Origin of the sequence: Streptomyces sp. NPDC007856, assembly GCF_042868225.1 — a bacterium.
GTDB lineage: Bacteria > Actinomycetota > Actinomycetes > Streptomycetales > Streptomycetaceae > Streptomyces.
Genome location: NZ_JBIAEC010000014.1, coordinates 114,399 through 171,506 on the forward strand (window position 1 = coordinate 114,399; position 57,108 = coordinate 171,506).

Annotated in this window: 46 protein-coding genes, 1 tRNA gene, 2 pseudogenes and 1 riboswitch (1 of these 50 cut by a window edge); of the genes and pseudogenes, 21 read left to right on the forward strand and 28 right to left on the reverse strand. The window is 71.5% G+C overall.

The genetic code is table 11. The annotated features are described in order from the left end of the window. Window positions 1–154: 154 nt before the first annotated feature. The 7 genes and pseudogenes from ACFYOH_RS30330 to ACFYOH_RS30360 all read right to left on the reverse strand — a co-directional run. A pseudogene (locus tag ACFYOH_RS30330) lies at window positions 155–556 on the reverse strand (DUF501 domain-containing protein); the annotation flags it as partial. A 30-nt stretch (window positions 557–586) separates the two neighbouring features. After that, window positions 587–1,063 carry a septum formation initiator family protein gene (locus ACFYOH_RS30335; RefSeq protein WP_388631985.1) on the reverse strand — a complete coding sequence of 159 codons (477 nt, stop codon included), beginning with the start codon at window positions 1,061–1,063 and terminating at the stop codon, window positions 587–589. A 118-nt stretch (window positions 1,064–1,181) separates the two neighbouring features. Beyond that, entirely contained in the window at window positions 1,182–2,489 is a 1,308-nt protein-coding gene (gene eno / locus ACFYOH_RS30340) for a phosphopyruvate hydratase (RefSeq protein ID WP_388631987.1), read from the reverse strand. Window positions 2,490–2,838: 349 nt separating this feature from the next. Next, window positions 2,839–3,519, reverse strand: coding sequence for a transglycosylase family protein (locus ACFYOH_RS30345; protein ID WP_388631990.1), 681 nt, complete (start codon window positions 3,517–3,519; stop codon window positions 2,839–2,841). 4 nt (window positions 3,520–3,523) lie between these two features. Continuing rightward, a riboswitch (cyclic di-AMP (ydaO/yuaA leader) is annotated at window positions 3,524–3,696 on the reverse strand. 182 nt (window positions 3,697–3,878) lie between these two features. Then, entirely contained in the window at window positions 3,879–4,949 is a 1,071-nt protein-coding gene (locus ACFYOH_RS30350) for a transglycosylase family protein (RefSeq protein ID WP_388631993.1), read from the reverse strand. 320 nt (window positions 4,950–5,269) lie between these two features. Then, window positions 5,270–6,382, reverse strand: a complete 1,113-nt coding sequence (locus ACFYOH_RS30355) for a serine hydrolase domain-containing protein (RefSeq protein ID WP_388631995.1) — start codon at window positions 6,380–6,382, stop codon at window positions 5,270–5,272. A 72-nt stretch (window positions 6,383–6,454) separates the two neighbouring features. Beyond that, window positions 6,455–7,123, reverse strand: coding sequence for a DUF4097 family beta strand repeat-containing protein (locus ACFYOH_RS30360; RefSeq protein WP_388631998.1), 669 nt, complete (start codon window positions 7,121–7,123; stop codon window positions 6,455–6,457). A 242-nt stretch (window positions 7,124–7,365) separates the two neighbouring features. Between ACFYOH_RS30360 and ACFYOH_RS30365 the strand changes: the two genes are divergently transcribed. Together ACFYOH_RS30365 and ACFYOH_RS30370 are read left to right on the forward strand one after the other, a co-directional pair. After that, on the forward strand, window positions 7,366–8,100 hold the full coding sequence (locus ACFYOH_RS30365) for a helix-turn-helix domain-containing protein (RefSeq protein WP_388632001.1): 735 nt from the start codon (window positions 7,366–7,368) through the stop codon (window positions 8,098–8,100). A 153-nt stretch (window positions 8,101–8,253) separates the two neighbouring features. After that, on the forward strand, window positions 8,254–8,937 hold the full coding sequence (locus ACFYOH_RS30370) for a DUF899 family protein (protein ID WP_388632004.1): 684 nt from the start codon (window positions 8,254–8,256) through the stop codon (window positions 8,935–8,937). Here the strand turns inward: ACFYOH_RS30370 and ACFYOH_RS30375 are convergent. The 7 genes from ACFYOH_RS30375 to ACFYOH_RS30405 all read right to left on the reverse strand — a co-directional run bounded on the left by ACFYOH_RS30375 (window position 8,931) and on the right by ACFYOH_RS30405 (window position 17,890). Further along, window positions 8,931–10,241, reverse strand: coding sequence for a cytochrome P450 (locus tag ACFYOH_RS30375; protein ID WP_388632007.1), 1,311 nt, complete (start codon window positions 10,239–10,241; stop codon window positions 8,931–8,933). The genes ACFYOH_RS30370 and ACFYOH_RS30375 overlap by 7 nt on opposite strands. Next, window positions 10,238–11,317, reverse strand: a complete 1,080-nt coding sequence (locus ACFYOH_RS30380) for a nucleoside triphosphate pyrophosphohydrolase (protein WP_388632010.1) — start codon at window positions 11,315–11,317, stop codon at window positions 10,238–10,240. The genes ACFYOH_RS30375 and ACFYOH_RS30380 overlap by 4 nt, the downstream gene beginning before the upstream one ends. Before the next feature lie 148 nt (window positions 11,318–11,465). Further along, window positions 11,466–12,119: a SurA N-terminal domain-containing protein gene (locus tag ACFYOH_RS30385; RefSeq protein WP_388632013.1), complete on the reverse strand. Its 654-nt coding sequence runs from the start codon at window positions 12,117–12,119 to the stop codon at window positions 11,466–11,468. 215 nt (window positions 12,120–12,334) lie between these two features. After that, a complete protein-coding gene (locus ACFYOH_RS30390) occupies window positions 12,335–13,162 on the reverse strand; it encodes a glycoside hydrolase domain-containing protein (RefSeq protein WP_388632015.1) in 828 nt (275 codons plus the stop codon). A gap of 121 nt (window positions 13,163–13,283) precedes the next feature. Then, on the reverse strand, window positions 13,284–14,798 hold the full coding sequence (locus tag ACFYOH_RS30395) for a protein kinase (protein WP_388632365.1): 1,515 nt from the start codon (window positions 14,796–14,798) through the stop codon (window positions 13,284–13,286). A 17-nt stretch (window positions 14,799–14,815) separates the two neighbouring features. Beyond that, entirely contained in the window at window positions 14,816–15,466 is a 651-nt protein-coding gene (locus ACFYOH_RS30400; protein ID WP_388632018.1) for a hypothetical protein, read from the reverse strand. Window positions 15,467–15,577: 111 nt separating this feature from the next. Further along, on the reverse strand, window positions 15,578–17,890 hold the full coding sequence (locus tag ACFYOH_RS30405; RefSeq protein WP_388632021.1) for an N-6 DNA methylase: 2,313 nt from the start codon (window positions 17,888–17,890) through the stop codon (window positions 15,578–15,580). Between the two features lie 186 nt (window positions 17,891–18,076). Between ACFYOH_RS30405 and ACFYOH_RS30410 the strand changes: the two genes are divergently transcribed. The 4 genes from ACFYOH_RS30410 to ACFYOH_RS30425 all read left to right on the forward strand — a co-directional run bounded on the left by ACFYOH_RS30410 (window position 18,077) and on the right by ACFYOH_RS30425 (window position 22,729). Continuing rightward, complete coding sequence (locus tag ACFYOH_RS30410) at window positions 18,077–18,781, forward strand: hypothetical protein (protein ID WP_388632024.1); 705 nt, start codon at window positions 18,077–18,079, stop codon at window positions 18,779–18,781. A 185-nt stretch (window positions 18,782–18,966) separates the two neighbouring features. Then, window positions 18,967–19,677, forward strand: coding sequence for a hypothetical protein (locus ACFYOH_RS30415; protein WP_388632026.1), 711 nt, complete (start codon window positions 18,967–18,969; stop codon window positions 19,675–19,677). A gap of 69 nt (window positions 19,678–19,746) precedes the next feature. Continuing rightward, window positions 19,747–21,531 carry a M48 family metallopeptidase gene (locus ACFYOH_RS30420; RefSeq protein ID WP_388632029.1) on the forward strand — a complete coding sequence of 595 codons (1,785 nt, stop codon included), beginning with the start codon at window positions 19,747–19,749 and terminating at the stop codon, window positions 21,529–21,531. 73 nt (window positions 21,532–21,604) lie between these two features. Next, window positions 21,605–22,729, forward strand: coding sequence for a hypothetical protein (locus tag ACFYOH_RS30425; RefSeq protein ID WP_388632032.1), 1,125 nt, complete (start codon window positions 21,605–21,607; stop codon window positions 22,727–22,729). A 62-nt stretch (window positions 22,730–22,791) separates the two neighbouring features. On the opposite strand, the gene ACFYOH_RS30430 is transcribed toward ACFYOH_RS30425, so the two are convergent. The 4 genes from ACFYOH_RS30430 to ACFYOH_RS30445 all read right to left on the reverse strand — a co-directional run bounded on the left by ACFYOH_RS30430 (window position 22,792) and on the right by ACFYOH_RS30445 (window position 30,958). Next, window positions 22,792–23,505 carry an HNH endonuclease family protein gene (locus ACFYOH_RS30430; RefSeq protein ID WP_388632034.1) on the reverse strand — a complete coding sequence of 238 codons (714 nt, stop codon included), beginning with the start codon at window positions 23,503–23,505 and terminating at the stop codon, window positions 22,792–22,794. Between the two features lie 256 nt (window positions 23,506–23,761). Continuing rightward, window positions 23,762–27,295: a transcription-repair coupling factor gene (gene mfd / locus ACFYOH_RS30435; protein WP_388632037.1), complete on the reverse strand. Its 3,534-nt coding sequence runs from the start codon at window positions 27,293–27,295 to the stop codon at window positions 23,762–23,764. A 298-nt stretch (window positions 27,296–27,593) separates the two neighbouring features. Then, on the reverse strand, window positions 27,594–30,173 hold the full coding sequence (locus ACFYOH_RS30440) for an ABC transporter permease (RefSeq protein WP_388632039.1): 2,580 nt from the start codon (window positions 30,171–30,173) through the stop codon (window positions 27,594–27,596). Further along, window positions 30,170–30,958, reverse strand: a complete 789-nt coding sequence (locus ACFYOH_RS30445; RefSeq protein ID WP_388632042.1) for an ABC transporter ATP-binding protein — start codon at window positions 30,956–30,958, stop codon at window positions 30,170–30,172. The genes ACFYOH_RS30440 and ACFYOH_RS30445 overlap by 4 nt, the downstream gene beginning before the upstream one ends. A gap of 429 nt (window positions 30,959–31,387) precedes the next feature. Between ACFYOH_RS30445 and ACFYOH_RS30450 the strand changes: the two genes are divergently transcribed. The 3 genes from ACFYOH_RS30450 (at window position 31,388) to ACFYOH_RS30460 (ending at window position 35,285) form a co-directional block, all read left to right on the forward strand. Continuing rightward, on the forward strand, window positions 31,388–32,893 hold the full coding sequence (locus ACFYOH_RS30450) for an MFS transporter (protein WP_388632045.1): 1,506 nt from the start codon (window positions 31,388–31,390) through the stop codon (window positions 32,891–32,893). Between the two features lie 209 nt (window positions 32,894–33,102). Beyond that, window positions 33,103–33,609: a DUF485 domain-containing protein gene (locus ACFYOH_RS30455; protein ID WP_388632046.1), complete on the forward strand. Its 507-nt coding sequence runs from the start codon at window positions 33,103–33,105 to the stop codon at window positions 33,607–33,609. Continuing rightward, window positions 33,606–35,285, forward strand: coding sequence for a cation acetate symporter (locus tag ACFYOH_RS30460; protein ID WP_388632048.1), 1,680 nt, complete (start codon window positions 33,606–33,608; stop codon window positions 35,283–35,285). The genes ACFYOH_RS30455 and ACFYOH_RS30460 overlap by 4 nt, the downstream gene beginning before the upstream one ends. 6 nt (window positions 35,286–35,291) lie before the next feature. Here the strand turns inward: ACFYOH_RS30460 and ACFYOH_RS30465 are convergent, their stop codons facing one another. The 6 genes from ACFYOH_RS30465 to ACFYOH_RS30490 form a co-directional block, all read right to left on the reverse strand. Further along, window positions 35,292–36,179 carry a cellulose-binding protein gene (locus tag ACFYOH_RS30465; RefSeq protein ID WP_388632050.1) on the reverse strand — a complete coding sequence of 296 codons (888 nt, stop codon included), beginning with the start codon at window positions 36,177–36,179 and terminating at the stop codon, window positions 35,292–35,294. Between the two features lie 150 nt (window positions 36,180–36,329). Next, window positions 36,330–36,647, reverse strand: a complete 318-nt coding sequence (locus tag ACFYOH_RS30470) for an EthD family reductase (RefSeq protein WP_388632052.1) — start codon at window positions 36,645–36,647, stop codon at window positions 36,330–36,332. Continuing rightward, complete coding sequence (locus ACFYOH_RS30475) at window positions 36,644–37,201, reverse strand: dihydrofolate reductase family protein (RefSeq protein WP_388632054.1); 558 nt, start codon at window positions 37,199–37,201, stop codon at window positions 36,644–36,646. Before ACFYOH_RS30475 ends, ACFYOH_RS30470 begins: the two co-directional genes overlap by 4 nt. 110 nt (window positions 37,202–37,311) lie before the next feature. Beyond that, window positions 37,312–38,238, reverse strand: a complete 927-nt coding sequence (locus ACFYOH_RS30480) for an RNA polymerase subunit sigma-70 (protein WP_388632057.1) — start codon at window positions 38,236–38,238, stop codon at window positions 37,312–37,314. A 64-nt stretch (window positions 38,239–38,302) separates the two neighbouring features. Beyond that, on the reverse strand, window positions 38,303–41,170 hold the full coding sequence (locus tag ACFYOH_RS30485; protein WP_388632060.1) for an SUKH-4 family immunity protein: 2,868 nt from the start codon (window positions 41,168–41,170) through the stop codon (window positions 38,303–38,305). A 10-nt stretch (window positions 41,171–41,180) separates the two neighbouring features. Then, window positions 41,181–42,209: an SMI1/KNR4 family protein gene (locus ACFYOH_RS30490; RefSeq protein ID WP_388632063.1), complete on the reverse strand. Its 1,029-nt coding sequence runs from the start codon at window positions 42,207–42,209 to the stop codon at window positions 41,181–41,183. Window positions 42,210–42,508: 299 nt separating this feature from the next. Between ACFYOH_RS30490 and ACFYOH_RS30495 the strand changes: the two genes are divergently transcribed. Together ACFYOH_RS30495 and ACFYOH_RS30500 are read left to right on the forward strand one after the other, a co-directional pair. Then, complete coding sequence (locus tag ACFYOH_RS30495) at window positions 42,509–43,024, forward strand: YwqJ-related putative deaminase (protein ID WP_388632066.1); 516 nt, start codon at window positions 42,509–42,511, stop codon at window positions 43,022–43,024. 62 nt (window positions 43,025–43,086) lie between these two features. Then, window positions 43,087–43,581 (forward strand): SUKH-3 domain-containing protein, encoded by a 495-nt coding sequence (locus ACFYOH_RS30500; RefSeq protein ID WP_388632069.1) that lies wholly within the window; start codon window positions 43,087–43,089, stop codon window positions 43,579–43,581. Window positions 43,582–43,634: 53 nt separating this feature from the next. On the opposite strand, the gene ACFYOH_RS30505 is transcribed toward ACFYOH_RS30500, so the two are convergent. After that, the gene (locus ACFYOH_RS30505; RefSeq protein WP_388632071.1) at window positions 43,635–44,948 is read right to left on the reverse strand and encodes a sensor histidine kinase; all 1,314 of its coding nucleotides are present in this window, start codon (window positions 44,946–44,948) and stop codon (window positions 43,635–43,637) included. Window positions 44,949–45,114: 166 nt separating this feature from the next. Here ACFYOH_RS30505 and ACFYOH_RS30510 point away from each other — a divergent pair. The 8 genes and pseudogenes from ACFYOH_RS30510 (at window position 45,115) to ACFYOH_RS30545 (ending at window position 51,300) form a co-directional block, all read left to right on the forward strand. Beyond that, a pseudogene (locus ACFYOH_RS30510) lies at window positions 45,115–45,996 on the forward strand (hypothetical protein). 8 nt (window positions 45,997–46,004) lie between these two features. After that, window positions 46,005–46,077: transfer RNA gene (locus tag ACFYOH_RS30515), tRNA-Gln, on the forward strand. Window positions 46,078–46,190: 113 nt separating this feature from the next. Continuing rightward, on the forward strand, window positions 46,191–47,639 hold the full coding sequence (gene glmU / locus ACFYOH_RS30520) for a bifunctional UDP-N-acetylglucosamine diphosphorylase/glucosamine-1-phosphate N-acetyltransferase GlmU (RefSeq protein WP_388632074.1): 1,449 nt from the start codon (window positions 46,191–46,193) through the stop codon (window positions 47,637–47,639). Window positions 47,640–47,793: 154 nt separating this feature from the next. Continuing rightward, window positions 47,794–48,774: a ribose-phosphate diphosphokinase gene (locus tag ACFYOH_RS30525; RefSeq protein WP_388632076.1), complete on the forward strand. Its 981-nt coding sequence runs from the start codon at window positions 47,794–47,796 to the stop codon at window positions 48,772–48,774. A 209-nt stretch (window positions 48,775–48,983) separates the two neighbouring features. Beyond that, window positions 48,984–49,580, forward strand: a complete 597-nt coding sequence (locus tag ACFYOH_RS30530; protein ID WP_388632078.1) for a 50S ribosomal protein L25/general stress protein Ctc — start codon at window positions 48,984–48,986, stop codon at window positions 49,578–49,580. Window positions 49,581–49,670: 90 nt separating this feature from the next. Beyond that, the gene (pth, locus tag ACFYOH_RS30535) at window positions 49,671–50,276 is read left to right on the forward strand and encodes an aminoacyl-tRNA hydrolase (protein WP_388632081.1); all 606 of its coding nucleotides are present in this window, start codon (window positions 49,671–49,673) and stop codon (window positions 50,274–50,276) included. Between the two features lie 52 nt (window positions 50,277–50,328). Next, a complete protein-coding gene (locus tag ACFYOH_RS30540) occupies window positions 50,329–50,844 on the forward strand; it encodes a hypothetical protein (RefSeq protein WP_388632367.1) in 516 nt (171 codons plus the stop codon). 234 nt (window positions 50,845–51,078) lie between these two features. Next, a complete protein-coding gene (locus ACFYOH_RS30545) occupies window positions 51,079–51,300 on the forward strand; it encodes a hypothetical protein (RefSeq protein ID WP_388632084.1) in 222 nt (73 codons plus the stop codon). Window positions 51,301–51,462: 162 nt separating this feature from the next. On the opposite strand, the gene ppc is transcribed toward ACFYOH_RS30545, so the two are convergent. Continuing rightward, complete coding sequence (gene ppc / locus ACFYOH_RS30550) at window positions 51,463–54,195, reverse strand: phosphoenolpyruvate carboxylase (protein ID WP_388632087.1); 2,733 nt, start codon at window positions 54,193–54,195, stop codon at window positions 51,463–51,465. Window positions 54,196–54,495: 300 nt separating this feature from the next. Between ppc and ACFYOH_RS30555 the strand changes: the two genes are divergently transcribed. Together ACFYOH_RS30555 and ACFYOH_RS30560 are read left to right on the forward strand one after the other, a co-directional pair. Beyond that, window positions 54,496–55,503: an acyl-CoA desaturase gene (locus tag ACFYOH_RS30555; protein ID WP_388632089.1), complete on the forward strand. Its 1,008-nt coding sequence runs from the start codon at window positions 54,496–54,498 to the stop codon at window positions 55,501–55,503. Beyond that, window positions 55,500–56,177 (forward strand): TetR/AcrR family transcriptional regulator, encoded by a 678-nt coding sequence (locus ACFYOH_RS30560; RefSeq protein ID WP_067049993.1) that lies wholly within the window; start codon window positions 55,500–55,502, stop codon window positions 56,175–56,177. Before ACFYOH_RS30555 ends, ACFYOH_RS30560 begins: the two co-directional genes overlap by 4 nt. A gap of 23 nt (window positions 56,178–56,200) precedes the next feature. Here the strand turns inward: ACFYOH_RS30560 and ACFYOH_RS30565 are convergent, their stop codons facing one another. Together ACFYOH_RS30565 and ACFYOH_RS30570 are read right to left on the reverse strand one after the other, a co-directional pair. Further along, a complete protein-coding gene (locus tag ACFYOH_RS30565) occupies window positions 56,201–56,584 on the reverse strand; it encodes a VOC family protein (protein WP_388632092.1) in 384 nt (127 codons plus the stop codon). A 2-nt stretch (window positions 56,585–56,586) separates the two neighbouring features. Further along, on the reverse strand, window positions 56,587–57,108 hold the 3' portion of the coding sequence (locus ACFYOH_RS30570) for a trans-aconitate 2-methyltransferase (protein ID WP_388632095.1). The gene runs 291 nt beyond the window's last position; 522 of the gene's 813 nt are visible here — the last part of the coding sequence; its start codon lies beyond the right edge, outside the window; it ends in the stop codon at window positions 56,587–56,589.

Genomic DNA, 57,108 nt, shown 5'->3' on the forward strand with positions numbered 1-57,108 from the left:
CACCCTCCTCACCGGGGTGCTCGTCCGCCGGATCGGGAGCCTGGAGCGGCTGCACGCACGGCCCCTTGCGCCACCACTCCGGCAGCATCGAGATCGCCTCGTCGCCGAGCGGGTTCACGCCCGGACCGGCGGCCAGCGAGTGCGCCACCAGCACGTGCAGGCACTTCACGCGGTCGGGCATGCCGCCCGCGCTGGGGAAGCCCTCCAGGACCTCGATCTCGTCCCGGCGCCGGATGTAGTCCTCGTGCGCGGCCCGGTAGGCGGCGGCCAGTTCCGGGTCGGTCTGCAGCCGCTCCGTCATCTCCTTCATGACGCCGTCCGCCTCCAGCGTCCCGATCGCCGAGGCGGCGCGCGGGCACGTCAGGTAGTACGTCGTCGGGAAGGGCGTGCCGTCGGGCAGCCGGGGTGCCGTCTCCACGACGTCCGGCTGACCGCACGGGCAGCGGTGTGCGATGGCCCGCAGGCCCCGCGGCGGGCGGCCGAGTTGCTGCTGGAAGGCCTCGACGTCGGCGTCGGTGGGCTCGGTGCGCTCAGTGGGCGGCGGGGGCGTTTCCATGACTGCTTTCTCGTCAGGCTTTCTGTCGGTTCACTGGTCGGAGGCGTCGGACTTGTCGACGCCGTCCCAGACGTTCGCGTACCAGGGCCGGCGGGCGGCCCCGAGGTCGGCGCGGGACTGCTTGGCCGCGCCCGGGTCGATCACCACGTACCCGGTCTCCCCGGGCATCACGTAGTGCAGCCGGCGCCGGATCTGCTGCTCGGCGTAGGAGTCGTCCTGCCAGCGCGCCTTGAGGTCGCGCAGCTGCTCGACCCGCTTGCTGGCCTGCTCCTGCTGTTGCTGGAGGTCGGAGATCTGCGCGCGCTGGGAGACGTACTGCCGCATCGGATACGCGAGCGCGACGATCAGGGAACACAGCACCAGCGCGAGCAGCGCCGCACGCCCGGTGAGCCGGGAGCGGCGGGCCTGGCGCCTGCTCTGGGAGCGGTACACGCGGGCCGCCGTCTGCTCGCCGAGCAGCCGCAGCCTGGTCGTGGTGGAGAAACGGTCCCGGTCCTTCACGGCCATCTGGCTTCTCCCGCCTCCCCTTGCCGGTGTCCTTCACACGTGCGTACGTCCCCGGACACGGTACGGGACCGGGTACGGGGACGTACGTACGACTGGCTAAGACTTGGCCCGGGTCGGCTCAGCCCTTGGAGATCTCGTGGTTCCCCTTGAAACGCGGGAAGGCGCTGCGGCCGGCGTACACGGCGGCGTCGTCGAGGATCTCCTCGATGCGCAGCAGCTGGTTGTACTTGGCGACGCGCTCGGAGCGGGCCGGGGCGCCGGTCTTGATCTGGCCGCAGTTGGTGGCGACGGCGAGGTCGGCGATGGTGACGTCCTCGGTCTCGCCGGAGCGGTGGGACATCATGCACTTGAAGCCGTTGCGCTGGGCCAGCTCGACGGCGTCCAGGGTCTCGGTCAGCGAGCCGATCTGGTTGACCTTGACCAGCAGGGCGTTGGCGGTGCCCTCCTCGATGCCGCGGGCGAGGCGCTCGGGGTTGGTGACGAACAGGTCGTCGCCGACCAGCTGGACCTTGTCGCCGAGGCGGTCGGTGATGACCTTCCAGCCGGCCCAGTCGTCCTCGAACAGCGGGTCCTCGATGGAGACGAGCGGGTAGGCCGCGACGAGCTCCTCGTAGTACTCCGTCATCTCGGCGGCAGAGCGCTCCTTGCCCTCGAAGAGGTACTTGCCGTCCTTGTAGAACTCGGAGGCGGCCACGTCGAGCGCGAGGGCGATCTGCTCACCGGGGACGTACCCGGCCTGCTTGATCGCTTCGAGGATCAGGTCCAGGGCGTCACGGTTGGAGCCCAGGTTCGGGGCGAAGCCGCCCTCGTCGCCGAGGCCGGTGGACAGGCCCTTGGACTTCAGGACGGACTTGAGGGTGTGGTAGACCTCGGCACCCCAGCGCAGGGCCTCGGAGAAGGACTCCGCGCCGATCGGGGCGATCATGAACTCCTGGATGTCCACGTTGGAGTCCGCGTGCGAGCCGCCGTTGAGGATGTTCATCATCGGCACCGGCAGCAGGTGCGCGTTGGGGCCGCCCAGGTAGCGGAAGAGGGGGAGGTCGGACGCCTCGGAGGCAGCGTGGGCGACGGCGAGGGAGACGCCGAGGATGGCGTTGGCGCCGAGGGAGCCCTTGTTGTCGGTGGCGTCCAGGTCGAACATGGCCTGGTCGATCAGGCGCTGCTCGGTGGCGTCGTAGCCGACCAGCTCCGGGCCGATCTGCTCGATCACGGCGAGGACGGCCTTCTCGACGCCCTTGCCCTGGTAGCGGTTGGGGTCGCCGTCGCGGAGCTCGATGGCCTCGAAGGCGCCGGTGGAGGCGCCGGACGGGACGGCGGCACGACCCGTGCTGCCGTCGTCGAGGCCGACCTCGACCTCGACCGTGGGGTTGCCTCGGGAGTCCAGGATTTCCCGGGCTACGACGACGTCGATGGACGGCACGAGCATCTCCTTCTGGGATGTGACGCTGGAAGTGCGGGGGCGTTCTGCCTTACGGCTGTGCCTTGCGACTAGAGCCTAACCGTCCCCGGGGCGCCGGCCACCGACCGACCGTCCCGTGGACAGGAGGGACACGCAGACGGTACCCATTGTTCACCCACGGAACAAAGGGGCCTGCCGATGAGGCCCGGCTGAAGAGTGGGGAAACAGCGCGCGGAAACGAAAGACCCCGCCCCGGCGCGTACGGGGGAACACGCGCCGGGGCGGGGAGCCCGTGGGGACGGGGGTGGCCCTCACGGGGCCTTCAGTGTGCGGGCCGGGGATGTGAGGGCACTGCGGGTCCGTTCGGAGCCAGGTGTCACTTCAGGTGCAGCTGCTGGCCCGGGTAGATGAGGTTCGCGTCCTGGACGATGCCCTTGTTCAGCTGGAAGAGCTTCTGCCAGCCGCCCTTCACACCGTGCTTCTCGGCGATGGCGCTGAGGGTGTCACCCTTGACGACCTTGTACTCGCCGTCGCCCTTCTTGACCTTCTTGCCGGTCGGCGTGGTGACGGTCTTGCTCGCCTTCGGCGCCGTCCGCGTGGTGGAGCGGGTGGCGGCCTGCTGGTCGGTGGAGCGGGTGGCGGTGCTGCGGGACTTGGTGGCCGTCGGGGCGGAACCGTTGTAGGCGGCGCTGGTCAGGCCCGTGCCGCAGACCGGCCAGGCGCCCTTGCCCTGGCCCGCGAGGACCTTCTCGGCGATGGCGATCTGCTGCGCCTTGGTGGCGAGGTCGGCACGCGCGGCGTAGGCGGTGCCGCCGTACGCGGCCCAGGTGGAGTTGGTGAACTGCAGGCCACCGTAGAAGCCGTTGCCGGTGTTGATGGACCAGTTGCCGCCCGACTCGCACCGGGCGACGGCGTCCCACTGGGACGCGGTGGCGGCGGAGGCGTTGCCGGCCGCCATCAGCGGGGCGGCGACAGCGGCGCCGGTGACGCCGGCGAGCGTGATGGCGCGGACGGTCTTGGACGGACGACGGTGCTTGCCCTTGCCGGAGAACAGCATGGATCGATCCCCTCACCGACGCCTGCGAGGTGAGCTGTCGGGTTCGGGCCGGTTGAGTTGCCCGGCCGCGCACTCGCTCATGCGAGGCGCGGCTTCACCCCAAGCCGGTCCAGCGTCAACCGCTGGGCCCGGCGCTTACCTTGGGTCCCCCGCTCCTGCCTACGGCGCTTGACGCGACGACTGTTCCCGGGCAGTCGCTGGCAGGATTCGGCGTTGCGACGGCCGGGGCTCGTGGTGACGAGCGGTCCTGACCGTAGACATGCGATCGTCGGATTTTCAAAGACGATCAGGGCTTCTGAGACTCATCCCACACTTTCGCCAAAACGGACATCAGCCGCGAAACGGGGCGTCAACTGCCCCTACTCGCCGCCCTTTTCGCCCCCGACTTTCAGGGTCTGACCGGCGGTGATGTGGTTCGGGTCGGCGCCGAGGGCCATCTTGTTGGCGTCGTAGAGCGCCCGCCACCCGCCGTCGACGCCAAGGGAGTCGGCGATGGAGGCGAGGGAGTCGCCCTCGCGGACGGTGTAGGTGCCCGTTTCAGGACTGGCGTGACGGCCGGAAGATGTGGCGTTCTGACCGTTTGTCACGCTTTCGTCCGCGCTCCCGCCACGGTGACGTCCGCCACTGCTGAGCGCGCCGGTGTCGACCAGGCTCCAGGAACCGGCGCTCTGCTGGTATTTGTCCGGGTTGTCGGCGCTCGGGGTGGCTGCGGGAGAGCTGTCGCCTCCCTGTGAACTTCCGCCGTCGGGCGAGCCGGACTTGTCAGTCTTGTCGGACTTGGGGGTGCTGGTCCCGGTGGAGCCGCCGGTGGCGTCCGGGGTCCCGGCGGTGTGCCCGCTCGGGGTCGGCGTCGCGCTCTCGCCCGAGGGGGAGCCGGTCGAGTCCGAGCCGGAGGAGTTCGAGGCGGAGTCGGAGGCAGAACCGGAACCGGAGTCCGAGGAGGACGAATCCGGCAGACCGGACGAGTCTGAGCCGCCGGTCGAGCCGGACGCGTCACCCGAAGCGCCACTGTCGCCGGAGCCGCCGACACCGGGGTCGACGTCGACCGAACCGGAGTGGGAGGTCAGCCCGGCGGTCAGCGCGCACATGGCCCACGGCTTGGTGCCCTGGTCGGCGAGGATCTTCTCGGCGACGGCTATCTGCTGGGAGCGGCTGGCCTGGTCGGCGCTCTCGGCGTACCGCGTGCCGCCGTACTTGCTCCAGTCGTCCTGCGAGATCTGCAGACCGCCGTAGTAGCCGTTGCCGGTGTCCGCGCTCCAGGATCCGCCACTCTCGCACTCGGCGACCTTGTCCCAGGTGGTGCCGTCGGCCGCGTTGGCGCTGGCGGCGCCGAGCAGGGGGATGGCGATGGCGGAGCCGGTCACGCCGGCCGCGACGAGGAGGGCCGGAGCCTGACGGGGGCGACGGTGACGACCGTTCCCGGAGAGCATGCGGAAGCCTTTCGTGCGACAGCGGGACCCGCGCGGCGAACTCGTGCCTCTCGCCACGCTGATGGGTGAACGTATCGGCAGACGATCACTTGTCACAAGTTCATGCCGCGCAGATCACGTGAAGATCACAGAGTTGAATGTTTATCATCTTGTCCTCGCGCGGCACCGACACTCCCGTCCCGTCCGCTTTGTCCCCGGGGCCGGTGAACACGAACGAACGGCGCACTCCGACGCGGTGCCGGAGTACGCCGCCCGTATGTGGCCCCGCGGATCCACGCCGCCCGTACGTGGCCCCGCGGATCCACGCCGCTCGGCCCCTGCTACCGAGCCTGGCCGTCCTGCCCGCCTCCGAACACCTCCTGGACGAGCCTTTGCGTCGCCTTCTGGAACGCCATCGCCATGGACAGGGCGGCGTCGTCGACGTAGTTCAGCGCGGCGGTCAGGGTCTTGCCGCCGTCGGGCGTGCTGTACATCAGCGCCGCGTGGCCCGCCATGCCGCCGTTGTGGGCGATGACGGTGCCGCCGTTGTCGCCCGCGCCCTGCACGAACACCCCCAGGCCGTAGCCGGCCTTGGGATGCGGCTTGCACATCTCGGCCAGCAGCGGGGCCGGCAGCAGCTTGCCGCTCATCAGGGCGGAGATGAAGGTGTGGAGGTCCCGGGTCGTCGAGATCATGTCTCCGCCGGTGGAGATCCAGGAGGGGTTCTGGCGGGTGACGTCGACCGTCTTCTGCTCGCCGTCCTCCTCGTAGCGGTAGTAGGCGTGGGCGTGCGGCTCGGGGATCTCCGGGCCGGTGCCCGGCAGCACGGTGCCCGACAGCCCGAGCGGCCCCAGGATCCGCCGCTGCATCTCCTCGGCGAGCGAGTGGCCGGTCACCTTCCCGACCAGCAGCCCGGCCAGCACGTAGTTGGTGTTGGAGTAGCTCCAGTCCGTCCCCGGCTCGAACCGCGCCGGCCTGGAGGACGCCAACCGCGCCAGTTCTTCCGGCTGGTAGGTCTTGAACCGGTTGTCCACCCACTCCCGGCCCGCGGTCGTGGCGGGGATGCCCGGCGCGAACGTCCCGTCGTCGTAGTACTCGCCGGTGAAGTTGAACACCCCGCTGGTGTGCTGCAGCAGCATCCGCACCGTGATTCTCGGGTCCAGCCCGAACTCGGGCAGGCAGTCGGCCACCGGATCGTCCAGCCCGATCGTGTCCTCTGCGGCCAGTTGCAGCACCACGGTCGCGGTGAAGGTCTTGGTGTTGCTGCCTATCCGGACATGCCCGTCCACCGGCGGTTTCGTGCTCTCGCCCAGCTTGCACCTCCCGGCGCCGCCGGCCCATTCGCCCCGCTCGTCGTGCACGCGCATCGTCACCCCGGTGAAACCGGACTCGACCATCTCCTCGATGGCCTTCCGCAGCTCCGGACGGTCCTGGCCGGTGAGAGTGAGGGACATGGATGTGCTCCTTCGGAACTGTCGCGGAAGTCAACTGGACGGACGGGATCGCCTGGCCTGAGGGCGCCCCTCTTACAGGCTGTGGGCGCTGATGTCGCCGTAGGCGGTGGTCGCGTGGATGTCCAGAACGGCGGCGCCGTCGGTGTTCCTGAGCGCGTTGTGGATCCGGCCGTAGGAGGTGCCGGCGTCCAGCGAGGCGGAGACTCCGCGGGCGGCGCCGACCGAGATCGCGCCGTGCTCGGTGCGCAGGGTGACCGTGCCGCGCACGGCCTCGGCGATGCGGAGGTCGCCCTTCTGGGTGCTGATCCGTGCGGGGCCGCCCAGGCGGCCGACCGCGATGTCGCCGGACTGGAGGGTCAGGTCGGCGCTCGCGGTCTCGTCGAGCTTGACCGTGCCCTGCGCGCCCTCGAAGGTGACGTCGCCGAGCCGTCCGACGCCCCGGAACTCGCCGAGGGCCGCCTTGCCCTCGACGCGGGAGCCGGCGGGCAGCTGGACGGTCAGCTCGATGGCTCCGGAGTTGCCGAGGATCCGGTTCTTCGCCTCCGGGGCCTCGATCCGCAGGACGCCGTCGCCGTACGCGACCTCGATCCGCTCCGCCGCCTTCACGTCGCGGCTCCTGGAGGCGTCCGCGGGCAGGACCTCGACCGTGGTGTCGGTCCGGTCGGCGGCGATGAACCTGATGTGTCCGGCGGGGACGTCGAGGATGACCGAGACCGGGGCGGGGGTGTCGAACTTCTGCATCGTGCGCTCCTTCTGCTGTATCGCGGGCCCCTTCGGCCCGTTGTTTCCGACAACAGAAACGCTACGTTGCATTCGCATGTCTGGCAACGAGTTCGTTGCGCACTCCCTCCATAACTGCAGGTAAAAGCCATGAAATCATTGCAATGGCCTTGGATTCAACGCAACAGCGCCCACCTGTTCGTTGCACTTGGTTGAAAATGAACGCTACGGTGGAGACACCACGGACCACGAAGGAGACCGCGATGCCGGGAGGCAGACTCACCCAGCAGGAACGCCAGCAGATCGCGCTGGGACTGGCCGACAGCCTCGCCTACGCGGAGATCGCCAGACGCCTCGGCCGCCCGACCTCGACCATCACACGCGAGGTCATGCGCAACGGCGGCCCCACCGCCTACCGCGCCGACCTGGCCCACCGCGCCACCGAACGCCGCGCCCACCGCCGCCGAAAGGCCGCGCCCCGGGACACCGACACGCCCCCGCAGGCCCACGGGCGCGATGCCGAAGCCGTACGCGAGTACGAGGAGACGTTCACCACCGTCTTCATGCAATCGGGCCTGCCCAGGATGACGGCCCGGGTGCTGGCCGCTCTCTACACCACCGACGCCGGCAGCCTCACCGCCGCGGAACTCGCCGGGCACCTCCAGATCAGCCCGGCATCCGTCTCCAAGGCGGTCGCGTTCCTCGAAAGCCAGGGCCTCCTCCGCCGCGAACGCGACGAACGCCGCCGCGAACGCTATGTCGTCGACGACGACGTCATGTACCAGTCCACGATGGCCGCCGCCCGGTCCACCGCCCAGCTCGGCGAGATCGCCCGGCAGGGCGTCGGCATCCTCGGCCCCGGCACCGCGGCCGCCGCCCGCCTGGAGAACATCGCCCGCTTCGTCGACTTCGTCTCCGAGAGCATCGCCCGCGCCGCGGACCAGGCCCGCGAGATCCTCCACACGAAACCCGAGACGGCCTCGGGCAGCGCCACCTGAGCCACCCTCGGGTCGCGGCCGACCGGCCCCGCTCGGTTCTCGCCGTCCTTGTCACCCGTCGGGAACGGCGGCGCCTCACGCCCGGCGCGCGGGGCGGCCTCGACCATGGACCCCGACATGACCCACGGAGGGCTTCCCGTCCAGGAGGAAACGATGGCGCGGCACACCCGGCTGGCGGGCGAGTCCGCGGAGTACCTCGCCGCACGCGAGGAACTCCGCGACGCCGAGATCGACCTCATGCGCCACCGCGAGAGGGTCGCGGCCCTGCGCAGGGCGCTTCCGCAGGGCGCCGCCGTCGACGACTACGTCTTTCTCGAGGGCCCCGCCGACCTCGACGCGGGCGACACGCCCGTCCGCGAGGTCAGGCTGAGCGAGCTGTTCACCGGCCCCGGCCGGCCGTTGATCGTCTACCACTTCATGTACGGCAAACGGCAGACCGACCCGTGTCCGATGTGCACCCTGTGGATCGACGGCTTCAACGGCGTCGCCCACCACGTCGCCCGGAACGCCGACCTCGTCGTCGTCGCGGCCGCCGACCCGCCCACCCTGCGCCGGCACGCCCGGGGCCGCGGCTGGTCCCGGCTGCGGCTGCTGAGCACCGGGGACAGCACCTTCAAGTACGACCTGGGAAGCGAGGACGAGGACGGGGTGCAGGACTCCACCGTCTCCGTCTTCACCCGGGACACGGACGGCACGGTCCACCACTTCTACTCCGCCCACCCGCGCATGTCCGAGGACATCGACCAGCGCGGCATCGACCTCCTCAACCCCGTCTGGCACCTCCTCGACCTGACACCGGGCGGCCGCGGCGACTGGTTCGCGGGCCTGGACTACTGATCGCCGGTGCCTGCCGGGACCGGCGTGAACTCCACGGGCAGGGTGCGCAGGCCCCGCATGATGAGCCCGCCGCGCCACCGCAGGTCGGCCGGATCGACGGCGAGCCGCAGGTCGGGCAGGCGGGTGAGCAGGGTGGCGAGGGCGGTCTGGCCCTCCAGCCGGGCGAGCGGCGCGCCGAGGCAGTAGTGGATGCCGTGGCCGTATCCGAGGTGCTGGTTGTCGCGGCGGGCGAGGTCCAGCACATCCGGGTCGGCGAACCGCTCCGGGTCCCGGTCCGCCGCCGCGAGCACCACGAGCACCGGGTCCCCCGGCGCGATGTGCTGTCCGCCGATGCTGAGCGGCTCGGTGGCGAACCGCCAGGTGGCCAGCTCCACCGGGCCGTCGTAGCGCAGGAGTTCCTCCACTCCGGTCTCCAGCAGGTCCCTTTCCTTCCGGGCCAGGGAGTCCTGGAGGCGCTCGCGCTGCCCGGGGTGGGTGAGCAGGGCGTAGGTGCCGTTGCCGATGAGGTTGACGGTGGTCTCGAAGCCGGCGAACAGCAGGATGAAGGCCATCGCCGCAGCCTCGTTCTCCGTGAGGTGCTCGCCGTGGTCCGAGGCGCGGATGAGGCCGGAGATGAGGTCCTCGCCGGGCGCGGGCTCGGCGGGCAGCGCCTCGCGCTTCTTGTGGATCAGCTCGGCGAGGTAGCCGCGCATCTTCTTCACGGACCGGGCGACCCCGCCCCGCGGGCCACCACCGTGGCGGATCATCATGCCCGCCCAGTCCCGGAAGTCGTCCTGGTCCTCGCGCGGGACGCCGAGCAGGTCGCAGATGGCGTAGATGGGCAGCGGGAAGGCGAACTCGTGGATGAGGTCGGCGGAGCCCTTCGCCGCGAACCGGTCGATGAGGTGGTCGGTCAGCTCCTGCACCCGGGGCGCGAACTCGGCGACCCGGCGCGGGGTGAACGCCTTGCTGACCAGCCGGCGCAGCCGGGTGTGGTCCGGCGGGTCGATGTTCAGCAGATGGGTCATCAGCTCGGCCTTGCGCTCGCCGGGGATGCCCGTCTTGCCCTTGGCGTGCGCGGGCTCGTCGTGATGCGCCGGGTTCTTGCTCAGCCGCTGGTCGGCGAGGGCCTGCTTGGCATCGGCGTACCGGGTGACCAGCCAGGCCTCGACACCGCTGGGCAACCGCGTCCGGTGCACCGGCGCATGCACGCGCAGCCAGGCGTAGGCGGGGTACGGGTCGGTGGCGAACTCCCAGGTGAACAGGGCGGGGGCGGAGTCCGGGGCCGGGCCGGGGGCGGACTGGGGGTGGGGCTGGTCGGTCACTCCTCGACGGTATCCGGATCCGGGTGGGCCTCCACGTCCCGGTGGGCCTCCGCGTCCCGGTGGCCGCCGGGGGCCGCGCCTATCGCCTCGGGGGCGACTCCCTCCGCCTCCCGGATGGCGTCCCGGTACGCACGCGCCGCCGCGCGCAGGGCCGCCTCCGGGTCCACGCCCTCCGCCTCGGCGCGGGCCGCCAGGGCCAGCAGTTGGTAGCCGATGCCCTCGCCCTGCGGGAGCGGCACGTCCAGGCCCGCCGTGCGCGCGCGGGAGGCGAGCTTGGCGGCGAGGGCCAGGCCGGGCTGGCCGAGCGGGACACCCTCGGTGACCGAGGTGCGCCGCTTCTCCTCGGCCTTGGTGCGCAGCCAGTGCGCCTTGACGTCCTCCGGTGTCTCGGCCTTCTCGTCGCCGAAGACATGCGGGTGGCGGTGGACGAGCTTGGCGACGATGCCGCCGGCCACGTCGTCGACGGAGAACGGCGTCTCCGGGTGCTCCTCGGCGATCCGGGAGTGGAAGACGACCTGGAGCAGGACGTCTCCCAGCTCCTCGCGCAGCTCCTCGCGGTCGCCGGCCTCGATCGCCTCGACCAGTTCGTACGACTCCTCGATGGCGTACTTGGCCAGGCCCTCATGGGTCCGCTGGGAGGACCAGGGGCACTCGGCGCGGATGCGGTCCATGACCTGCACGAGGTCCAGCAGCCGGGCACCGGGCAGGTCGTAGGAGGCCGGGAGCAGTTCCAGCTCGGGCATGGCGACGCGACCGGAGCCGGCCAGCCGGGCCAGGCCGTCGGTGAGCGCGGGCTCCCCCTCACCGGTGGCCACGACCACCACCGTCCGCCCGCCCGTGCAGGCGTCGACGAGCTCCTGCGCGGTGGGGGACGCCTCCTCGACCGCTATGCCGGCCTCGCGCAGATACGGCAGCTGCGGATGCGCTCCGTCCGCGCACAGCACGGCGTCCGCGGTGCGCAGGGCCTGCCAGGCGGGCCAGGACAGCAGGCCGGGCGCGACGCGGTGGCTGGTGGTGAGCAGGACGATGCGACCGGGGCCGGCGGCGGGGACGAGATCGGGGCTGGATGCGTTCACGATCCGAACGTAACCCACGGCGGCGGGAAGCGGATTCGGTTGTCCACAGGGCGGGGACGAACGTGTGATCGTATGACCGGGCCTGCTCGGCTGCCCGAGCCGGCCCGGCTGCCCGCCGTACCGTTCCGGCGCCCTGACCGGCCCCTCGCTACGCCGTCACCGGCTGCCCGCCCGACGCCGTCGTGACCTCCCGCACCCAGGGTGTCCTGGCGTCCACGCGGCTGCTCTTCTGCACGTCCCAGGTGCCGTAGCGCGGGTTGAGGTCGATGTGGAGTTCCTGGGACGCCTTCGACAGCGCCTTCCAGAAGGCGGGCTGGCTGGTGTCGGTGCCGAGTTGCCGGGCCAGCTTCTGCGCCTCCAGCTGGAGCCGGAGGTTGTCGTTCAGGCGGGCGGGCGCGATGCCGTACTTCTGCAGCCAGGCGGTCTGCAGCCCCTTGGCGCCGCCGGCCTGCTGCTCCAGCCCGGTGCGCATCTGCTGGACCTCCTCGCGGCTGACCGTGATGCCCGCGTCCCGCGCGGCGCGGTGCAGCACCCGGTCGAGGACCATGTTGTGCAGGGTGTCCCGGGTGAGGCTGCTGGTGGAGGCGAGGACCTGCTGGTACTGGGTCTCGTCCGGCACCGCGGCCCGCTGCGCCCTGCGGACCTCGTTGACCCGGCTCTCCAGCTGGGCGACGGTGATCCGCTGCCCTCCCACGACGGCCGCGGCGCCCGGGTGCGCATCGTTTCCGCAGGCGGTCAGCAGGGGTGCCGCGGCGGCGATCGCGGCGGTGAGGACGAGCGCGGTGCGACGGCGGCGGTGCAAGGAAGCCTCCCGAGGAGATTGTGCGACGGTGCACAAAGTCTTGCGGTGATCGATGGTAGGCAGCGCCTCAGCTCAGGCCAACCCATTCGACCAACGATTCACCAGGACTTCGGGCACCGCCGCACCGGCGGAACGCCCCCATGTGACGGCCGCACGCCCCACAGCAGGGCGGGCACGAGGGACGGCAGAGGGCTTGTCCCGCGCGGCGACCGGCCTCAGCCGACGATGGCGACGGGCCCGTCCCACGCGTCACGGTCCACGGTGATCGTGTAGCCGTTGCGCGTCTCCTTGCTGTTCACCATGTACTGGTGACCACGACTGTGATCGGTGAACTGGGTGGAGCCCCACGGCCAGTCCGTGGTGGTGGTGTACTGCTTGTCCCACAGCGCGTACCAGAGGTTGCCCGGCAGGTCCGTCTTGTCGCCGGCGGTGGCGATCGCCTTGGCGCTGGAGCTGGTGAAGCCGTAGAAGCCGGTGCGGTAGATCTTGGCGCGCAGTTCCTTGTCGAAGGCCCGCACGTACGTCAGCACGGCGTTGTTGCACGACGTGTTGGTGACGTCGTACGGCTCCATGTCGAGGAAGACCGGGCTGCCGGCCTTCATGCCGAGCCCGGACGCCTTGGCCGCCGCGTCGTCCGCATCGGTCTTGCCGAGGGAGGCTGCGGTGGTGGCGGTGAGTTTCTCCGGGTTGGAGCCGGACTGGCAGGGCGGCTGGGCGCCGACGTAGATCGGGATGAGCTTCCAGCCGGTGGAGTCGACCGACTTCACCCAGGAGGCGGTGAGGTTGGGCTGGCTGCAGCCTCGGTTCCTGCCGCCGATGTAGACCGCCGCCGCCCCGTAGAAGCCGGTGTGCCAGGCCTTCATCGCCGACAGCGAGGGCGCGGCGCAGGTGTCGAACGCGTGGCCGGTGAACGTCTTCTGCGCCGGCCAGGTGGTGGCGGCCATGGAGGTCTGCGCGGCGATTCCGGCGCCGGCGACCACGGCTGCTCCGGCCACCGCCCACGTGATGAATCTGCGCTTCTTCGACTGCCGATGGCCGGCCATGGAATCCACCCCTGTCGTACGTGCCTGGCAAAGAGAAGCGCAACCTATCCGGCGCCGATCAAGCCTTCGGGAAACCCAATCCCCTGACGATCACAAAGTTCTGCCAGGGAACGGCAAAGAACTATCCGCGCACCTGCCCGAGCCACTGCAGGGTGCGCCGGATCTCCATGGCCATCGGATAGCCGGGGCCGTGCAGCCGCTCGACGTCCATCAGCAGCCGGGCGAGGGTGTCGTGGGCGGACGGCCGGTCGCCGAGGGCGAGCAGGAGATGGCCGATGCGCCGGCGGACGTCGTGGGCGAGCTGCGGGTCGCCGGAGACGTACTGGTTCTCGTAGTACGGCAGCAGCGCGCGGTACTCGGCGAGGGCCGCCGCCGGCTGGCCCAGCTGCTCCAGGCACTGCGCGGCCTCGTAGCGGTAGCGCAGGGACTGCGGGTCGGCCTGGCCGGCCTCGGCGGCGCGTTCGTCGGCGAGGCGGCGCAGTTCGGGCAGCGCGCGCCGGTACTGGCCGTCGTCCATGAGCGTGGCCGCGTACTGCTTGCGCAGGGTGCGCACGACCGGGGAGTGCTCGCCGTGCTGCTCGGCGGCGGCGGGCAGGATCGCGCCCAGGATGTCCACGGCCTGGGTGATGCGCCCCTCCCCGAGCAGGCGCTTGACCTCGTCGACGGCGGCGGCGACATCGGGCTTCCCGGCCACCTGCGGGGCCGGCGCAACGGGGGCGGGCTGGGGCGCGGGGGTCCGCGCTCGGTCCGGCCAGGGGGCGTGTGGGCGCAGGAAGGGGCGCGTGGGATCCAAGGGCGCCCCGGTGGGCGTCCCGCGCGCAGGCAGGAGCGCCGCCAGGTCCTCGTACACCTCCTGCGCGGACGCCGGCCGGTGCTGCGGGTCCTTGGCGAGCAACCGCAGCACGAGCGTCTCCAGCGCCTCGGGGACCTCGGGGCGGATACGCCGCACGGGCAGCGGGGGCTCGTACAGGTGCCGGTGCAGCACCCCGAGCGCCGTGGAGCCCGCGAACGGCACGTCGCCGCTGAGCAGTTCGTGCATCAGCACACCGAGCGCGTACAGGTCGGTGTACGGGCCGACCGCGCCGCCCATCGCCTGCTCCGGCGCCATGTACGCGGGCGAGCCGATCGGGGAGCCGGTGTGGGTCAGGCGGGTGGTGTCCGTGTCCATCACCGAGGCCACGCCCAGGTCGAGCACGGTGACCGTGCCGTCCTGCTTCACCATCACGTTGCGCGGCTTGAGGTCGCGGTGCACGATCGGCACCGCGTGCACGGCGCTCAGCACGGCGCACAGCTGCGCGGCCACCGCGACCGCCCACTGCCACGGGTACGGGTCGTGCTCGGCGAGATGGTCGGACAGGTCGGCGCCGTCGACGTACTGCATGACGAGGAACAGTTCCTCGCCCTCACTGCCCGCGTCGTGCACGGTCACCAGGCTTGGGTGGTCCACCTGCGCGGTCACCCGGCACTCGCGCATGAACCGGCGGCGCAGCTCGTCCGCCTCCTGGCCCGCCACCTTGTCGGGGCGCAGCAGCTTGACCGCCACGCGCCGGTCGAGCCGCCGGTCGTACGCCGTCCACACCTGGCCCATGCCGCCCTGACCGATGAGCGTGGACAGTTCGTACCGGCCGGCGACCACACGTCCTGCCGCCCCGCTCACCTTCCGCCCTCGTGACCGTCGTGCCGCCCGTCGTGCGGGCCGTCGTGCCGGCCGTCGTGCTGGCGCAGGTAGTCGCTCAGCTCGTCCAGTTCGGCGCGGACCTGCTCGATGTGGGTGGGCGCCGGGCGCTGGGGCGGTGCGGGGACGTGCGGCTGGGGCGCGGGTATGTGGGGCATCGGGGGCGCGACGTACGGGGGTTGCGGCGTGCTCGGCCTGCTCGGCGCGCTCGTAGCGGTGAACGGCGAGGCGGGCTGGGGGTACCTGTAGCCCGGACCCAACGGCACCTGCCTGGCGTGAGCCTGGCGGAGCCGATGGAAGTGGCCTATGTCCGCGTAGAGGTAGTAGGCGACGCAGGCGACGGCGTTCAGTAGCAACATGCTCATGCCCAGCGAGCCGTTCGCCGAGCTGAAGTCGTCGGTGTGGTCGGTGCTGAAGAGCGCGAAGCAGATACCGAGGACGGTCACGGAGGCGCCGAAGAACCACCACTCGGCGGGCCTGCGGGTCACGATGGCCGCGCGCAGCGGCGCCACCCACGCCAGGAATCCGATGCTGAGGAGCGCCACCGCCACGAAGATCACGCGCAACACGACCAGCACCCCGGTCGAGGGTGGCTGCGGCGGAGGCGGCGCGTAGCCGGGGCCTTGCATGGCTGCTCCTGGAGGCCTGATGCGTGCGGACGTGTGTGCTGAGTCCGAGCGTATAGGCCGCCGAGGACAGCCGGTCCCGGGTGTACCGAACCGTTGCCGCGCTCCGCATCCTCAGTCCGGTGCCACCGTCCCGTCCGTCAGCCCGTCGTACGTCCCGCGCACGAGTTGTTCCCCGAGCCGGCTCGCGTGGCGCAGTGCCCGCTCGAACTCGTCGAGTGCGCGGAAGCGCGCGCCGTAGCGCCGCTGTTCGTCCAGCGGGAGCCGGGGCAGCTGCAGACGGCGCACGTCCAGGCGGGTCGCGGTGGAGGCGTAGCTGCTGGCCTGCCGGTTGTTGGCGGTGCCGCGCAGGAACCCGGCGAGGAACCACGGGTCGAGCGCCGTGCGATCGGGGCGCAGCAGCACGAGGTTGCGCCCGAGGGCGGCGCCCCCCGTCGCGTCGTCGATCACGCGGGCCATCGAGCCGCCGCCCATCACCGGTACGACGACGTCGCCCGGCTCGGTCAGCACCGCCTCCTCCTCGCTCTCCGGAAGCGTCCCGGAGGGCGCCGTGCCGGCGAGCACGTCGTGGTCGGTGAGCACGGTCACGCGCGCGTGACCGCCGTTTCCGCCGGTGCGCATCATCAGCGCGCCCCCGCGCGCGAGTTCACCGATGGTGGTGAGCGGCCAGCGCCCGCCCGGCGCGGGGGCGGCGGGCGGCGGCGTGAGCTCGGCGGTCAGGCGCAGGGTCTCACCGAGGCGCTCGCGCACCGCCGTGAGCTGCTCCGCGCCGTCGGCCACGGCCGCCGGCGGCAGATGGCGGGCGGGGGCGAGGTCGACGTCGTCGTCGAGGAGTTCGATGACCGGCACGGAACGCGCGAGCCCCGGCCGCTCCGCCAACCGCCCCCCGCGCTCGAAGGCGCGCCAGGCGTCCAGGACGGTCTCGCGCACCGCCGGCCAGTCCGGGCCGCCGCGCCCCTCCCCGGCGAACCTCCCGGTGTCCACGAGCAGCACCTCGGGCGACGCCGGCGTCCGGTCGGGCCGGCGCAGCACCCACACGTGCAGCGGGATGCTGTACGGCGGTGCCGCCCCGACCGGCAGCGCGACCACGGCCCGGAGCGCGCCCCGGCGCAGCAGGTCGGCGCGGATCCGGCGCCCGGAACGACGGGAGGCGGCGGCCGGCGGCATCAGCAGGACCGCCGTACCGCCGTCGGCCAGCCGGGCGAGCGCGTGCTGCACCCAGGCCAGTTCGGACTCGGTGCGGGCCGGGAAGCCGTACTCCCAGCGGGGGTCGTAGGCGAGTTCGTCGTGGCCCCAGTTGCGCTCGTTGAACGGCGGATGGCACAGCACCGCGTCGGCGCGCAGCTCGGGGTGGGCGTCGGCGCGCAGGGTGTCACCGACGGCACCGCGCACGTCGGCCCGGGAGTGCAGCGCGAGCCGCAGCGCGGTGAGCGCGGCCAGGTCGGGTGCGCTGTCCTGGGCGTAGAGCTCCTGGTCGGGGCGGGTGTCGACGGCTCGCAGCAGGGCGCCGGTGCCGCAGGCGGGGTCCAGCACGGTACGGGCGGGGCCGGCCAGGTCGGCCATGAGACCGGCGAGTTCGGCGGGGGTGAGCGTGTACTGGCGGGGGTTGGCGTCCAGGTGCCGGCCGACCAGGAACTCGAAGGCCTGCCGCGCCCCGATCTCGGCGGCCAGTTCGGCCGCGCCGCGCAGGAGCGGGGCGGAAAGGAGGAGCTGCGGGCCGGTGGGGGTGCGGAGGGCGGGGGTTTGCGGGGCGGGGGTGCCTGGGGTGGCCGTGGGGGTGCCCGCGGTGGTTGTGGGGGTGGCGTCAACGGCGGCGGGGTTGTGAACGACTGGTGGGGTGTTCACAGGCTGGCTGGGCGGTGAGGAGTTCACACCGGATGTCGTGAGCGCCGGATTCACACCGCGCCCCGACGCATCCGCGTTCACACCGGGTGCCGCGGAGCCTGCGTTCACGCCTCCCACCTCGCCGGACGTGTTCACAGCAGAACCCGCGCCCGCGGACCGCCGGCCGTGCGCCGCCCGCCCCGGCACGCTGCCGAAACGCGCTGTGAGCACCTGCTCCAGCGCGCCCGGCAGCATCGCGGCGAGGCGCGCGTCGGAGCCGGCGCTCGCGTCGAGCCAGACGGTGGGGCGCTCGTGGATCAGCAGCAGGGCACAGCCCGCGCGCACCAGGGCGGTCAGCGGGCCCTCGGGATGTCCCACGAGCTGTTGCCAGACGCGTTCACGCAGCGGGACCTCGGCGAGTTTGCCCTGCTTGCGCAGCCAGGCCTCGACCTCGGCGAGCGCGAAGGAGGGACTGGTCTCGGTGCCGCCGACCGGCTTGGGGAAATCGGCGTGCCGGCGGCGCCAGTTGCTGACGGCGGCCCGGCCCACTCCGGCGAGCCGGGCGATTCCGGCCGCGGTCACCTCTGTCGCGTTGTCCTGCACCGGCCCCGCTCCCCTCGTCCCGTGTGACGCCGAGCATACCGGCGTACACAAGATCCATGCATTCACGGCGTGTACTCATCTGATTCCGTGAACCGTGTTGACTCGGTTCACAGCCTCTGTTCTTATTGATCCAGCGAACGAGCGGCCACCGGAGGGGGAGGCCGCCGCTTTGGGGAGGGATTCGCCATGGGCATCAAGGCCAAGGTCTCGCTGGGCGCCGTCGTGGGGGTCGCGGTCATCGCTGCCGTGTCGGCGAACGCCGGCAGCAAGGGCAAGGACGGCGGTTCCGGCGGCAGCGACAAGGGCTCGTCCGCCTCCGCCGAGCACACCCCCGGCGGCGCGAAGGGCAAGAAGGACTCGGGGGCCGGCCAGGCGGCCGGGAAGAAGAAGGCCGCCATCGCCGGCGACGGCGAGTACCAGGTCGGCTCGGACGTGAAGCCGGGCACGTACCGCACGACCGGCAACTCCGACGACATGTGCTACTGGGAGCGCGCCAAGAACGCCAAGGGTGAAACGGACTCGCTGCTGGCCAACGACAACGTCACCGGCACGAGTTACGTGACCATCAAGCCCACCGACAAGATCTTCAAGTCCAGCGGCTGCAAGGACTGGGAGGCCGTCGACCCGAAGGCGAAGGGCACGCCCGCCTCCTCGGTGGACGGCGACGGCGGCATGTACAAGGTCGGCGCGGACATCGCGCCGGGCACCTACAAGTCGACCGGGAACACCGCCGACGACAACTGCTACTGGGAGCGCACCAAGGACGCCGAGCACGGCCTGAACTCGCTCATCGCCAACGACAACGTGACCGGCACGGCCGTCGTCACCATCAGCCCGGGCGACGCCTACTTCAAGACCACGGGCTGCGGCGAATGGAAGAAGGCGGGCTGAGCCGGCCCTTCCCACCGCCGCTCACCCCACATCGCCACCGCCGCTCACCCCCCACATCGCTCACCGCACCTGTCCCACCGGCTCCGGCTGCCCGGGCGCCGCCCCGCGCGGCCGGACCCGGTTCCGGGCCCCGTACGGCATGCCGTACACACTTCCCCCGTCACACCACCTGCTGAAGGACTGTCATGCGTCTCTCCCCCCGTGCCGCCACCCTGCTCGCCGTCGCGGCGCTCCCGCTGGCCCTCACCGCCTGCTCCGCCGGCTCCTCCTCCGGCACCGGTGGCGCGGGCGCCAAGCCGGCCGAGGCGAAGGACCTGAACACCGGTCTGCCCACCGGTACGCGGTTGAAGGGCGCGCTGGCACCCGCGCCGGCCTTCCCCGCCGGGCTCAAGCTGGAGTCCGACGGCTCCGCGGACACCGGCAGCCAGTTCCTCTCGCCGTCCGCCCGGCGCACCGCGAAGCCGGACTGCACCAGGCTGGGGGGCACGTCCTGGATCCAGGTGACCGGCTACAAGGGGGGCGTGTCGTTCGCGCAGAACGACTACGCGAACCACGACAAGACCCAGGAGGTCGCCCAGGAGATAGACGCGTTCCAGGGCACCACCGCGAGCTCGGTGCTGAAGCAGCTGCAGACCGTCGCCGGCGAGTGCGGCACGTTCACGGACACCGACACGCACGCCACGGTGAAGGTCACGGGCAAGTCCACGTCCGGGCTCGGGGACGAGGCCTACACGATGACGCTGACGAGCGGCGCCTGGCAGAACGGCACCACGCTGATCGCGGCCCGCTCCGGCAACTCCTTGGTCACCGTGCTGTCCACGGCGGGCACCGACAACGGCGCCGCGTCCGCGAAGAAGGTGACGACGACGGTCCTCGCGGCGCTGAAGAAGGGGTGAAGCCGGGCGGCCAGGCCTGACCACCGGCTCTCCAGTCCCACGACCGTTCCGTCCCTGTGAAGGATGCACATGCGTCCGACGTCCCGCCTCGTCGGCCGGGCGGCCGCCGAGGAAGCCGCCGTACGGGGCCGCGGCGTACCCGCGACCTCGCTGCGGGCCGCGCTCGCCCTCGGCCTGCTGATCGGGTTCTATCTGCTGGCCGTGCTCATCCTCGTCGCACTGGCGGTCCTGGACGTCGTCCTGGCCCGGGGCCCGGGCTTCACGGTCATGGCTCTGGAGGGCTACCTGGGCTCACTGGCGATCGCCTGGTGCGTGGTGCGCGTCGTGCTGCTCAGCCGTGACCGCGGGGATCGGCGGGACGGGCCTTCCGGTCTGCCGCTGACGCCGCGGGAGCAGCCGGAGCTGTGGCGGCGCGTGCATGACCTGGCCGAGCGGGTGGGCACTCGGCCGCCCGCGGAGATACGGGTGATCCCGGGAGCCGGTGCCATGGTTCAGGAGGACGCCCGGTGGCTCGGGCTGGTGGCGGGCGAACGCCGGCTCTTCCTCGGCGTGGCGCTGCTGATCGGCCTGCCGGAGGACGAGCTGGACGCCGTACTCGCGCACGAGCTGGGGCACTACGCGCACGACGACACCCGGCTGGGCGGTCTGCTGTGGGCACTGCGCAGCAGGTTGCTGGACACCGTGCGCACGTTGCGGCACCGGGCCGCCGTCGATGAGGCCGGGCAGAAGGCGACGTTCGCGGCACGGGCCGCCCGGCGCCGGGCGGCCGGCGAGCCGCCACCGGTGAAGCGGGACCCCACACGGGGCCCGGACCACTATCTGGCCATCGTCTTCTCCGCGTACGCCAGGCTGTGCCTGCGCCTGACCGAGGCCGTCAGCCGCCGGCAGGAGTACGCGGCCGATCTGGTGGCCGCCCGGATCGCCGGACGGGACACCACGGCCGCCGCACTGCGCCGCATCCCCGTGCTGGAAGCCGCCGACGACCTCTACTTGAACGGTTACGCCCTGCTGGGCTGGGAAGCCGGGCTGCTGCCGCCGGAGGGGCAGTTCTACGGTGGGCTCGCCCTCCTCATCGCGGACGGCACACGCCGGGCGGAACTGAAAGCGCTGGCCGAGGGGCCGCTCCCGGAGGAGGTGCCCCAGGAGAGGTCTCCCTACGACACCCACCCGCCCACGGCCGACCGCATCGCGGCACTGGAGGCACTCCCCGACGACGGACGCACCCCGGCGTTCGCACGCCGCCCCGCTTCCGCACTGCTCCGGGCGCCCGACAGCCTCCTCGCCGAGCTGGAGCGGGTCGTACTGAGCCCACAGGCGCTGGCCCGGCGGCGGGTGCCCTGGGCCGAACTGCCCTCGCAGACCCGGCGTGCGGGCTGGGCGCGCGGAGCGGAGCCGTTGCTGGGGGCCATGGCCCAGGTGTCCGGTGCGAGGGGCTTCGCCCCACCCGGAGTCCCACACCTCGCCCACCTCCTGGCCCTGCTCGACCACGGCCTGCTGTTCGACATCGCCGACCGGTTGCCCAAGTCGGAGGAGGCGGGCCGGAGCAGTGGACGTGCGTCGCGCGAGTTCGCCCGGACGGCTTTGCGCTCGGCCCTGCGCCAACTGGCCCTGCTCACCGCGCTGGACGCGGGGCTGTGCCGGTGGGAGCTGTGCTGGGCGGGCCCCCCGGCGCGCCAGGTGGCACCCGACGGGCTCGCCGAGGCACTGGAGGAGGCACTGGACCACGCGGTCGCCGATCCACCCCGCACAGGACCGCTGCGCGCTCTGCTGTTCGGCGGCGCAGGTTCCCCGTTCGACGGCATGGCACCCCCGCCCCCCACGTCGGCCTGGCCCCCGCCCCACGCCCCGTCCTGACAGCCTTCGCTGCCCTGTTCCGACAGCCTCAACGGTCGCCTCTTCCTGCGGCCCCGACCCGAAAAGACCCGGTATGAACATCCTGATCGACATAGCCGGCGCCGGCGCCCTCGTCTACGCGGCCGTCACCATCCCCCGCAATGCCCGCAAGGCGCGCGCCGCTCGGGCCGAGGCGAAGGCCAAGGCGCCGGTCAACATCGATCCCGCCAAGTACGGGCTGGTGCCCGCCGCGCAGCTCGACACCCGTTCCGCGGGTCCCGATCCGGAGGCGGACGCGGTCGCGGCGGCCGCTCTCGCCGGTGACTGGCGGCAGGCCGCCGTGTACCTGGCCGGGGCGGGCCGCGACTGGGACCTGCGGTGGTACCGGCTGGGCATCCTCGCGCGCGCCGCCGCCGAGGACGACTCCTGGCTCAGGGCGTGGAGGACCGAGTACCCCGACGACCCGTCCGCCGCGCTCGTGCACGCCGACGCGCTCGTCTCCCTCGCGGGCAAGGTCCGCGGTGCGAAGCAGGCGAAGCACACCACGGCCGAGCAGTTCGAGGGCTTCCACCGGCTGCTGGCCGAGGCGCTGCCCGCCTGCCGGGAGGCCGCCCGGATGGCGCCCGAGGACCCGTGCCCCTGGATCGCGCAGATCACCATCGCCCTGGGGCTCGGCTGGCCGCACGACGACTTCCGTGCACTGTGGGCGGAGATCACCGCACGCGATCCGCACCACTTCGGCGCGCATGTCAGCGCCTTGCAGTACTGGTGCGCCAAGTGGCGCGGTTCCCACGAGCTGATGTACGCGTTCGCCGAGCAGGCCGCGGCCTCCGCTCCGCAGGGCAGCCTGTTGCCCGTGATCTATCTGTACGCGCTGATGGAGCACGCGTTCCGGGACCCCAAGGCGCCCGTGTACAACCAGCCGTTCGTGCAGCCGGCCGTGGACGCCACCCTGGACGCCGTGGACCGGACGCCGGCCGGGCACCACCGGCTTCCGCTGGTCCGGCACCTGCTGGCGGACACCCTGTTCCAGACGAAGCGGTACGCGGACGCCGTCGAGCAGTTCCGCGCGGTCGGCGGATACGTCGGCAGCGTGCCGTGGACGTACTCCGGCAACCCGGTCAGGGCCTTCGTCTTCGCCCGTACCAACACCTTCGTCTCCTGGGAGAAGGCGGGCCGCCCCGCCCCCGCGCCACGCAGCCACGTCACCGGGAGCTGACGAACACCGGAGGCGGGCCCGGCAGGCGGCGCGCACCCGGCCCGGTAACGGATTTCGCCGGGTCAGCGGGCGCGGAAGCGCTCCGGTGCCGTGGTGGGGTTGCCGCCCGTGGGGAGTTTCTGCTGGGGGCAACCGGAGAGGACCTTCTTCATGGCGGCCTTCTCGGCGGCGGTGACCCACAGGCCGTACTTCTTCTTCACCGCGACCTGGTCGGCCACATACGTGCAGCGGTACTTCGTGTTGGGCGGCAGCCAGGTGGCCGCGTCGCCGTCACCCTTGCCGCGGTTGGTGCTCGCGTCGACCGCGATGAGGTTGAGGGGGTCGTTGGCCAGCGCTATGCGCTTGTTCGGGTCCCAGTACTTGGCGCCCTTCTGCCAGGCGTCGGAGAGCGGGACGACATGGTCGATGTCGACCTGGCTGCTGCCGCGCCGGTAGGTGATCTCCTTGCCGGAGTAGGGGTCGGGCTCCAGCAGCCCGTAGGAGACCTTGCAGGTGCCGCCGGTGAACTTCACGGCCTTCAGGTCTCGTTTGAGTATGTCGTCCCGGGTGTCGCAGGAGTTGGAGTCGGTGTCCGCCCAGGCGGTGCCGAACCGGGCCCGGGAGTAACCGGTCTTCGGCGCGCGGCCCTTGACGGCCAGTGAGTCGACGGCGGCCAGGACCACGCCGTTGCCGCCGCCCCGGGACCCGGAGGATCCCGTGCTCTGCCCGGACTTGCAGCCGGTCACGGCGACCAGCACGGCCACGGCGGTGACCGCCCCACCCCTCAGACGCGCCACAATGCGTCCCCCCTCACTCGCCCGGGTCCGCCCGTCGGACAGGGGCGGAATCGTTCCGTCCCTTACGGTAACCGCCGCGCGCCCGACGCCCGATAAGGACTCAAGGGGCACTCCCGGGCAATCCGTCGACGAGTTGGGGCAGAGGGCGCCCGGCAGGGGGAGTACGGCGAGCGAGCGCGTACGCCCGCTCACCTCGTGCCTCCGTGGAGCGTGGCCCGGTGCGGCCCATCGCCCCCGCCTACGAGCTCTACGCCGCCTACGACCCCAGGATCGAGGCCAGGAACTCGCCCACCCAGCCCAGCAGTTCGCGGCCGACCAGCGGCTTGCCGCCGACCTTCGCGGTCTTCGGGCGCGGGACCAGCACCTGGTGGACGGCCGGCTTGATGACCGTGCCCGGGTAGAGGCGCTTGACCCGCAGTTCCTGCGACTCGCGCAACTCCACCGGCGCGAAGCGGACGTTGGTGCCCTGGAGCACGATCTCGCCGACGCCGCACGCGCGCGCGAGCATCCTGAGGCCGGCCACCAGCAGCAGGTTCTCCACCGGTTCGGGCAGCTTGCCGTAGCGGTCCGTGAGTTCCTCGCGGACGGCCTTGATGTCCTCCTCGCTGTTGGCGGAGGCGATGGCCCGGTAGGCCTGGAGGCGCAGGCGCTCGCCGGGCGCGTAGTCGTGCGGGACGTGCGCGTCGACGGGCAGCTCGATCTTGACCTCGAGCGGCGGCTCCTCCTCGATCTCGCCGGTCTCCAGCTGGCGCCGGTAGTCCGCGACCGCCTCCCCGACCATGCGGACGTACAGGTCGAAGCCGACGCCCGCGATGTGCCCGGACTGCTCGCCGCCGAGCAGGTTGCCCGCGCCACGGATCTCCAGGTCCTTCATCGCCACGTACATGCCCGCGCCCATCTCCGTGTGCTGGGCGATGGTCGCAAGCCGTTCGTGCGCGGTCTCGGTCAGCGGCTTCTCCGGCGGGTACAGGAAGTACGCATAGCCGCGCTCCCTGCCCCGGCCGACACGGCCGCGCAGCTGGTGCAGCTGGGACAGGCCGAAGGTGTCGCCGCGCTCCACGATGAGCGTGTTGGCGTTGGAGATGTCGATGCCGGACTCGACGATCGTGGTGGAGACGAGGACGTCGAACTTCTTCTCCCAGAAGTCGACGACGACCTGCTCCAGCGCCGACTCCGACATCTGGCCGTGGGCCGTCGCGATGCGTGCCTCGGGGACGATCTCGCGCAGCCTCGCCGCCGCGCGGTCGATGGACTCGACGCGGTTGTGGATGTAGAAGACCTGGCCCTCGCGCAGCAGTTCACGGCGGATGGCGGCGCCGATCTGCCTCTCCTCGTACGGCCCGACGAAGGTGAGCACCGGGTGCCGCTCCTCCGGGGGCGTGGTGATCGTGGACATCTCGCGGATGCCGGTCACGGCCATTTCGAGGGTCCGGGGGATCGGGGTCGCGGACATCGTCAGCACGTCGACATTCGCGCGGAGCTTCTTCAGCTGCTCCTTGTGCTCGACGCCGAAGCGCTGCTCCTCGTCGACGATGACCAGGCCCAGGTCCTTGAACCTGGTCTCGGCGGAGAACAGCCGGTGGGTGCCGATCACGACGTCCACCGCGCCCTCCTTCAGCCCCTCCAGGACGGCCTTGGCCTCGGTGTCGGTCTGGAAGCGGGACAGCGCCTTCACGCTCACCGGGAACTGCGCGTACCGCTCGGAGAACGTCCCGAAGTGCTGCTGCACCAGCAGGGTCGTCGGTACGAGGACGGCGACCTGCTTTCCGTCCTGTACGGCCTTGAAGGCGGCCCGCACCGCGATCTCGGTCTTGCCGTAGCCGACGTCGCCGCAGATCAGGCGGTCCATGGGGACGGACTTCTCCATGTCCTCCTTGACCTCGGCGATGGTGGTGAGCTGGTCCGGGGTCTCGGCGTAGGGGAAGGCGTCCTCCAGCTCGCGCTGCCAGGGCGTGTCGATGCCGAAGGAGTGGCCGGGGGCGGCCATGCGGGCACTGTAGAGCTTGATCAGGTCGGCGGCGATCTCCTTGACCGCCTTCTTCGCGCGGGCCTTGGTCTTCGTCCAGTCGGCGCCGCCGAGCCGGTGCAGGGTGGGTGCCTCGCCACCGACGTACTTGGTGATCTGTTCCAGCTGGTCGGTCGGGATGTAGAGACGGTCGCCGGGCTGGCCGCGCTTGGCGGGCGCGTACTCCACGACCAGGTACTCGCGGGTGGCGCCCTGCACCGTGCGCTGCACCATCTCGATGTAGCGGCCGACGCCGTGCTGTTCGTGGACGATGTAGTCGCCCGCCTCCAGGGTGAGCGGGTCGATCGTCTTGCGGCGGCGGGCCGGCATCCGGGCGCCCTCGCGGCCGGTCGCGCGCTGGCCGGACAGGTCGGTCTCGGTGAGCACGGCGAGCTTGAGCGCCGGGTCCACGAAGCCGTACTCGATCGAGCCGCAGGAGACGTGCACGACCGACGGGCTCAGCTCGCCGAGGTCAGCGTCCAGGCGGGCGGCGATGCCCTCGCCGCCGAGCACCTCGGCCGTGCGGGCGGCCGGGCCGTGGCCCTCGGTGACGTACACCGCGCGCCAGCCGTCGGCGAGCCAGCCCTTGGTGTCGGCGAGGGCCCGCGCGGTGTCGCCGCGGTAGGTCTCGGGCGCGTGCATGCCGAGCTTGAGGGTGTCCGCGTCCAGTTCCTCGTCGGCGGCGAAGGGGGACACCGACCACCACATCATGTCCAGCTCGCGCGCTCGGTCGCGGACATCGGCGATGGACCACAGGGAGGCGGCGCCGACGTCGATCGGGGCTTCGCCCCCGCCGGCGGTGGCCGCCCAGGAGGCCTGCAGGAACTCCTGGGAGGTGGCGACGAGGTCGGCGGCACGCGTGCGCACCCGCTCCGGGTCGCAGACCACGGCCATCGCGCCCTTGGGGAGGACGTCGAGGAGCAGTTCCATGTCGTCGACCAGGACGGGGGCCAGGGACTCCATGCCCTCGACCGCGATGCCCTCGGCGATCTTGTTCAGGAGTTCGCCCAGCTCCGGGTGCTCCTCGGCGAGGGCACGCGCGCGTGCGCGGACGTCGTCGGTGAGCAGCAGTTCGCGGCACGGCGGGGCCCACAGGCCGTGCTCGGCGACTTCGAGGGAGCGCTGGTCGGCGACCTTGAAGTAGCGGATCTCCTCGACGTCGTCGCCCCAGAACTCGACGCGCAGGGGGTGTTCCTCGGTGGGCGGGAAGACGTCCAGGATGCCGCCGCGTACGGCGAACTCGCCGCGCTTCTCGACGAGCTCCACGCGCGCGTAGGCGGCGGCCGCGAGGGCTTCCACGACGTCGTTCAGGTCGGCGGTCCGGCCGGTCCTCAGGGACACCGGCTCCAGGTCGCCGAGGCCCTTGACCTGCGGCTGCAGCACGGAACGCACGGGCGCGACGACGACGGAGACGGGGCCGGTCTCGGGGTCGTCGGGGCTGGGGTGGGCCAGGCGCCGCAGGACGGCGAGACGGCGGCCGACGGTGTCGCTGCGCGGGCTGAGCCGCTCGTGCGGGAGGGTCTCCCAGGAGGGGTACTCCACGACGCCCTCGGCGGGCAGCAGGGAGCGCAGGGCCGCCGCCAGGTCCTCGGCCTCGCGGCCGGTCGCGGTGACCGCGAGCACCGGACGGCCGGCCTCGCGGGCCAGGGCGGCGACCGTGAAGGGGCGGGCCGCCGGGGGGCCGACGAGGTCGATGTGCATGCGGTTGCCGTCCGCGGCCGCCGTGATCGCTTCCGCGAGGGCGGGGTCCTTGACGACGGCGTCGAGCAGGCCGTGCAGGCTCATGGGGGCTTTTTCCGTCCAGGGGTGGGCAACGCAAGTAGCCCGGTGCGGGTGGCAGCCGGGGGTGTCCAGCGTACGACTCCGTCGGGGGTGGCGTCGGAGCCTGTGGACAACTCCGCGTCCTCGTGCCCGGTGCTGCTGTGGGCCATCCAGGGAGCTGCGCCCACCCGGACCCCCGTGGATTCCGGCTCGGTCGGACGCAAAAGGACCCGGTGCCGGAGAGCCCCAGGACTCCCCGGCACCGGGTCTTCCCCCGCAACCCCCGTATGCGGTGGTCCTGACGTCGGCCCAGCCCGCGCGGCTAGTCCGTCGCGATCGCGTTCAGCACATTCATCCGGCCCGCCCGGAACGCCGGGACCAGCGCGGCGAACAGGCCCACGAAGGCCGAGCCGATGAAGACCGTGATGATCGTCGGCCAGGGGATGTCGAGAACCTTCAGGCCCTGCAGCGCCAGGAGCTTCTGGGCGGTCGCGCCCCAGCCCATGCCCAGGCCGAGGCCGAGCAGGGCGCCGAAGACGGCGATCACCACGGACTCCAGGCGGATCATGCGGCGCAGCTGGCGGCGGGAGAGGCCGATGGCCCGCATGAGGCCGATCTCCCGGGTCCGCTCGACCACCGACAGGGCCAGGGTGTTCACGACACCCAGGACGGCGACGATGATCGCGAGCGCGAGCAGGCCGTAGATCATGTTCAGCAGCTGGCCGATCTGGTCCTTCAGCGCCTTCTTGTAGTCGGTCTGGTCGCGCACGGTCAGCTCCGGATACCTGTGCAGCGCGGTCTTCAGCGCCTTGTAGGCGGCGGCCTGCTGTCCGTCCTTGGCGGAGGCGAAGACCAGCTCGTCCAGCGGCATCCTGTCGGCGGGGATGTACTTGGCCATGGTGGCCAGGGAGGTGTACATCGCGCCCTTGTCGATGACGGTGTCGTCGCTGGTGATCGCGCGCACCGTCAGGTGGGCCGTGGAGCCGTCCCGGAAGGCCACGGAGATCTTGGAGCCCAGGTGGATGCCGTGGTCCTCGGCGAACTTCTGGTGCACCGACATCGAGTCGGGCCGGTAGGCGTCCTTGAGGTCACCGGCGACCGTCTTGGTGCGCAGGTCGGTCGCGTAGGTCGGGTCCGCGCCCGTGATGGCGGTGTCCTTGAGTTTCCTGCCGTCCGGGGTGGTGAAGTCGGCCTGGGTGGGCCGGTACTCGGTGACCCGCGCGAGGCCCGGGGCGGACTTGACGGCCTGAACCTCCTGCGGCTTGATCAGCTGCTGGTTGTCGGGCGAGATGATGAAGTCCGTCCCGACGGTCTTGTCGAGCTGGTCGGTGGCCGAGGCCACCATGGAGGAGCCGACCACCGACAGGCAGGCCACCAGGGCCAGGCCGATCATCAGGGCCGCACCGGTGGCGCCGGTGCGGCGCGGGTTGCGCAGCGCGTTGCGCTCGGCCATGCGGCCCACCGGGCCGAAGATCCGCAGCATGACCGCGCCGAGGACCCGGACCAGTCCGGCGGCGAGCAGCGGGCCGATGACGACGAAGCCGATCAGCGTGGCGACCACGCCCAGGCCCAGCCAGCCCGAGCCTGCCTTGGCCTTGTCGGCGGTCGCGGCGACGTACAGGCTCCAGCCGCCGGCGGCGGTGAGGACCAGCCCGATCACGGCGCGGACGGCGCCGGCCTTGGCGTCGGCCGGAGCGCCGGCGTCGCGCAGGGCGGCCATCGGGGAGACCTTGCCGGCCCGCCGGGCGGGCAGGTAGGCGGCCAGGACGGTGACCACGACACCGAGGAGCAGGCCGACGGCGGGGGTCGTCCAGGCGACGGTCAGGTCGTCGGTGGACAGATGCATGCCCATCCTGCCCATGAGCTTCATCAGGCCGACCGCGATGCCGACGCCCGCGCCGACGCCGAGCACGGAGCCGATCACGCCTAGCAGCAGCGCCTCGATCAGCACGGACCGGTTGACCTGCTTGCGGGAAGAGCCGATGGCGCGCATCAGGCCGATCTCGCGGGTGCGCTGGGCGACCAGCATGGAGAAGGTGTTGATGATCAGGAAGATGCCGACGAGGAAGGCGATTCCGGCGAAGCCGAGCATCGCGTACTTCATGACGTTCAGGAAGCTCTCGACGCTCTTCTGGTTGGCGTCGGCGACCTCCTTGGCCGTCTGCACCCTGTAGCCGTGGCCGAGGGCGGCCGTGACGTTCTTCTTCAGCTGGTCGTTCGTCACGCCCTGGGCGGCGGTGACGTTGACGTTGGTGTAGACGCCGGTCCTGCCGATCAGGGTCTGCTGGGCGGTCTTGGTGTCCAGGTAGAAGATCGCGGCGCCGGGGTTGGTGACCTTGAAGGCGGCGATGCCGGACACGCGCGCGTGGTGCGTGCCCACGACCGAGATCATGCCGATGTCGTCACCGAGCTTCAGGTGGTGCTTGGCGGCGGTGTCCTCGTCGACCATGACCTGGTCCGGGCCCTGGGGCGCCGCACCGGAGGTGATCTTCATGGTGCGGGCGTCGTTGCCGTTCCAGCTGCCGACGATGGTCGGGGCGCCGCTGCTGGGCGAGAGCTTGTCCTTCTTGGCGTCGACGACGGTGACCGAGGTGGAGAACACCGTGCCCTCGGCCTTCCGCACGCCCTGGGCGCCGCGGACCTCGCCGACCACGGAGGCCGGCATGACCGGCGGCTTGCCGGTGCGGGAGGTGGTCTGCCCGGTGTCGGAGGAGCCCTTCGCGCTGACCGTCACGTCCGAGGCCGTGGCCTGGAACAGCTTGTCGAAGGTGGTGTTCATCGTGTCGGTGAAGACAAGGGTGCCGCTGACGAAGGCCACCGACAGCAGGACCGCGATCGCGGAGAGCGCCATCCGGCCCTTGTGCGCGAAGAAGTTGCGCAGCGAGGTCTTCATGACGGTCATGACGTGCGCCCCCGGGCGTCGAAGTCCTTCATGCGGTCCAGGACCTGATCGGCCGTCGGCTGGTGCATCTCGTCGACGATCCGGCCGTCGGCGAGGTAGAGCACGCGGTCGGCGTAGGAGGCGGCGACGGGGTCGTGGGTGACCATCACGATGGTCTGGCCGAGTTCGTCCACCGAGCGGCGCAGGAAGCCGAGGACCTCGGCGCCGGCGCGCGAGTCGAGGTTTCCGGTCGGCTCGTCCCCGAAGATGATCTCCGGGCGGGCGGCGAGGGCGCGGGCCACGGCGACGCGCTGCTGCTGGCCGCCGGAGAGCTGGGCCGGCCGGTGCCTGAGCCGGCCGGCGAGCCCGACGGTCTCCACGACGCGGTCCAGCCAGGCCTTGTCCGGCTTGCGCCCGGCGATGTCCATGGGCAGCGTGATGTTCTCGATGGCGTTCAGCGTCGGCAGCAGGTTGAAGGCCTGGAAGATGAACCCGATCCGGTCCCGGCGCAGTTGAGTGAGCTTCTTGTCCTTCAGCCCGGTGATCTCGGTCTCGTCCAGGTAGATCTTGCCGCTGGTGACGGTGTCGAGCCCGGCGAGGCAGTGCATGAGCGTGGACTTGCCGGACCCCGAGGGGCCCATGATGGCGGTGAACTGGCCCCGCGCGATGTCCACGTCCACGTGGTCGAGGGCGACGACACGGGTCTCGCCGGACCCGTACGCCTTGACGACCTGCCGCGCCCGCGCGGCAACGGCCGTAGGCCCTCCAGTGCCCCCGTGCCTGGGAATGGTCACAGCCGATGTCACGGTATGTCTCCTATATCGGTTGGCAAATCGGTGAGTTGTGCCCCGGCGTGCTCCGGCTTGCCAGGGCGTCGTCTTGAGTACGTCGTCGAGTCTCGCGGCCGGCGGGCTGTGGCGCGCTGGTGCGAAGCCCCCTCTTTCCCGGGGGAAAACCCCACCCCGCCGGTGCGGTCGGCCGCCCCCCAGCGGCGTAAAGCCAGGTTAAGGACCGGGCCCCGCCCCTCTCGTCCTCCGCCGGAACGAACCCTCCCCGAGCCGTAGTACGGAGGTACCCCTAGGGGTGGTCCACCCCCGGGCGGAGATCCCCTCGGGGTCGTCTCCACCCTTCGGTGCGGAGAGCCTCCACCCTGCCGTTGCGTCAGGGTCAAGTTCCGGCTGCCGTGGGAAGCTGTCGTACCGGACATAGGTGCAAGGGGCACGGGAGGGGATCCGATGGGGGGCACGACACCCGCGATACGCGGCGGCAAGGTCCACAGGCAGGACACCCGGCGCCGGGGCGCCGTCGTCGCCGCGCTGATGCTGGCGATGGCGCTGGCCGCGCTGGACGCCACCATCGTCTCCACGGCCGTACCGCAGATCGTCGGCGACCTCGGCGGGTTCTCCGTCTTCTCCTGGCTCTTCTCCGGCTATCTGCTCGCCGTGACCGTCACGCTCCCCGTCTACGGCAAGCTGTCCGACACCTTCGGCCGCAAGCCGGTGCTGATGACGGGCGCGGTCGTGTTCCTGCTGGGCTCGCTGCTGTGCGCGGGCGCCTGGAACATGGCGGCGCTGATCGCGTTCCGGATCGTGCAGGGGCTCGGCGGCGGGGCGTTGCAGGGCACCGTGCAGACCCTCGCGGCCGATCTGTATCCGCTGGCCGAGCGCCCGAGGATCCAGTCCAGGCTGTCCACGGTGTGGGCGGTGTCGGCGGTGGCCGGGCCGGGGCTCGGCGGGGTGCTCGCCGCGTACGCGGACTGGCGCTGGATCTTCCTGATCAACCTGCCGATCGGCGCCGCCGCGCTGTGGCTGATCGTCCGTCATCTGCACGAGCCCGAGCGGGAGAAGCCGGCAAACGGCACCCACGCGCGCGTGGACTGGGCCGGCGCGCTCGCGGTGTTCGCGTGCGGCGGGGTACTGCTGACCGCGCTGGTGCAGGGCGGGGTCGCCTGGCCGTGGCTGTCGGCGCCCTCGCTCACGCTGTTCGGCACCGGTCTGGCGCTGGCCGGTGTGGTGGTCGTGGTGGAACGGCGGGCCGCGCAGCCGATCATCCCCGGGTGGGTCTGGCGGCGCCGGACCATCGCGGCCGTGAATCTGGCGCTCGGCGCGCTGGGCCTGCTGATGGTGGCGCCAAGCGTGTTCCTGCCGACGTACGCGCAGTCGGTGCTCGGACTCGCGCCGGTGGCCGCCGGTTTCGTGCTGTCGGTGTGGACGCTCAGCTGGCCGGTGTCGGCGGCGCTCAGCCAGCACGTCTACCGCCGCATCGGCTTCCGGGACACCGCGCTGCTCGGCATCGGTGTGGCCGCGCTGGTCCTGTGCGCGTTCCCGTTCCTGCCCTACCCCGGCTCGTGGTGGCAGCCGACGCTGCTGATGCTCCTGCTGGGCGCGGCGCTCGGGCTGTTCCAGCTGCCGCTGATCGTCGGGGTGCAGTCGACGGTGGGCTGGTCGGAGCGGGGCACCACGACCGCGTCCGTGCTGTTCTGCCGGCAGACCGGACAGACCCTGGGCGCCTCGCTGTTCGGCGCCGTCGCCAACGGGGTGCTGGCCGCGCGGCTGGGTGGGGCCGGCGACCTGGACTCCGTCACGCGCGCGTTGGACGCCGGTACGGCCCCCGAGGCGACCCGGCGCGCGATCGCCGACGCGGTGCACGCGGTGTACCTCGGCGCGGCGGCCGCGGCGGCCCTGGCTTTCCTGGTGCTGCTGCTGGTGGCGCCGCGGCGGTTCCCGGTGCGCGAGGAGTGACCCCGCCCGTCGGCGTGTGCCGCGAGAGCGCAGGTTAACGCCGGTAACACGCCCTCTCGGCGCGGGTTTTCCGTAGTAAGCGCATACCGACTGGCCAGTTTGGTGAAAACGTCGCACGGCCCGGAACGCGCGAGTAGCGTGCGTGGCTCCACGCCCCCACCTCCCTGCGGTCCGCCGCCACGGACCCGAGCCACGCAAGGAGCCCCGGGATGTCCTACGACCCGCCGCGCCCGTCGTACACCCCGCCCCATCCGCCCTACGACCCGCCCCGCCCGCCGTACCAACCGCCCCACCCCGCCCACGGCGCACCGTCCCCCTACGACCCACCCCCCTCCGCCTCCCTCACCTACCCCTGGCAACCCCCACCCCCGCAGCCGGTTCGCCCGGACCGCCGGCCGCCCCGTGAACCCCTCGGTCACCACAGCGACCTGCGGGTGCTGCGGAGCGCCTACCGCTGGCAGCGGCGTACGGCCACGCTCACCGCGCTGGGCTACTTCACGCTGTTCCTGGTGCTGTCCGCGACCGCGCCCGGCGTGATGACGCGCACGGTCGCCGACGGCATCCCCGCCGGCCTGCTGCTCGCCGTGATCCAGATCCCGGTCACCTGGCTCGCGATCGCCCTCTACGAGCACACCGCGCGCCGGCACGTCGATCCGCTCGCGGACCGCATCCGCAAGCAGGCCGAACTGAACGCCCGCCGAGGAGCGGTCCGATGAGCGGCGCCGGCACTCCGGCCGTGGGAGGCTTCGCCGGTTTCAGCGGCACGGCCCAGTCCATGTCCCTGGTCGCCTTCTCCACCGTCGCCACGGTGACCCTGCTGCTGTGCGTGATGACCGGCCCCGACCGCGACGACCTCGACGAGTTCTACACCGGCTACGGCTCCCTGTCCCCGCTGCGCAACGGCCTCGCCATCGCGGGGGACTACATCTCCGCGGCCACCGTCCTCGGCACCGGCGGAGTGATCGCCCTGTGCGGCTACGACGGAGTCGTCCTCGCCCTGAGCACCGCGCTGTCGCTGATGCTGCTGATGTTCCTGCTGGCCGAACCCCTGCGCAACGCGGGCCGGTTCACCATGGGCGACGCACTCGCCCGCCGGCTGCCGGGACGCTGCGTGCGCATCACGGCCTGCGCGGTGACGATCGCCGCGCTGCTGCCGCTGATGCTGGTCCAACTCGCCGGAACCGGACAGCTGATGGCGTTCATCCTGGGCTTCACCGACGAGTCGCTGAAGACCGCGTGCGTCGTCGGGCTGGGCGCCCTGATGATCGCCTATGCGGCGATCGGCGGCATGAAGGGCACCGCCCTCATCCAGATCCTGAAGATCGTGATGCTGGTCGGGTCGGGCGCCGTGGTCGCCGTACTGATCCTGCGCCGCTTCGACTGGGATCCGGGCGCGCTGTTCACCGCGGCCTCGCGGCAGAGCGGCGCCGGGCCTGCCTTCCTGCGCTCCGGGCTGGAGTTCGGCACGTCGGGCAGGTCCCGCCTCGACATGATCGCCTCGGAGCTGACGGTGGTGCTCGGCGGCGCCTGTCTGCCGCACATCACCATGCGCATGTACACCGCCTCCAGCGCCCGCCAGGTGCGCCGCTCGATGTCCTGGGCGGTGTCGATCGTCGCGCTGTTCGTGCTGGTCATCACCGTGGTCGGGTTCGGCGCCACGGCGCTGGTCGGCCGTGCCGTGATCGCCGGGGCCGATCCGCAGGGCAACACCGCGTACCTGCTGGGTTCGCGGGCGGCCTTCGGCGCGGACGTGTCCACGGCGGAGACCTTCCTGTTCACCATGGTGACGACGGCGATCTTCCTGACCCTGCTCGCCTCGGTCGCCGGGATGATCCTCGCCTGCGCCAACTCCCTCGCCCACGACGTGTTCGCGGCCCGCGTGCAGGAGATGCCGGCCCCGCGCGAGATGGCCCTCGCCCGCGTCTCGGCGCTCGCCATAGGCGTGCCGACGATCCTGCTCGCCACCATGGTGCAGCACCACAGCCTGCAGCCCCTGGTGACGCTCTCCTTCTGCCTGGGCGCCTCGGCCATAGCGCCGGCCCTGGTGTACGGGCTGTTCTGGCGCCGCTACACCCGCAGCGGGCTGCTGGCGACGCTGATCGGGGGCACGCTGACCGTGCTGCTGCTCATGCCGGGCACCAACCTGGTCTCCGGCTCACCGGTCTCGGCGTTCCCGCACGCCGACTTCAACTGGTTCCCGTTCACCACGACCGGCATCGTCTCCATCCCGGCCGGCTTCCTCTTCGGCTGGCTCGGCACGATCGCCTCGGGCCGCACCAAGGCGGAGCAGCAGCGGCACCAGTACGAGGCGGTGGAGGGGTGGATCCTGGCGGGGGCCGTCCGGGAGGGGGGTGGGCCGACCGGAGCGGGGCTCGGGAGCCGGCGGCCGTGAGGGACGCTATTCCAGGGCCGCTTTGCCGGTCAGTGAGATCAGGCTGCTGCGGACCTGGTCCATGTGGGCCCGCACGTGGTCCCAGGTCTCGCCGTGCTCGCGCAGCACCTGCTCCGTCTCCCGGGCGATGTGTTCCTCGCGCACGCGCGCGTCGGCGAGGATCTCGACGGCACGCGCGCGTGCCTCCTCCTGGCTGCGGCGCGCGTACTCCTCGGCCTCCCCGAGGGCGCGCTCGGCGTCGGACAGCGCGGTCTCGGCCCGGCTCACCCGCTCGGCGTGCCGGGCGTCCAGCTCGGCGGTCCGCTCGACCTCCTCGCGCTCGGCCTCGGCCCACCGCTCGGCGTGCTCCCGGGACTGCTCGGCGAGCATGCCGGTGGTGCGCTGCCGTACCTCGCGCAACGCGGCGAGCGCCTCCGAGCGCCCTTCCTTCACCTCGCGCCGGGCGCCGACGCGGATGTCGTCGGCCTCGGCGCGCGCGGCGAGGAGCCGCTGGCGGGCGCGTTCGTCGGCCTCCGCGCGGAGCGCGTCCGCCGCTTCCTGCGCCGTGCGGCGTACGCTCTCCGCGCGCGCTTCGGCCTGCGCGAGGTGCTGTTCCGCTTCACACCGCGCGCGCTCGCGCAGGTCCGCCGCCATCTCCAGCACGAGCTGGTACACCCGCCGCGCGCCCTCCCCGAGCGACTCGTACGTCTGCGGTGCGAGCCGGGCGACGACCTCGCGCATCCGCGCGGCCTCCGCCTCCATGTCCTTGGCGAGCACGGTCAGCCGCGCGGCCCGTTCCCACGCGGCGTCACGGTCCTGCGACAGCTCCTCCATCCAGGCGTCGACCTGCTCGGGGCGGTAGCCGCGCCCCCGGACGGTCACGAATCCCTGCGGCGACACCGATGCGCTGCTCACCCTGGGAACCCCTCTCCACCGGACGTACACGACAGGATGATTTCGCGCATATCTTGATGGATTGGGTGTAAGTGTTCATAACGCGACACTCCGCAGTCACAGCACGCTCGAAACCCCGCACTTCGCGATCGGTGTGGCGGGTGGGACCGGCTACAGCACGTCCTCCTCAAGGGTGACGATCACACTGCGAACGGGCGCCAGTTCCGCCAGACGCGCCGCGTCCGCCGCCGTCGCGCGCCCCTCGGGCGAGGCGAACGCCGCGCGCAGCCCGTCCAGCGAGTCCCACTCCAGCGACGCGACCAGGTAGTACGGCACACCCCCGCGCACCGGCGCCGTCTCCCGGCCGAGCGTGTAGCGGCGCAGCCCGGGCAGCCGTCGGCCGAGCGGGATGTGCACCTCGCGGTAGTGCCGGTCGAATGCCTCGGGGTCGGCAGGAGTCTCGTACAGGGCGAGGAAACGGACCGTCATCGGGCGGCCCTCCCATGGCGCGTGAGAACGGCGGCGCCCACCCGTTCGGCCGACAGGCACTCCAGATCGGCCGGCTCACTCCCGGCCGGAAACAGCCGCCGGCCCTGCCCCAGCACCACCGGGAAGGTCAGCAGCCGGTACTCGTCGACCAGGTCCTGCTCCCGCAACGCGGCCACGACGGCGAGGCTGCCGCTGACGACCACGTCCCGCCGCTCGGCGCGCACGGCATCCGCCAATTCGCCCTTCAACAGATGGGAGTTGTCCCATGCGGACACGTCCGGGTTGCCGCGGGAGGCCACCAGTTTCGGTACGGCGTTCATCCGGGCGGCGAAAGGGTCGTCGCGGCCCGGCCACAGCCGCGCGAACAGCTCCCAGGTGGTACGGCCCAGCAGCAGAACTCCTGCGTCCAGCACGCGGCCGAGCCGGAACTTGTCCCCGGCGACCCCCTCCGGGCCGTGCCGGAAGATCCAGCCGCCGTACGGCGTGCCCGCGGAGCCGTCCGGGTCGGACACGATCCCGTCCAGGCTGATGAACTCGATGACGACGACACTCATGACGACGGTCCCTTCGCTCGGTTGCTCACCGGTACCTACCGGCGGAACCGGCCGGACTCATCGCCCGCACCCGGAAATTCGCGTCGAGTTGCCGTCGGAGGGCTGTCAGCTCACTCGGCGGCGGGCGCAGGGGGCGCGAACGCGGCCAGGACGCGCGGATCGGCGAACACCACGTTCCGGGCGACCCGGCCGCCGGTGACCGTCAGGACCTGCACGGTGTGCAGCGCATGGCCACTGCCGGGCTCCGGCGCGTACGCCGCGAGCGCCGGCTGCCCGTTGGCCACCACCCGCTCCACCCGCCAGCCCGTACCGCGCAGCGCGAACACCCGCTCCATGAACAGGCCGTAGTCCCGCCTGCCCCGGTACCACAGCGGCACCGGCGGCATCTCCAGGACGGCGTCCTCGGTGAGCAGCCGCACCAGCGCCGGCACATCGGCCGCCTCGAAGGCACGCATGTAGCGCAGCACCACCGCCCGCACCTCGGGATCCGCCGGTTCGCCGACCGCGTCGATCGCGACGTACGCGCCCCCGCGCGCGAGGGCGGCGCGCGCCCGCTGCAACGCGCTGTTGACCGCCGCCACCGACGTCTCCAGCTGCTCGGCGACCTCGGCGGCGGAGAACTCCAGCACCTCGCGCAGCACCAGCACGGCCCGCTGCCGCGCCGGCAGCAGCTGCAGCGCCGCCACCAGCGCCAGCCGCAGGTCCGCACGCGCCTCCACGTCGAACCGCGCCTCGGGGAACGGCTCCAGCCACGGCACCTCGGGCGCGGGCGTCAGCGGCGCGCCGGGATCGCCGGAAGGCGCTCCCAGCCCGGACGGCAGGGGGCGGCGCGAACGGCTCTCCAGAGCGCTCAGACAGGCGTTGGTCGCGATGCGGTACAGCCACGTCCGCACGGACGCGCGCGTGGCGTCGTAGCGGTCCCGTGCCTTCCAGGCCCGCAGCATCGTCTCCTGCGTCAGATCCTCGGCCTCGTGGAACGAGCCCAGCATGCGGTAGCAGTACGCCACCAGCTCGCCCCGGTACGGCTCGAAGTCCACCGGCCCATCGTGCCCTTCACGCGCGCGTGAAGGGCACGATCCGCTCACACCGGGCCGGCGTCGCCTACAGCAGCCCGTCCCACATCTGCTCCAGCAGCACCGACCACCAGCTCTCCGGCGAACCGAGCGCCGCCGGGTCCAGGGCGGCCAGCTGCGCCTGGAAATCGACGGTCCAGCGGCCCGCCTGCTCCTGGTTCAGCCCGCACCGCAGGCGCCACATCCGGCCTAGCAGCGCCAGACAGCGCGCGAACTCCGGCAGCCCGGTGTTCACGAACTGTGGCGGCACCGGAGCCCCGCCCGGCCCCGCCTCCACCGGCACGGCCACGATGTTCGCCGTGCCGTACTGCACACAGATCGCCTTGCCGAAGTCGGTGCCCATGACGAGGTACGAGCCCGCGTCCGAGGCCGGCTGCACCCCGCGCTCGGCCGCCAGCTCCGCCAGCGTCGGCACCGGCCGGCCCGGCTGGGCCTGCGCCCAGAAGAACGGGCCCATGTCCACCGGCAGACCGGCCACGACCAGCGTGTGCGCCACGATCGGCGGCACCCCCTGCCGCGACACCGCCTGCTGCTCGAACCGGAAGACCCCCGGCCCGAACGCCGCCGCCAGCTCCTGCGCGATGCCCTCCGGCGGGACGGCCGGCGCGGCCTGCACCGGCGGCAGCGGCGCCCGCACCGGCGCGGGCCGCGCCGGCCCGTCCGCCACCTGGTGCAACTCGCCCTGGTGCGCCAGCAGTTGTCGCATGCCCTGCTGCCGGCTCGCATGGTCCGTGCCGTACGGCGCGATGCTCGTGATCCGCGCCTGCGGCCACTGCTCCCGGATCATCCGCGCGCAGTAGGCACCCGGCAGCTCGCACGACTCCAGCTCCGTGTGCAGCTCCAGCACCTGGTCCGGCGGCACGTTCATCGCCCGCAGCTCGTGGAAGATCTGCCACTCCGGGTGCGGCGTACCCGGCGCCGAACGCCGGATCAGCTGCTGCTCCGAACCGTCCTGCGCGCGATAGCGCAGCACGGCCTGATAGCCGGGACCCACCGTCGGCTGCCCCTGCTGCGGATACCCGTACGCCGGCGGCTGCCCGGGCGCGCCCGGCGGCGGCATCGCACCCGGCGGCATCGGCTGCGGGGCACCCGGCACGCCCGGCGGCATACCCGGGGCGCCCGGCGCACCGAGTGCGCCGGGGGCGGGCGGCGGCGGGGGTGCCCCCGGACCGGTCACCGGGGGTGCTGCCAGCACGGTCTCCGCGTGGTGCACGGCCCCGCGCCCGCCACCCGGCACACCGGGCGCGCCGGGCGCACCGGGACCGGCAGCGGCGCCCGGAGGCTGCGGGGCGCCGGGGAAGCCGGGAGCCGCGGGGGCGCCCGGAGGCAGCGGTGCGCCAGGCACCGGAGGCACACCCGGGGCGCCCGGAACCGGGGGAGCGCCGGGCGGATTCGGCATGCCGGGGGCGCCCGGAGGCTGCGGTGCGCCGGCGCCCATCTGGCTGGGGTCGGCCAGCACCGTGGCCGCGTGGTGCACATTGCCCGAAGGCGCGGCAGGCGGATTGGGGGCGCCCGGCGCATTCGGGGCGCCCGGCGCCTGCGCGCCATGCGCACCACCGGGACCCTCGGGCCCCTCCGGCCCGAGCGCCGACACCAGCTGTGTCGGCACATACCCACCGGCAGGCGCACCCGGCGCGGGAGGCGTCACCGCGCTCCCCGGGCGCGCGCCCGGCGCACCAGGGGCACCCGGCGGCGGAGGCGGCGCACCCATACCACCGCGCGCCTTCTTCGGCGGCGGCGCGGCCTTGCTCGTCGCGGCATCCGCGATGTCCCCGGCATTCGGCGGGAGCCGCCGCGCCGCGGCACCCGTGTCGGCCGGAGGCTGCGGCACACCCGGCGCGGGCGCCTGCGGATAGCCGTAACTCGGAGCACCCTGCGGAGCGCCGGGACCCTGCGGATAACCGTAGGTCGGCGCGCCCGGGGGCGGCGGCGGGGGCGTGCTGCCCTGCGGAACACCCGGCGCACCAGGAGCGGCGGGTGCCCCGGGCACGCCGGGCGCGCCCGGCGCGTATGCAGTGCCAGGCGTCCCCGGCGCACTCCCAGGGGCGGACGAGACACCCGGCGCGCCCTGCGGGAAGCCCTGCGCGCCCGGCGTGTTCGGAGTATCGAGCGCCGGCGCGACCGCCGTCGGCGGCAGCTGGCTGCCCCCCGACATCAACGCCGTCTTCGCATCGGGCACGCTCACCGGCGGCCGCGGAGCCTCGTCCTCGGGATCGCTCAACGGCGGCGCGAACACCGTCGCGGGCAACGGCACCGAACGGTCGTCCTCACCGGAGTCCGCGTTCGTGTCCGTACCGGCCCAGGGCGTGGCCCCCACTGGCACCTCCGCGGAAGGCGCACCCACAGGAGCAGCCGCCCCGGACGCGCCCGCCGGCACCCCGGCCCGCGTCTCCGCCGGCCCCGCCCCACCGGACGAAGCCCCACCACCGGCACCGGCACCGGCACCACCGCTCGCGCCGGCACCAGAAGACCCGGCACCCGCACCCGAACCGTCCTCGCCGCCCGGCCGCCGGTCCCCGATGCCCAGCTTGTCCGCCGCCTCCTGCAACCACTCCGGAGGAGTCAGCAGGAACGACGTCTGATTCAGATCCATCCGGGCGGCAGCCGGCGCCGGAACCGCGTCCTGCGGCCCCTCCGCACGGCCGTACTCCTCCTCGTACCGGCGGATCACCTCACCCACCGGCAGCCCCGGCCACAGCGTCGCCTCCCCGCTGTCCCGGGCGATCACCAGCCGCTGCGCACCCGCGTCCGAACGCGGACCCTCCGCCCGGTCCTCGCCCCACACGACGAAACCCAGCTCGAACTCCCGCACCCGCACCTCACGATGCTGGTACGCGGGCACGTCACCGTTGATCCACTCCTCGGCGCGCTCCTGCGCCTGCGCGTAGGTCACCATCGCCTGAAGCTCACTCCCCCACCGGGCCGGAAGACGCCGCACCGGAAGAACCGGAAGCACCGGAAGACACCGGGACGACACGCGCGAAGCCGCCGTCCACCATCAGATTCGCCACCGTCTCCAACTCCGGCGGACTGCCCGCCAGCCGCGACAGAAAGGCGTCGAAATCGTCACCGCACGGCAGCAGCAGACGCTCCACCCGCTCCGCCGGCGACCACGACGGATCCACATCACGCACATCGTCGTACGCGCAGAACCACACCGAACCCGGCCGCTCGCCCTTCACCTTCACCGCGAGCAACCCGCCCTGCACGAACGCCACCCCGAGGTAATCCTTCGTCAGATGGTCGCGCAGACACTTGTTCACATACACCAGGTCATTGACCGCCGCCTCCTCACGCACCGTGAAGAACGGCTGGTCCAGCAGCAGACCCAACTCGGCGTCCAGCGCCGTACCCACCGGCGCACACCCGCCCGCCGCCTTCAGGAACGAGCGATACGCACCCGGAAGCCGGTAACCGAGATCCTCCTCGACACCCTGAACCTGCGCCTCCGACACCGCCACACCCGACTTCGGCAGCCCGAAATGCGCCGGCCGCGTCTCCTGCAACGGCCGCGTCCCCCGCTTGCCGTGGTCCACCGCCGCCGTCGCCACCCCACCGTGATGCCGCAGCAACGCCTTCACCTCGACCGGAACCAGCTCCAGCCGCCGCGTCCCTGCAACGTGATGCCACGTCCAGCCGTGCGGCGTCGCCACATCCGGCACCGTGTCCCACAACTCGTGCCGCTGCGCCGCCAACGCCGCGTTCGCCGACACATAGTCCGTCAGCCGCAACTCGTCGACACCGAAACCCTCCGGCGGCTCGGCGATCTCCACCGCCACGCGCGCGTACGGAGAGAAATCCGGGTAACCACGCTCATCGACCCGTACCCCTCTCGGGTGACGCGCCGCCCGGACCGGATCCGGAAAGTGCACGACCTGCCCGGCGTAGGCCGCGTTCGGCGGCGCGGCTTGCTGCCCGAGCCGACCTGTCGTCATGGCGGTAGCCCCCTGCGGCGTTCTCTCTGGCCTCAAATCGGCGGTGTCGATCGCGGATGCCGACAGCCTATGCGGTACGCCAACCCCGGTCACCGGCCCACCACCTCCCCGGACCGACCACCCCTCCCCTCACCCCCGGACACCACCCTCCACCTCCGTGACCAGCCGTCACCCCACCGTGACGACCAGCCCCGACCCGGGCGTGTCGCACCGCCCCAGCTTCCGCACCGGCCACGGCATTTGGCACCCTGTGTCCTTCGGGGGAAGCCGGGGAACGCCCGGGGAGGGGAAAAACGATCATGAACACCTTGCGAAGCGGAGGTACCGACGTGCGGTCCGGCGACCCACGCATCGGCTGGAGCGGCACCGACACACCCCCCGCTCCCACCCTCCGCCACCGCCGCGACGGCATCCTGCCCACCGTCGCCGCCGCCCTCTCCGTCCGCGGCACCACCCTCACCGGCACCGCCGCCCGCAGCGACCAACCCCCGCCCCTGCACCCCCTCGTCCAGGACTTCCTCGACACCCTCACCAGCGGCGAACGCGACCGCTTCACCGGCCGCTGCGCCGAGACCATCCTCATCTCCCGGCACCTCAGCGCCGCCGACGCCGCACGCAGCAAACGCGCCGCCCGCAAACCCATGACCAACGGCGAAGCCCGCAAAGCCCTCAAACACGCCAAACTCACCGCCCGCCGCATACGCGAGGACGGCGACCCCCTCCACGGCAGCTTCGCCACCCCCTGCCGCGCCTGCACCGCCCTCAGCGCCCACTTCGGCGTCCGCATCGTCGACCCCACGGCAACCGACGACTGACAACCCCCCGTCAACACCAGCGACACCGCACCACCAGCGGACTCGACGAGAACGAAGGGCAGATGCACCCCGACCGCACCTCCACCACGCGCTTCCCCGTACTCGTCGACGCCGCCCTGCGCGCCGCCGGCTGGCAACCCGGACGCTGGGACATAAAGCAGGCAGAGATCTGGGCCGACACCCTGCGCGAACACACCTCACCCGCCGGACACCGGCACACCGTCTTCCCCGCCGCCGTCGAAGCCTGGGCCGAATTCGGCGGCCTCACCATCACCCCCGGCGGCCCCGGCCGCCAGATCGCCCCCGCCACCCTCCACCTCGACCCCCTCCACGGCCTCCACCACGCCCGCACCCTCGGCGACCTCGGCCGCGCCCTCGGCACCGAACTCTGCCCCCTCGGCGAAGAGACCGACACCACCGCCGTCCTCGCCGTCGACACCGAAGGCCGCGTCTACACCCTCGACCACACCGGCGACTGGTACGCGGGCCCCGACATCGACCACGCCCTCACCACCCTGATCACCGGCATCGAACCGGTACGACTCACGGCGGGCTGACACACCGAGAACCGGCCCACGCCGCGAGACCGGCCCACGCCGCGAAAACCGGCCTAAACCGCCGGAATCACCGCCGACACCCGGAAACCCCCCGCATCCGTCGGCCCCGACACAAACGCACCACCCAGCGCCACGACCCGCTCCCGCATCCCGAGCAGGCCGTTCCCACCCGACGGCAACCGCGCCGCCGACGCCGACCCCGGCTCCGGCGGCGGCTCGTTCTCCACCTGCATCGCGATCTCCGACACCCGATGCGCCAGCCGCACATGCGTCTTCGCACCCGCCGCATGCTTGTGCACGTTCGTCAACGCCTCCTGCACCACCCGGTACGCCGTCTGCTCGACCTCCGCCGCATACGACCGCACCTCCCCCTCCACCGACAGCATCACGACCATTCCCGCGGCCGCCGACTGCCCGACCAACTCGTCCAGCTCCGACAGACACGGCCCCTCCACCCCGCCGTCCGCCTCGGCCACCCGGGAAGCCGCAGCCGCAGCCGCCACCCCCACCGCCACCAACGGCACCCCCGGAGCCCGCCGCACCGGACCCTCCCCCGCCCGCAGCACCCCCAGCATCTCCCGCAACTCGGTCAACGCCTGCCGGCCCATGTCCCCCACCAGCGCCGCATTCCGCACCGCCTTCTCGGGATCCTTCCGCGCCACCGCCTGAAGCGCGGCGGCATGCACCACCATCAGACTCACCCGGTGCGCGACCACGTCATGCATCTCCCGCGCGATCCGCGTCCGCTCCTCGTTACGCGCCCACTCGGCCCGCTCCTCCGCCCGCTCGGCCAGCAACTGAAGCTCCCGCTCCAGACTGTCCGCCCGCTCCCGCAGGCTCTCCATCAACCGCCGCCGCGCCCCCACATACAAACCCAGCAGCACCGGCGGAGCCGTCAGCCCCAACGCCGTCGTCACCGCCGCGAACGGCACGAACCAGTCACCCAGCGTCAGGTCACCCCGCGCCATGTCCTGCCGCACCCGCACGAACGTCACGACCGCCGTCCCCACCAACGACATCCCCGCCAGCGCCGCGATGATCCGGCGCGGCAGCTCACACGCGGCGAGCGTGTACAGGCCGACGATCGCCAGCAGGAACCCCATCTGCGCCGGCGTGATCGCGATGGCGACCAGCACGACGGCGATCGGCCACTTGCGCCGCACGAGCAACACGGAGCCGGCCATCACCCCGAAAACGATCCCCACCGGCATCGGGATGCCGGCATCCCGGGCGAAGGCAACACCCTCCGCTCCGCACTCCACGGCGGACACCAGCGCGAGACTCCCGTCGAGTACCGCACTGCGCCACCTGGCCCACCACCAGGGCCCGGTCAGGGCCGTGGTGTGCTCTTCCCCCGTCGTGGTCATGCCTCCAGCCTAAGGGCGTCGGCTGCGGCTTTTCCGGTGACTTTCGCCGACCTCCACACGCCACACTCCGTAACCGAACGGCGTCGAAACCCACCGGAATCACTCGAACTGGTGAACCCTTCCTGTTCGACCCCGGAACGGAGCATTCCGGCCAGACGGCATGCCCATGGCACATTCGCCTGACAGGTACGCCGACTTCGAGAGCCTGCGGGAGCGGGCGGAGGCCCTGCGGCGGGCCGGGCTCAGCCGACGACAGATCCGCGACCGGCTGCACGTCGACAACAACGACATCCTCAACCGCCTCCTGGAGGGCGAGCCGCCACCGGAATGGACGAAGCGCCCGAACGCGAAGGACGACCTGCGGGAGAGGGCGCGGGAGCTACGACTCCAGGGGTGGACCTACGACCAGATCCAGGTGGAGCTGGAGTGCTCCAAGAGTTCGATCTCGCTGTGGGTGCGGGATTTGCCGAGGCCGGAGCGGCGCGACCCCTCGGAGCAGGCAAAGCTCGCGGCCCGGAAGCGCTGGGAGCACGAGCTCGCGGTGCGGGACGAAGAGCGGCAGAAGACCAAAGCGGCGGCCGCGAGCGAGATCGGCGCAATGACTGCTCGCGAGCTGTTCATGACGGGCGTCGCCCTCTATTGGGCCGAGGGGCCAAGGACAAGCCGTACGACCGTCGCGAAAACGTACAGTTCGTCAACAGCGACCCGGGCGTGATCCGGATCTATCTCGCCTGGCTGGATCTGCTTGGGGTAGAACGCGACCGCCTCCGATACCGCGTCATGATCCACGCGACTGGCGACGTCGAGGGCGCCAAGCACTACTGGGCTGAGCTCGTCGGCGTCGACGCCTCGGCGTTCCAGCGGACGACAATCAAGAAGCACAACCCGAAAACGATCCGCAAAAATGTGGGCGAGGGCTATCGAGGCTGTCTCGTGATCGGCGTCTTGCAAGGCGCCGACCTTTTATCGTCGCATCGAAGGCTGGTGGACAGGCATGGTGGATGCGGCCTCCGGGATCACGGCCCCCCTCTCCTCAGGTAAGGTCTGACGCAGCCATCCGCCATGGGGTAACTGGTAGCCCGCGGGCCTTTGAAGCCCTGTAGTGCTGGTTCGAATCCAGCTGGCGGAGCTGCTCGGTTCGGGCCCTGACCTCCCCGTCAGGGCCCACTCTCACCTCCCCCAAGCAGCACCCCGGTATCCTGCGGCTGTCACCCCACTCACCCACAGCCGAAGGGCAACCCCGTGAGCGCCATCCGCCCGGCAGCCGTAGTCGTTCTCGCAGCGGGTGAGGGCACCCGTATGAAGTCGGTCACACCGAAGGTCCTGCACGAGATCTGTGGCCGGTCCCTCGTGGGCCATGTGCTGGCCGCCGCCCGAGAGTTGGATCCGGAGAATCTGGTCGTGGTCGTCGGCCACGCCCGTGAGCAGGTCACCGCTCACCTCGCCGAGATCGACCCGGACACCAGAACCGCCGTACAGGCGGAGCAGAACGGGACCGGGCACGCCGTACGGATGGGCCTGGAGGAGCTGGGCGGGGCCGTCGGCGGGACCGTCGTGGTCGTCTGCGGGGACACGCCGCTCCTCACCGCCGACACGCTCAGGCAGCTCGCCGAGACGCACGCCACCGACGGCAACGCGGTGACCGTGCTGACCGCCGAGGTTCCGGACGCCACCGGGTACGGCCGGATCATCCGCGACGAGGCGACGGGTGCCGTGACCGCGATCGTGGAGCACAAGGACGCGACCGACGCCCAGCGGTCGATCCGGGAGATCAACAGCGGGGTGTTCGCGTTCGACGGGCAGCTGCTGGCGGACGCGCTGAAGAAGGTGCGGACGGACAACAGCCAGGGCGAGGAGTACCTCACCGACGTGCTTGGGATCCTGCGTGAGGCCGGGCATCGGGTCGGGGCCTCCGTGGCCGGGGATCACCGGGAGATCGCGGGCATCAACAACCGGGTGCAGCTGGCCGAGGCGCGCCGGATTCTCAACGACCGGCTGCTGACCGCGGCGATGCTGGACGGGGTCACCGTCGTCGACCCCGCTTCCACCTGGGTGGACGTGACCGTCTCCTTCGAGCGGGACGCCCTCGTTCATCCCAACACGCTGCTCACCGGGTCGACGCACATCGGTGAAGGTGCCGAGGTCGGGCCCAACAGCCGGCTGAAGGACACCACGGTCGGTGCCGGGGCGCGGGTGGACAACACGGTGTCCGACGGGGCCGTGGTCGGGCCGGAGGCGTCCGTGGGGCCGTACGCGTATCTGCGGCCCGGGACGCGGCTCGGTACCAAGGGCAAGATCGGGACGTACGTCGAGACGAAGAACGCCTCGATCGGTGAGGGCACGAAGGTGCCGCATCTGTCGTATGTGGGTGACGCGACGATCGGTGAGTACACGAACATCGGCGCGGCGAGTGTGTTCGTGAACTACGACGGTGAGAGCAAGCACCACACGACCGTCGGGTCGCATTGCAAGACGGGGTCGGACAACATGTTTGTGGCTCCTGTCACGGTCGGGGACGGTGCTTACACCGCCGCCGGCTCTGTGATCACGAAGGACGTGCCGCCCGGTTCGCTGGCCGTGGCCCGTGGTCAGCAGCGGAATATCGGGGGTTGGGTGGCTCGGAAGCGTCCGGGGAGCGCGGCTGCGAAGGCGGCCGAGGCGGCGTCCCGGAGCGGTGAGAGCGAGGACTGACCGGAAACGGGTACGTCAAACACGGCGTACCGTGATAAGTGCACATCCGCACGCGTGCACCCGCACCCCTACCAGCTGGTTCGGCCTCTCATGCCCAGACGGGAGGTCGGAGTAGCAGCCGGCTGGCTGAGACAACCTCTGAGGAGACTGTGCTGTGACCGGGATCAAGACGACCGGCGAGAAGAAGTTGATGTTCTTCTCCGGCCGCGCCCACCCCGAGCTTGCCGAGGAGGTCGCCCGGCAGTTGGGTGTCGGGGTCGTCCCGACGAAGGCCTTCGACTTCGCGAACGGTGAGATCTACGTCCGTTATCAGGAGTCGGCGCGTGGTGCGGACTGCTTCGTGATCCAGAGCCACACGGCTCCGATCAATCAGTGGATCATGGAGCAGTTGATCATGATCGATGCGCTGAAGCGTGCGTCGGCTCGCTCCATCACGGTGATTGTGCCGTTCTACGGTTACGCGCGGCAGGACAAGAAGCACCGGGGTCGTGAACCTATTTCGGCGCGTCTGATCGCGGATCTGATGAAGACGGCGGGGGCGGACCGGCTTCTGACCGTGGATCTGCACACGGACCAGATCCAGGGTTTCTTCGACGGGCCGGTGGATCATCTGTTCGCGCTGCCGCTGCTTGCCGATTATGTGGGCGAGAAGGTGGACCGGGACAAGCTGACGGTGGTGTCGCCGGACGCGGGGCGTGTGCGCGTGGCGGACCGGTGGTGTGACCGGCTGGGTGCGCCTTTGGCCATCGTGCACAAGCGGCGGGACAAGGATGTGGCGAACCAGGTGACCGTCCACGAGGTCGTGGGTGAGGTCAAGGGGCGTGTGTGTGTTCTCGTCGACGACATGATCGACACGGGTGGGACGATCTGTGCCGCCGCCGATGCGCTGTTCGCGCATGGTGCGGAGGATGTCATCGTCACCGCCACGCACGGTGTGCTGTCGGGTCCGGCCGCGGACCGGCTGAAGAACTCGCGGGTGAGTGAGTTCGTGTTCACGAACACGTTGCCGACGCCGGCGGAGCTGGGCCGGGATCTGGACAAGATCACGGTGTTGTCGATCGCTCCGACGATCGCGAGTGCGGTGCGTGAGGTGTTCGAGGACGGTTCGGTGACGAGCCTCTTCGACGAGCAGTGAGGTTTCTGCGGCCCCGCTGGGTGAGGTAGCCGAAGATCCTTTTGGGTGCGGCCTCCTGGTCCGAGTAGACTGCTGCAGTTGCTCGGCGAGGGAGGCCGTTCTCCGTTTCTGACGGGGTTCGGCGGTCCGTTATCGACGCGCTCTTCGTAGCAGGCCGTTCGTGGCCGGGTGACCACGTCCGTTCCCAGTTCCTACGAGGAGTGATCATCATGTCCGAGGTGAAGCTCACCGCCGAGACCCGTACCGAGTTCGGCAAGGGTGCCGCGCGCCGCATCCGCCGTGACAGCAAGGTTCCGGTTGTTCTCTACGGCCACGGCACCGAGCCGCTGCACCTGACCCTGCCGGGTCACGACCTGCTGCTGGCGCTGCGTACGCCGAACGTCCTGATCTCCCTGGACATCGACGGCAAGACCAGCGAGCTGGCGATCCCGAAGGCCGTGCAGCGTGACCCGCTGAAGGGCTTCCTGGAGCACGTCGACCTGCTGCTGGTCAAGCGTGGCGAGAAGGTCACGGTCGAGATCCCGGTGCACACCGAGGGCGAGCTGGCCCCGGGTGGCAACCTGCTGGAGCACGTCCTGAACACGCTGCCGGTCGAGGCCGAGGCGACGCACATCCCCGAGGCTGTCACGGTCTCCGTCGAGGGTCTGGCGGCCGGTGACTCCGTGCAGGCCAAGGACATCACGCTGCCGAGCGGTGTGACCCTGGCCGTCGAGGAGGACGCGGTCGTTCTGCAGGTGCTGCAGGCCCAGGCCGAGGAGACCGAGGGCGAGGCCGCCGAGGCGGGCGAGGAGCAGGCCGAGGCCTGAGCCGCCGGCGTCAGCCTCTGACGTCGTCATCATTCGTTCAGCCGCTGCTCTCCCTCGCGGGGAGTGGCGGCTGGCGCGTATCGAGGAGAGATGGACGTGACCACCCCCGCCAGCAGTGACCCCTGGCTGATCGTCGGGCTCGGGAATCCCGGGCCGGAGTACGCCATGAACCGGCACAACGTCGGTTTCATGGTGGCGGACCTGCTCGCGGGGCGGATCGGGGGGAAGTTCAAGCGGGCGGGCAAGGCGCAGGCGCAGGTGCTGGAGGGGCGGATCGGTCCGGCGGGGCCGGGCAGCCGGCGGGTGATCCTGGCGAAGCCGATGTCGTACATGAATCTGTCCGGTGGTCCGGTGAACGCGCTGAGGGACTTCTACAAGGTGCCGGTGGCGAACATCGTGGCCGTGCATGACGAGCTGGACATCGACTACGGCACGCTGCGGCTGAAGCTGGGCGGTGGGGACAACGGGCACAACGGTCTGAAGTCGATGACGAAGGCGATGGGTTCGGACTATCACCGGGTGCGGTTCGGGATCGGCCGGCCTCCGGGTCGTATGCAGGTGGCGGACTTCGTGCTGAAGGACTTCTCGTCGGCGGAGCGCAAGGAGCTGGACTACTTCGTGGACCGTGCGGCGGACGCGGTGGAGTGTCTGGTGATCGAGGGGCTGGAGCGGGCGCAGAGCGCGTACAACTCCTGACATGTGCTGGTACGGCGGACAGCGAGGTTGACCGCTCGTGCGGGTATGGCCAATGATCCCGGCCATGCCTGCCACAGCCAGCTCTGCTCGCCAGGCCTCCGTGACCGCGTTGCGGTGGGGGCGGGTCGCGGCGACGGGCGCGCTCGCCGCGTTGATCCTGTTCGCCGGGGTGTGGGGTTCCTGGGGGACCGCGCAGCACGTGATGCTGGCCAAGGGGCGGGAGCAGGGCACGGTGCGGGTGACCTCCTGTGCGGACGACACCTGCAGCGGTCCTTTTTCACCGACGTCGGCGGGGGCGCGGGCACGCGCGCGTGTGGAGATCGCGGAGTCGGTCGCGGTGCGCAAGGGGCGGACGTACGACGTGGTGTTGAAGCCGGGTACGGCGGACGCGGTGCGCTCCGGTCCGGCGGGGATGCTGTATGCCTGGGTGCCGTTGGGCGGGGCGTTTCTGCTGGCCTCGGTGGTGGTGGCGGGCGGGTTGCGGCGGACGCGGGTGGCGTGGGTGCTGGCGGGGTGCGGGGTGGCTTTGCTGACGGGGGCTTTTCTGGCGGTGTCCGCGGGTTCGTGATTCCGTGGACCACCGGCGCACGGTGACGGCCGTGGCCGGACGGCGGACATGACGCTGCCCGACGGGCACTGCAAGCTGTTCTGGAACTTCGTGGGGGGAGACAGGGTCGGCCAGGCACCAGGTGTTCTGGACCGACTGCCAGGGCTCCGGCGGCGGTGACGGTACGCCGTCGTCGGGTCCGTCGTCCGGTTCGTCGTCGAGTGGGTCCCCCGTGCCGTCCGCGTCCTCGTCCTCGTGGCCGTCCGTGTCCTCGTGGCCGTCCGCGTCCTCGTCCACGTCGCCGTCCGCGTCCTCGTCGCCGTCCGCGTCCTCGTCCACGTCGCCGTCCGCGTCGCCGTCGGCGTCCTCGTCGCCGTCCGCGTCGGCCCCTGGCTAGGCGTCCTCGTCGTCGCCCGTTCCCGCTGTGTCCTCCTCGCCGTCCGCGCAGGGTGGTGGCCGTCTCGCCGAGACGGGTAACGGCGTTCCGGTGGGTGCGCTGTCGGGTGCCGCGGCCTGCTGGTCGCTGCGGGCGGCTGTCTGGTGGTGCGGCGCCGGAAGGCGCGTGGCTGACCGGTGCTGGAAAGGGCGGTGCCCCCGGGGTCGTACGACCTCGGGGGCACCGCCTGTTTCGGCGGCGGGTCAGCCGGTGTTGCGCAGGCCTGCCGCCACGCCGTTGACGGTGAGGAGCAGGGCGCGGGCGAGCAGCGGGTCGGGCTCGGTGCCCGCGGCCGCCGCGTCGCGCTGGCGCTTGAGCAGGGTGACCTGGAGGTAGGAGATGGGGTCCAGGTAGGCGTCGCGGATGGTGAAGGTCTGCTTGAGGACGGGCTGGGCGTCCAGCAGTTCCTGTTCGCCGGTGATCCGCAGGACCTCACGGACGGTCAGCTCGTGTTCGGCCCTGATGGTGTCGAAGACGTGCTTGAGGTCGTCGGGGACGAGGGTGTCGACATAGTGCTGGGCGATCCTGAGGTCGGTCTTGGCCAGGGTCATCTCGACGTTGGAGACGAAGTTCTGGAAGAAGTGCCACTGCTGGTGCATCTCGTCGAGGACGGTGTCCAGGCCCGCCTCGCGCAGGGCCTTCAGCCCCGAGCCGACGCCGAACCAGCCGGGGACGATCTGCCGGGACTGGGTCCAGCCGAAAACCCAGGGGATCGCGCGCAGGCCGTCGAGGCCGGCGCCGGAGTCGGGGCGCCGGGAGGGGCGGGAGCCGAGGTGGAGTTCGGCGAGCTGGTCGACCGGGGTGGAGGCGAAGAAGTAGGCGGGGAGGTCGGGGTCCTCGACCAGGCGGCGGTAGGCGGCGTGGGCGGCGTCGGAGACGACGTCCATGGCGGCGTCCCAGCGGGCGAGGGCCTCGTCGGACTGGCGGGGGGCGGTGTGCAGGGCGGAGGCCTGCAGGGTGGCCGCGACGGTCAGTTCCAGGTTCTCCCGGGCGAGGGAGGGGATCAGGTACTTGTCGGAGATGACCTCGCCCTGCTCGGTGACCTTGATCTCGCCCTCCAGGGTGCCCCAGGGCTGGGCGAGGATGGCGTCGTGGGAGGGGCCGCCGCCGCGGCCGACGGTGCCGCCGCGGCCGTGGAACAGCCTCAGCCGGACCCCGTAGCGGTGGGCGACGTCGCGCAGCCGCCGCTGGGCGCGGTGGATCTCCCACTGGCTGGTGGTGATGCCGCCGAACTTGGAGGAGTCGGAGTAGCCGAGCATGACCTCCTGGACGTCGCCGCGCAGCGCGACCAGGCGCCGGTAGGACGGGTCGGAGAGCATGTCCTCCAGGATGGTGTCGGCGGCGCGCAGTTCGTCGGTGGTCTCCAGCAGGGGGACGATGCCGATCTTCGCCCAGCCGGCGTGGAGGTCCATCAGTCCGGCCTCGCGGGCGAGGACGGCGGCGGCGAAGACGTCGTCGGCGCCCTGGCACATGGAGATGATGTAGGACTCGACGACCTCGGGGCCGAAGACCTCCAGGGCCTTCTTGACGGTCTCGAAGACGCCGAGGGTCTTCTGACCGGCGGCGTCGACGGGGGCCGGGGTGGGGGCGAGCGGGCGGCGGGAGCGCAGTTCCTTGGCGAGGAGCTTGGCGCGGTACTCGCGGGGCATGTCGGCGTACCGCCAGGACTCCTCGCCGAGGCGGTCGAAGAGCTGGCCGAGGGCGTGGTGGTGGGCGTCGGCGTGTTCGCGGACGTCCATGGTGGCGAGCTGGAGGCCGAAGGCGGCGAGGGTGCGGATGGTGCGGGCCAGGCGGCCGTCGGCGAGCAGGCCGCCGCGGTGCTCGCGCAGCGAGGCCTGGATGATCCTGAGGTCGTTCAGCAGTTCGCTGGTGCCGAGGTAGTCGCGGCCCGCCTCGTGCGGGATGCCCCTGGCGAGGCGCTGCTTGGTGTTCTCCAGCTTCTGCCGGATGCAGGTGGCCTTGAGCCGGTAGGGCTCCTCGGCGTTGAGGCGCTTGTAGCGGGGGCTGATCTCGGGGAGCACCTCCAGGTCCTGGGTGAGGGACTCCAGGAGTTCTTCGGTGGCGCCGGTGTAGCGGATGGAGTTGGAGAGCAGTCCGCGCAGCTCGTCGATCATCTCCAGGGCGTCGTTGATGCCGTGCTCGTGCTGGAGGATGAGGACGTCCCAGGTGACCTGGGGGGTGACGTTGGGGTTGCCGTCGCGGTCGCCGCCGATCCAGGTGCCGAAGGTGAGGGGGCGGGTGTCGTCGGGCAGCTTGACGCCGACGCGCTCCAGTTCGGCCGTGAGGTCCTCCAGGACGTCGCCGACGGCCTCGGCGTGCAGTTCGTCGAGGTAGTAGATGGCGTTGCGGGCCTCGTCGGCGGGCTCGGGGCGGACGACGCGCAGTTCGTCGGTCTGCCAGACGAGGTCGATGTTCTCGGCGAGGCGGACGTCGTGGCGGCGGCGGTCGGAGCCCTGGACGGGGGTCTCCAGGAGCGCGGCGATGCGCCGGAGCTTGTTCAGCACCGAGCGGCGCGCGGCCTCGGTGGGGTGTGCGGTGAACACCGGGCGAACGTTCAGGTTCTGGACGGTCTGCTTCAGGTGTGCCGGGTCGGCGTCCTTGAGCCGGTCGGCGGTGCGGGCGAGGAGGCCGCCCTCGGCGGCGCGCCGGGCGCGCAGTTCGCGGCCGCGGTGCACCTGTTCGGCGACGTTGGCGAGGTGGAAGTAGGTGGAGAAGGCGCGCACCAGCTTGGCGGCGGTCTCCAGTTCGGTGCCGCGCAGCAGTTCGGCGGCGGCCTCGCCGTCCTCGCGAGTGAGGCGGCGGACCTTCTCGACCAGGTCGAGGAGCTCGGGGCCTTCCTGCCGTACGAGGGTCTCGCCCAGGAGATCACCCAGTCGGCGGATGTCGGCGCGCAGCTCGCTGCTGGTCGTGGTGGTCTGGTCGTCGGCACTGCTCACAGGTGCGGCTCCTTGCAGTGTGGAAGCTCTCTGGGAGGGAACCCGGCCGGCTGCCGCGCGGCGGGCGCCGCATACGGGCCGGAGCGTCCGGGAAGGAAACTTCAGCGGACCGCGCTGTCCGACCGAGTTCAAGGATAGGTGTCGATGGGGACGCGCAGGCTCCGGGGCTCTTGCCGCCGCTCGACACGCTGCCATACTTACGACGCCGTAGGTTACGGAACCGTAGGAAGTGCCGTCGCCTTCCGTGCGGTCCCGGCGGCCCGGCAACTGCCTCGACCCTCGACCCCACAGGGGACGCGCATGACCTCAAGTTCCGATGTGATCGACGAAGCCCGTAAGGCCGACGACAGTGCGACCGCGTCCGCCACGCTGGGTGGCGAGCAGAAGCGTTCGATCGAGCAGATCACGCTGCTTCTGTTCATCACCGTGCCGTTCCTGGCGCTCGTGGCGGCCGTGCCGCTGGCCTGGGGCTGGGGGGTGAGCTGGCTCGATCTGGGCCTGCTGGTGTTCTTCTACTTCCTGGGGTGCCACGGCATCACGATCGGTTTCCACCGGTACTTCACCCACGGTTCGTTCAAGGCCAAACGGCCGCTGAGGATCGCGCTGGCGATCATGGGTTCGCTGGCGGTCGAGGGGCCCCTGGTGCGCTGGGTGGCCGATCACCGCAAGCACCACAAGTTCTCGGACGCGGAGGGCGACCCGCACTCTCCGTGGCGGTTCGGCGAGACGGTTCCGGCGCTGATGAAGGGACTGTGGTGGGCTCACATCGGCTGGATGTTCGACGAGGAGCAGACCCCGCAGGACAAGTACGCGCCGGATCTGATCAAGGACCCGGCGATCCGGGCGATCTCCCGGCAGTTCGTGTACTGGACGGGCGTCTCCCTGCTCCTGCCGCCGCTGATCGGCGGTCTGGTGACGATGTCCTGGTGGGGCGCGTTCACCGCGTTCTTCTGGGGTTCACTCGTACGGGTGGCGTTGCTGCACCATGTGACGTGGTCGATCAACTCGATCTGTCACGCGGTGGGCAAGCGGCCGTTCAAGTCGCGGGACCGTTCGGGCAATGTGTGGTGGCTGGCGGTGCTGTCGTGCGGTGAGTCCTGGCACAACCTGCACCATGCCGACCCGACCTCGGCGCGGCACGGTGTGATGCGCGGCCAGATCGACTCCTCGGCCCGGTTCATCCGCATCTTCGAGCTGCTGGGCTGGGCGTACGACGTGCGCTGGCCGTCACGCTCGCGTATCGATTCGCGCCGGAACACCGACCAGGGCGGCTCCCGGCGCCGGACGGAGACCGCGAAGGCGGCATGATTGACGCCGTGGCGACCGACTCCAGCAGTACCTCCAGCAACGACAAACCGCGGCGGACCCGCCGGACCCGTATGACCGGTGCGGAGCGCCGCCAGCAGCTGCTGGAGATCGGTCGTACCCTCTTCGCCGCGAAGGGTTTCGAGGGCACCTCGGTGGAGGAGATCGCGGCGAAGGCCGGGGTGTCCAAGCCGGTGGTGTACGAGCACTTCGGCGGCAAGGAGGGCCTGTACGCGGTGGTGGTGGACCGCGAGATGCGCCGCCTGCTGGACATGGTGACCAGCTCCCTGACCGCAGGCCATCCGCGTGAGCTGTGCGAGCAGGCCGCGTTCGCTCTGCTGGACTACATCGAGGAGTACACGGACGGCTTCCGCATCCTGGTCCGTGACTCCCCCATCCCCCAGTCCACGGGCTCCTTCGCCTCGCTCATCTCCGACATCGCCACCCAGGTGGAGGACATCCTGGGCCGCGAGTTCAAGTCCCGCGGCTTTGATCCGAAGCTGGCCCCGCTGTACGCGCAGGCGCTGGTCGGCATGGTCGCCCTGACCGGCCAGTGGTGGCTGGATGTGCGCCGCCCGAAGAAGGCGGAGGTCGCCGCGCATCTGGTGAACCTGGCGTGGCACGGGCTGGACGGGCTGGAGCAGAAGCCGCGGCTGATCGGGCACCGCAAGGCGTAGCCCAGGGGCTCCGCGCCCCGCGGTCATCGGGGCTGGAGGAACTCCAGCCGGTTGCCGACGGGGTCCTGCGAGTAGAAGCGCAGGTGGCCGGGGAGGTTGTCGTCCCAGGTGACCTGCGCGCCCTTGGCGGTGAGGCGGGCCGCGTACGCCTCGATCTCCGTGACCCTGAGCCCCGGATGGGCCTTCTTCGCCGGTCGCCAGTGACATTCTCCGCCTCCGGCGGGGGCGTCTTCGATGCCCAGGTGGAGCTGCACGGCCCCCGCCTGGAACCAGCAGCCGCCGCGCGCCGCGAGCACCGGTGGCTTCGGGATCTCCGTCATCCCCAGAACGTCGACGTAGTACGCCCGCAGCGCGTCCTCCGACCCGGGCGGGGCCGCCAGCTGCACATGGTCGACCGCGGCGAGCATGCTCAGGCCTCCTTCACGGCGACGGCGAACAGCCGGCGGAAGGGCAGGACCGTGCCGTACGGCGCGCTGGGGTAGGCCTGCCGCAGCAGGTCCCGGTACTCCGCCAGGAACGCGTCGCGTGCCTCGGGGTCGTCGGCGAGCGCCGTCAGTGCGGGCCTGAGGCCGGTGCCCTTCACCCAGTCCAGGACGGGATCCTCGCCCTGCAGGAGGTGGAAGTACGTCGTCTGCCACACGTCGGTCGCGCAGCCCAGGCGGGCGAGCCGGTCCAGGTAGGCGCCGGGGGTGTGCACGGAGTCGGTGCGGCGCAGGACGTCGGCGAGCCGGGACTTCCAGCGGGGGGTGCCGGCGAGTTCGCGCATCAGGGCGTGCAGCGGGGCGTCGATGTTGTCGGGCACCTGGAAGGCGAAGGTGCCACCGGGCCTGAGGCCGGCGGTCCACTGGGCGAAGCGGTCGGCGTGGTCCGGCACCCACTGGAGGGTCGCGTTGGAGACGATCAGGTCGTACGGCTCCCCGGGCACCCAGGT

What these genes read in the sequence shown, in the direction of transcription:
- ACFYOH_RS30335 (WP_388631985.1), bottom strand. Translation starts at nt 1,063, where the DNA reads ATGGCCGTGAAGGACCGGGACCGTTTCTCCACCACGACCAGGCTGCGG.
- ACFYOH_RS30410 (WP_388632024.1), top strand. Translation starts at nt 18,077, where the DNA reads ATGGGCATCAAGGCCAAGGTCTCGCTGGGCGCCGTCGTGGGGGTCGCG.
- ACFYOH_RS30500 (WP_388632069.1), top strand. Translation starts at nt 43,087, where the DNA reads ATGCACCCCGACCGCACCTCCACCACGCGCTTCCCCGTACTCGTCGAC.
- ACFYOH_RS30400 (WP_388632018.1), bottom strand. Translation starts at nt 15,466, where the DNA reads ATGCAAGGCCCCGGCTACGCGCCGCCTCCGCCGCAGCCACCCTCGACC.
- ACFYOH_RS30475 (WP_388632054.1), bottom strand. Translation starts at nt 37,201, where the DNA reads ATGAGTGTCGTCGTCATCGAGTTCATCAGCCTGGACGGGATCGTGTCC.
- ACFYOH_RS30360 (WP_388631998.1), bottom strand. Translation starts at nt 7,123, where the DNA reads ATGCAGAAGTTCGACACCCCCGCCCCGGTCTCGGTCATCCTCGACGTC.
- pth (WP_388632081.1), top strand. Translation starts at nt 49,671, where the DNA reads ATGGACGTGACCACCCCCGCCAGCAGTGACCCCTGGCTGATCGTCGGG.
- ACFYOH_RS30565 (WP_388632092.1), bottom strand. Translation starts at nt 56,584, where the DNA reads ATGCTCGCCGCGGTCGACCATGTGCAGCTGGCGGCCCCGCCCGGGTCG.
- ACFYOH_RS30555 (WP_388632089.1), top strand. Translation starts at nt 54,496, where the DNA reads ATGACCTCAAGTTCCGATGTGATCGACGAAGCCCGTAAGGCCGACGAC.
- ACFYOH_RS30370 (WP_388632004.1), top strand. Translation starts at nt 8,254, where the DNA reads ATGGCGCGGCACACCCGGCTGGCGGGCGAGTCCGCGGAGTACCTCGCC.
- ACFYOH_RS30560 (WP_067049993.1), top strand. Translation starts at nt 55,500, where the DNA reads ATGATTGACGCCGTGGCGACCGACTCCAGCAGTACCTCCAGCAACGAC.
- ACFYOH_RS30450 (WP_388632045.1), top strand. Translation starts at nt 31,388, where the DNA reads ATGGGGGGCACGACACCCGCGATACGCGGCGGCAAGGTCCACAGGCAG.
- ACFYOH_RS30355 (WP_388631995.1), bottom strand. Translation starts at nt 6,382, where the DNA reads ATGTCCCTCACTCTCACCGGCCAGGACCGTCCGGAGCTGCGGAAGGCC.
- ACFYOH_RS30540 (WP_388632367.1), top strand. Translation starts at nt 50,329, where the DNA reads ATGATCCCGGCCATGCCTGCCACAGCCAGCTCTGCTCGCCAGGCCTCC.
- ACFYOH_RS30460 (WP_388632048.1), top strand. Translation starts at nt 33,606, where the DNA reads ATGAGCGGCGCCGGCACTCCGGCCGTGGGAGGCTTCGCCGGTTTCAGC.
- ACFYOH_RS30485 (WP_388632060.1), bottom strand. Translation starts at nt 41,170, where the DNA reads ATGGTGACCTACGCGCAGGCGCAGGAGCGCGCCGAGGAGTGGATCAAC.
- ACFYOH_RS30425 (WP_388632032.1), top strand. Translation starts at nt 21,605, where the DNA reads ATGAACATCCTGATCGACATAGCCGGCGCCGGCGCCCTCGTCTACGCG.
- eno (WP_388631987.1), bottom strand. Translation starts at nt 2,489, where the DNA reads ATGCTCGTGCCGTCCATCGACGTCGTCGTAGCCCGGGAAATCCTGGAC.
- ACFYOH_RS30490 (WP_388632063.1), bottom strand. Translation starts at nt 42,209, where the DNA reads ATGACGACAGGTCGGCTCGGGCAGCAAGCCGCGCCGCCGAACGCGGCC.
- ACFYOH_RS30390 (WP_388632015.1), bottom strand. Translation starts at nt 13,162, where the DNA reads ATGGCCGGCCATCGGCAGTCGAAGAAGCGCAGATTCATCACGTGGGCG.
- ACFYOH_RS30440 (WP_388632039.1), bottom strand. Translation starts at nt 30,173, where the DNA reads ATGACCGTCATGAAGACCTCGCTGCGCAACTTCTTCGCGCACAAGGGC.
- ACFYOH_RS30470 (WP_388632052.1), bottom strand. Translation starts at nt 36,647, where the DNA reads ATGACGGTCCGTTTCCTCGCCCTGTACGAGACTCCTGCCGACCCCGAG.
- ACFYOH_RS30455 (WP_388632046.1), top strand. Translation starts at nt 33,103, where the DNA reads ATGTCCTACGACCCGCCGCGCCCGTCGTACACCCCGCCCCATCCGCCC.
- mfd (WP_388632037.1), bottom strand. Translation starts at nt 27,295, where the DNA reads ATGAGCCTGCACGGCCTGCTCGACGCCGTCGTCAAGGACCCCGCCCTC.
- ACFYOH_RS30365 (WP_388632001.1), top strand. Translation starts at nt 7,366, where the DNA reads ATGCCGGGAGGCAGACTCACCCAGCAGGAACGCCAGCAGATCGCGCTG.
- ACFYOH_RS30530 (WP_388632078.1), top strand. Translation starts at nt 48,984, where the DNA reads ATGTCCGAGGTGAAGCTCACCGCCGAGACCCGTACCGAGTTCGGCAAG.
- ACFYOH_RS30495 (WP_388632066.1), top strand. Translation starts at nt 42,509, where the DNA reads ATGAACACCTTGCGAAGCGGAGGTACCGACGTGCGGTCCGGCGACCCA.
- ACFYOH_RS30350 (WP_388631993.1), bottom strand. Translation starts at nt 4,949, where the DNA reads ATGCTCTCCGGGAACGGTCGTCACCGTCGCCCCCGTCAGGCTCCGGCC.
- ACFYOH_RS30345 (WP_388631990.1), bottom strand. Translation starts at nt 3,519, where the DNA reads ATGCTGTTCTCCGGCAAGGGCAAGCACCGTCGTCCGTCCAAGACCGTC.
- ACFYOH_RS30420 (WP_388632029.1), top strand. Translation starts at nt 19,747, where the DNA reads ATGCGTCCGACGTCCCGCCTCGTCGGCCGGGCGGCCGCCGAGGAAGCC.
- ACFYOH_RS30505 (WP_388632071.1), bottom strand. Translation starts at nt 44,948, where the DNA reads ATGACCACGACGGGGGAAGAGCACACCACGGCCCTGACCGGGCCCTGG.
- ACFYOH_RS30415 (WP_388632026.1), top strand. Translation starts at nt 18,967, where the DNA reads ATGCGTCTCTCCCCCCGTGCCGCCACCCTGCTCGCCGTCGCGGCGCTC.